A 55,650-nucleotide genomic window follows, 5' to 3' on the forward strand; every position below is an offset into this window, starting at 1 on the left:
TGTACTCCAGCAAGGTGCGGAACTGTCGCCAAGCCGCATCCGCGATAGCTCTGGCCAGCGAACGATTTCTGACCATGTTGCGCACGGGCAGATCCTCGATCACGATCGTTTGGTTTTCACGAACGAGTCGAGTGGTCAGCTTGTGCAGATGATCCTTGCGACGATCAGCGATCCTGGCGTGGACCCGGGCAACCCTGAGTCCTGCCTTGGCCCGATTCTTGGAGCCCCTGTCCTTTCGGGCGAGGGCCCGTTGCGCGCGAGCCAGACGGGTGTGATCGCTGCGCTCGTGCCGCAGATTCGCCACTTTCGTTCCTGTGGACAGGGTCAACAGCGAGCCGATTCCGACATCCACCCCGACGGCCACGCGGGTGGGCGGGGCCGGGTCAGGCGTGTCGTCGCACAGCAGCGACACGAACCATCGGCCGGCGCCATCCTGCGAGACGGTCACCGTTGTCGGCGAGGCACCGTCGGGCAAGGGCCGCGACCAGACGATCCTCAGCGGCTCGGTCATCTTCGCCAGGGTCAGGGTCCCGTTCCGCCATCGGAAAGCACTGGCGGTGTACTCCGCGGCCCGGCGGGATCTCTTCCGGCTCTTGAAGGTGGGATAGCGGGCACGCTTGGCAAAGAAGTTCGTGAACGCGGCCTGCAGGTGGCGCAGAGCCTGTTGAAGAGGGACGGAGGACACGTCGTTGAGAAATGTCAGCCGTTCAGCCCTCTTCCAGGCGGTCAGCATCGCGCTGGTCGCGTTGTAGGTCACCCTTTCCTGCCGCATCGTCCATGCTTCCGTGCGGGCACTCAACGCCATGTTGTACACCAAACGGACACAGCCGAACGTGCGCGCAAGCTCCGCGGCCTGCGCGTCGGTCGGGTAGAAGCGGAACTTGAACGCCCGCTTCACCATCCGGGCCACGGCTCACAAGTTACCGAGCCGACCATTGAAACTTGCGGTGACACGTGTGGGGACATCGATCCGACTTGGCGGCGGATCGGTCCTTCTCGAACCACTCCGCAGGCGTTCCGTCTTCTCTCCGGCCCCGGAGCCGGAGTATCCACGGAAGGGAACCGATGACCGCCGTACTCGAGATATCAGGGCTGCGGAAGACCTATCGCAGTCGTAAGGGTGTCCGGAACGCGCTGGACGGCTTCGACATGGTTGTGGAGGCCGGGCAGGTGCACGGGTTCCTCGGGCCCAACGGCTCCGGCAAGACCACGACGTTGCGCACGCTGCTCGGCCTGATCAAGCCGAACGAGGGTCGGATGGCCGTGCTCGGCAAAGAGGTGCCGAAGCATCTGCCGGAGGTGGCCCGCGAGGTCGGCGCGATCGTGGAGAGCCCGCAGTTCTTCGGCAACTTCTCGGCTGAGGCGACGCTGTCGCTGCTCGCCGACGCCGGGGGTGTGAACCGCAACCGGGTCGTCATGGTGCTGGACCTGGTGGGATTGCGGGACCGGGCCAAGGAGCGCGTGAAGACGTACTCGCTCGGCATGAAGCAGCGCCTGGCGGTCGCCTCGGCGCTGCTCAAGGAGCCGAAGCTGCTGATTCTGGACGAGCCGGCGAACGGGCTGGACCCGGGCGGTATCCGGGAGATGCGCACGCTGATGCGGGACCTCTCGGCGGCGGGCATGACCGTGTTGCTGTCCAGCCACATCCTCGGCGAGATCCAGATGATCTGTGACTCGGTGACGATCATCTCGGCCGGGCGGCGGGTCACCTCCGGTTCGGTGAGCGAGGTGCTGGCGCGGCACAAGTCGGGCGCGGTCAAGGTGCGCCTGGAGGCCGGTGTCGACATGCTCGGGGCGGCGCAGGTGCTGCGGACGGCCGGGGCGCACGTCACGCTGGAGACCGATCACTTCGTGGTGGGTAACGCCACCAACCCGGCGCAGATCACCAAGCTGCTGGCCGAGCGGCAGATCTACGTGACCGAGCTGACCCCGATCGCCGCCGATCTGGAGGACGTCTTCCTGGAGCTGACCGGCACGGCGCCGGTCGAGGGGCAGAACCGGCAGGTGGATCAGGTGGCGACGGCCGGTAATGGCGGGTGGGGACAGTGAGCCTGGCACGTGCCGAGACCCGGCGCCTCTACAAGCGCCGTTTCACGAAACTGGTACTGCTCGGGGTGCTGCTGGTCCTGGGCGCGACCGTGGCGGGTACCTGGTTCTCCAACGAGAAGGTGACGCCCGCGCAGGTGGCGGACGCCAAGGCGCAGGCCGACCGGGACTATCAGACGAGTCTGCAGAGCGCGCAGCAGGACCAGCAGAAGTGCCAGGCGGCGCAGGGGACGGCGGATGCGGCGAACTGGCCGCCGGGCTGCGAGGGCCTGTACACGCCGCAGCCCGAGGACTTCAACTACGTCTGGTACATGCCGGCGAGCTTCGAGTTCGTCGAGGAGTTCCCGGACATGATCTCGGTGCTGGCGGTGGTGCTGGCCGCGGCGGCGTTCCTGATCGGAGCGTCCTTCGTGGGTGCCGAGTGGAACAGCGGCGGCATGATGAACCTGCTGCTCTGGCGGCCGCAGCGGCTCCGGGTGCTGGGCACCAAGATGTTCGTGTTCCTGGGCTGGCTGATCAGCTGGACGGTGGTGCTCACCGCGGTGTGGGCCGGGGTGTTCCGGGTGATCGCCGAGACCCGTGGCAGCACCGAGAAGCTGACGTCCGGCGCCTGGCAGTCGATCGGCCTGATGGGCCTGCGCGGTCTCGGCATGGTGGTGGCGGCCGGTGCGCTCGGTTTCGCGATGGCCTCGCTGGGCCGGCACACCGGCATGGCGCTGGGCGCGCTGATCGGTCTGGGCGCGCTGCAGATCGGCGTGTACGTGATGGCCCAACTGGCCGGCCTCAAGTACCCGGAGGCCTATCTGGCGCCGCTGTGGGGTTTCGCGTGGCTGTACAAGGAGTTCGTCGTCCAGGACTACAACTCCTGTGATTTCAGCACCTCGTCCGGATGTGAATACGCGACGTTCACGCTGACCTGGCAGGTTGCGGGTATCGGCATGGCGATCTTCGCGCTGCTCGTGGTGGGTACTTCGATGTGGACGATGCGTAGGCGCGACATCACATGAGGTAACGTGCGCGGGGATCGCCGGCGACGCATATGCTGGTGATCCCTCGTACATCTGTACTGATCGATCGGGAGCGTGTCATGACCGGGGAGCAGCACATCCCTGCACCGCTCTCCGAGCGGGAGCAGCAGATCCTGGCGTTCGAGGCGAAGTGGTGGAAGCACGCCGGCGCCAAGGAGCAGGCCATCCGGGACACCTTCGGCCTGTCCTCGACACGCTATTACCAGTTGCTCAACGCCCTGTTGGACAACCCGGCCGCGCTGGAGCAGGACCCGGTCCTGGTCGGCCGCCTGCGCCGCCTCCGTTCCACCCGGGCCCGGACGCGACGGCGTTAGGGCTGGTGCGTGGAGGCGTATGCCTCCAGCCACGCCACCTGTGTCGGGTCGAGGGAGGCTCGCACCCGCTCCCGGGCCGTCGCCACGTTCGCCGCGGTGACCGTCGTGGCCTCGAGGGAGTCCCGCATCGCCGCCAGCGCCGACTCCCGGATCAGCGCCGAGCAGTCGGCCGCCGAGAACCCCTCCAGCTCCGCGCCGAGCTTGACCAGGTCGACCGTGTCGTCCAGCGGGACCGCCCGGGACGACGCCCGCAGGATCGCGGCCCGCGCGTCGGCGTCCGGTGGCGGGACGTAGACGAGCCTTTCCAGCCGCCCGGGCCGCAGCAGCGCCGGATCGATCAGGTCGGGCCGGTTGGTGGCGCCGATCACCACGACGTTGCGCAGGTCCTCCACCCCGTCGAGCTCGGTGAGCAGCGCCGCCACCACCCGGTCCGTGGTGCCGCCGTCGGTGGCCTGGCCGCGGGTCGGCGCCAGCGCGTCCACCTCGTCCAGGAAGACCAGCGTCGGCGCGGCCTCCCGGGCCCGGCGGAACAGCTCGCGCACCGCCCGCTCGCTGTCACCGACCCACTTGCTGAGCAGTTCGGCGCCCTTCACCGAGAGCACGTTGGCCTTGCCGGTCCCGGCGATCGCCTTGACCAGGTAGGTCTTGCCGCATCCGGGCGGGCCGTAGAGCAGCACGCCCCGCGGCGGCGAGACGCCGAGCCGGGCGAACGTGTCCGGATAGGTCAGCGGCCACAGCACCGACTCGGTGAGCACCTGCTTCACCTCGACCATGTCGCCGACGTCGTCCAGGGTCACCGCGGCGACCTCCAGTGTGGATTCGGCCATCGAGGTGGGCCGGACCACGTCCAGCGCGCCCTCGAAGTCGCTCATCGTGACGATCGCGGCAGATTCCGCCGCGTCGGCCTCACGGCCTTCGGCGACGACACGCAAGGCCGCGCGGACTCCGGCTTCGCGGGCGAGGGCACCCAGGTCGGCGGCGACAAATCCGGGGGTACGCGCGGCGACGTCATCAAGCCGAACGTCCTCACCGAGCGGCATCCCCCGGGTGAGCACGGTCAGCTGCTCCCGGCGCATCGCGGTGTCCGGCAGCGGCACGGTCAGCTGGACGGCGAGCAGGTCGGGTGCGCGCAGCGACGGGTCGACCGCCTCGGGACGGCTCGTCGTGCAGACCACGGCAGCGCCGGCCGCCACGGTCTCGGCCAGCAGCTGCCGGAACACCGTGGAGATGGGTCCCGGCTCCTCGCGGGGTGCGAGCGCCTCCACGTCCGAGATCAGCAGGACGGCGGGGTGCTTCTCCCGTACCTCTGTGGTCAGCTCTCGCAGCCGCGCCGCCGCGGCGTTGTTGGTCAGCGCGGCCAGCTCAGGTCCCCAGACCGGCCGCACCGCCGCGCCCACCGCCGCACTCACCGCGCGGACCAGCGCCGACTTGCCGGACCCGGACGGACCGGTGATCAGCACGCCGAGCGTCACCTTGGTGCCGAGCCGGGCCAGCACCTCGCCGTGGTGGAAGCCGAGGTCGAGCAGTTCCTCCAGCTCCTTGGCCTGTGCGCGCAGGCCGGGCAGGTCGTCCAGGCTGGGCGGGGGCACCTCGGGATCGGTGGACGCGGGCGAGCCGGACCGGGCCGGGCGGGTGGTCGCCGTCCCGCCGGCCGCCACCGGGCCGTCCTGCCAGCCGACGACGGTGTCCATGGTGACCAGGGCGGCGTCCCCGCCGGCGAGATCGGTCACGGTCAGCAGCGTGCTAGTCCAGCCGTAGCCGACCCGGTTCGCCAGGCTGCGCCGCGCCGCCTCGACGAGCGATCGGTGCGAAGCGTCCGGAATGACGTCCTGCGGCAGCAGCGACACGTCGTCCCCGTTGCTGACCACCTTGCCGAGCAGGGCCAGGCGCAGCATCTCCGGCGAGACCACGGCGACGATCTCGGGCGGTCCGGCCAGGGTCACCCGGCGGGCCTCCACGACCGGTGCCGGGGTGACCGTGACCTGGCCGCCGTCGCGCAGGCCGAGGTTGCCGAGCGTGAGGTCGTCCGCGTAGAGCAGGGCCCGGCCCGCGGTCGCCTCGGCCCGCGCCACTATGCCGGCCGTGGTCCGGGTGCCGGCGAGCTTCACCGGGTCGCCGGGGCGCAGCGCGAGGGCGGCCATCACCTCGGGGTGGAGCCGGACTATGCCACGTCGCGCGTCCAGGGCCGCGGGCCGCAGGGTCGCCGTCAGCGTGAGATCATCAGCCACCGCGGATGCCTCCGATTGATCGTTGGGGGCTCTCATAGTCCACGCTATCCGCCACGGGGCCGACGGATGAGTCCCCGTGGCGCTGCCATGCCTTCTGGAGGCCGTTGATGAGGCGCAGTCCTCTCGTCGTGATGTCCGCCGTGCTCGCCCTCGCCGCCCTCACCGGGTGCAGCGACGACGGCGAGGAGAAGGCGGCCGCACCCGGGGCGTCCGGCGCGGCGAACGCCCAGCCGACGGTCTCGCTGGACGTGCCGACCGGCGCGCCGGCCAACGGCTCCAAGCCGGGTCTCGCGGAGGGGACCCGGGAGGCGGGCGAGGCGTTCCGGATCGTTGCGACCGGCGGCGGCCCGTACGAGGTGGGCGAGACGCAGGCCGACCTGACCGAGTCCGGCCTGCTCGGCAACCCGGTGGACAGCGGCGGCTGCGTCACCGCTACCGGCACCGGCCTGTTCGGCAGCCCCGAGGTGTACCTGTCCCAGGGCAAGGTCGTCATGGTGAGGGCGACCAAGGACGACTCGCGGATCGGCACCGCCCTCACCGACGTGCAGGCCGAGTTCCCGGAGGGCAGGGCGGTGTCCGGCAGTGGCGGCCTGCAGGGCTGGGAGGTCGTCGAGGAGACCAACTCGCTGCTGTTCGTGGCGACCGGCGGGACCGTGAGCGCGGTGGCCGGCGGTGTCAGCGCGAGCGTGACCAAGAACTTCACCGCCGGCAGCGGCTGCTGAGAGGTTCACAGCCGCCGCTCAGCCGGATCGGGCTAGCGTGTGCGCCATGTCTGCCCTGTCCGCCGGGTTGCGTCGCATGCTGCCCCGGCTCACCCGGCGCCGGGCCGTCGCGGCCGCGGTGGCGATCCTCGTGGTCGCCGCCGCGGTCGTCTGGGCCGTCCGCCCGGAGCAAGTCGCCTGGACCACCGAAGATCTGCGGCTCACCGTCCGGTCGGGTCCGTCCGGCACAGAGCCGGTCGAGCTGGACACCCGGTTCTACCTGCCCCGGGAACGGTCTGGCAAGGTGCCCGCGGTGCTGCTCGCGCACGGTTTTGGCGGTTCGAAGAACGCGTTGAGCTCGGACGCCGAGTCGCTGGCCGAGCGCGGCTACGCGGTGCTGACGTACACCGCACGTGGTTTCGGCCGCAGCGGCGGGCAGATCCACCTGGACCACCCCGACTACGAGGTACGCGACGCCCGCGGCCTGATCGACTGGCTCGCCACCCGTCCCGAGGTGCGCACCGACGCCGCCGGTGACCCCCGGGTCGGCGTGGTCGGCGGGTCGTACGGCGGTGCCCTCGCGCTGCTGCTCGCCGCACAGGACCAGCGCGTCGACGCGATCGTCCCGTCGATCACGTGGAACGACCTGAGCACCGCGTTCCTGCCGCAGTCCGCCGCCACCGACGCGGTCGGCGTGTTCAAGAAGTCGTGGGCCGGGCTGTTCTTCGGCAACGGCACCGCGGCGACCGAGGGCGCTCTCAGCCAGGCCGGGCTCGCCGGCGGAGGACAGGATCAGCCCGGCAACGGCGCGGGCGCGCCCGCTCTTGACCCGGCGTGCGGGCGGTTCGCCGCCGACGTGTGCGCCGCGTACCTGCAGATGGCCACCACCGGCATCCCCGACCAGAGCACCCTCGACCTGCTCCGGACGTCCAGCCCGGCGGCCGTCCTCGACAAGATCAAGGCGCCCACCCTGCTGGTCCAGGGTGCGGTCGACTCGCTCTTCCCGCTCTCCGAGGCCGACGCGAACGCCAGGGGCATCGCCGCGACCGGCACCCCGGTGCGGGTCGCCTGGTTCACCGGCGGCCACGACGGCGGTGCCGGGCCGGACTCCGACTCCGACCGGGTCAAGTTCCTCACGCTGCAGTGGCTCGATCACTACGTGGCCGGCGAGGGCAGCCGGCCGAGCGACAGCTTCACCTGGTCACGGGTGGCCGGGTTCAGCGCCCTCGACCGAGGGCTCGTGACGAACGGGTACAGCGCGGACGCGTACCCCGGAATCGCCGGAACCGGAAGCACCCAGGTCTCGCTCGAGGGATCGGCGCAGCCGATCGCCAACCCGCCCAACGGCAACCCGGGCGCGCTCAGCTCGCTGCCCGGCATCGGTGGCCGGCTCAGCTCGCTGCTCAGCGGTGGCGTGGCGATGGACGTGCCGGGCCAGTTCGCCTCGTTCAGCTCGGCACCGCTCACCGAGGCGGTCGAGGTGGCCGGCTCGCCCACGCTGCGGCTCAGGGTCGCCTCGCCGACCGGTGAGGCCGTGGTCTTTGTGAAGCTCTACGACGTCGACCAGAACGGCGCCGCCACGCTCAGCGCGGGCCTGGTCGCGCCGGTCCGGCTCACCGGGCTGCCGAAGACGATCGACGAGGCGACGGCCGTGACGGTCACCCTGCCCGCGATCGTGCGGCGTCTCGACGCGGGACACACACTGCGGGTCGCGGTGGCCACCTCCGACCAGGCCTTCCTCACCCCGGCGCAGCCGGCCACCTACACCGTCGCGGTGGAGCCGCAGCTCACGCTCCCGACGCTGGTCGGCACGCCGATCGCGAACCCGGCGGTGATCTGGTGGTACGTGCTGGCCGGCGTCGTCGGCGCCATCCTGCTCGGCCTGCTGGTTCTGATCCTGGTGCTGCGCGGGCGGCACCGGAGGCAGGAGCGCGCGGTGACCGAGGAATACGCGGACACGCCCCTCGTGGTCAACGGGCTGCGCAAGGCGTACGGGGACGGGTTCGTGGCGGTGCAGGAGATCGGCTTCACCGTGCAGCGCGGTCAGGTCGTCGGCCTGCTCGGCCCCAACGGCGCTGGCAAGACCACCACGCTGCGGGTGCTGATGGGCCTGACCACACCGACCGCCGGTGAGATCTACGTCTTCGGGCACCGGCTGGTCCCCGGCGCACCGATCCTGTCCCGGGTCGGCGCGCTGGTCGAGGGACCGGGCTTCCTGCCGCACCTGACCGGCGAGCAGAATCTGCGTGCGTATTGGCAGGCCACCGGCCGGCCGTGGGAGGACGCTCGCTTCGAGGAGGCACTGGAGATCGCCGGGCTGGGCGACTCGGTGCACCGCAAGACCCGCAAGTACAGCCACGGCATGCGGCAGCGGCTCGCTATCGCGCAGGCCATGCTCGGCCTTCCCGAACTGCTGGTGCTCGACGAGCCGACGGACGGCCTGGACCCGCCGCAGATCGCCGAGATGCGCCGGGTGCTGCAGCGGTACGCGACCGACGGCCGTGCTGTCCTGGTCTCCAGCCACCTGCTCGCCGAGGTGGAGCAGACCTGCACACACGCCGTGGTGGTCAACAAGGGCCGGATCGTCGCGTCCGGCCCGGTCGAGGAGATCGTCGGGGAGTCGCCGTCGGTGCAGCTGGACGTCTCCGACGTACCGGCCGCCACCCGGGTGCTGTCCGACCTGGGCGTGCGCTCGGTGACCCCGGACGGCGCCTCCGGCCTGATCGTCGACATGAACGGGACCGCCCGCTCCGAGGTGGTCGCGTCGCTGGTCGAGGCGGGCATCGGGGTGGACCGGCTGGTGCCGCGACGGCGTCTCGAGGACGCGTTCCTGGCCCTGGTCGGCGACAACTCGCGAGGGAGTGGGGACCGATGAGCACCACCGTGGAGGCAGCGGCCGGCTACAAGGCCTCGCGTACCCTGCCGCTCTGGGCCGAGGTGCGGCGCCAGGCGTCCCGGCGGCGTACCCAGCTGGCACTCGGCTTCATGGTCCTGCTGCCGCTGATCATCCTGGTGGCGTTCGAGTTCGGCGGCGACGGGAACGCCGACGAGGACGGCGACGGTGGTGGCGCGTTCAGCAGCATCGCCGACCTGGCCACCTCGGGCGGTCTGAACTTCGCGCTCTTCTGCCTCGCCGTCTCCGCCGGATTCCTCCTGGTCGTGGTCGTCGCGCTGTTCTTCGGCGACACGGTGGCCAGCGAGGCGAGTTGGGGCAGCCTGCGTTACCTGCTGGCGGTGCCGGTGCCCCGGGCCCGGCTGCTCGGCGTGAAGCTGATCGTCGCGGCCGGATACTCGCTCGTGGCCCTCTTCACGCTGGTCGGCACGGGCCTGCTGATCGGCACGGTCCGTTACGGCTGGGGACCGCTGGGCAGCACCATCGCCGCCGAGATCCCGCCCGCCGAGGGCATCCTGCGGCTGCTCGGCATCGTGGCATACCTCGCCGTCGTGCTGCTCGTGGTGGCCGGCCTCGCGTTCCTGCTCTCGGTACTCACCGACGCCGCGCTGGGTGCCGTCGGCGGCGCCGTGATGCTCTGGATCCTGTCCAGCATCCTGGACCAGATCACCGCGCTCGGCGCCATCCGCAACTTCCTGCCGACCCACTACGCCGACGCCTGGCGGGGCTTGCTCTCCACACCGGTGCAGGGCGAGGATCTGGCGAAGGGCGCCATCTCCGCGGTCGTGTTCGCCACGATTTTCTGGGGCCTCGCCTTCTACCGATTCACCAGGAAGGACATCACGTCCTGACGGACATTCGGCCGGCGCTTCCCGCCGACGCCCCAGCGGTGGTCACCCTGCGTGCGACGGTCTATCCCTATTTGGTACGCGGTGAGCACTCCACCCGCCGCATGATCAGCTCACTGCCGTCGACCGGTGTGGGCTGGGCCGGCTTCGTGGCGTGCCGCGACGGTGCCGTGGTCGGCTGGGCCGCGGCCTACCGCAACCCGCGCTCCGCCGACGGCCTCGGCCAGATCTCCCTGCTGCACGTCCACCCTTCCCACCGCCGCCGGGGCATCGGCACAGCCCTCCTGGGCGTGGTGACCGGCCACCTGCACGCGATCGGCGTGGAAGGGGTCGCCGCCACCGTCACACCGGACTCCCTCGGCTTCGCCCGCCGCCACGGCTTCCAGCCCACCCGAGATCTGCGATATGCGGTGCTTGACCTGCACGGTTTCAACCAGTCGGAGATGTCATCGCCCGGCGTGCGGCTTGTTTCTCTGCGTGAGGTCGACGAGCACGCGCTCTATGCCGCTGACGTCGCGGCGGCCACCGACGAGCCCGGCGACTCGCCCCCACAGCCGGCGGCCTACGAAACGTGGCGATACGACATTTGGGAGGAACCGGACCTCGACCGGGACGCGAGCACCGTCGCCCTCTCCGGCTCCTCCGGCTCCGAGATCGTTTCGTTCTCCCTGTTGACCCGGGACGGCGCGCGCGTGTGGTCCGACATGACGGCCACCGTCCCGTCCTGGCGGGGCCGTGGACTGGCTCGCCTGGTGAAGACCGTGGCCCTGCGCCGGGCCGCCGAGGCCGGAGCCACCACCGCCTACACCGCGAACGACGAGTCCAACCTCCCGATGCTCGCGGTGAACACTCGTCTCGGCTACCGCCAGGTCGCCACCCAGCTGGCCTGCCGAGCCACCCTCTAACCCGCCAACCCCCACCCAGCGTGTGGAGTTGGGGTGCGCAGGGGGGCCGAACTTCACACGCAATGTTGTGTGGGCTTGGTGTGTGGAGTTGGGGTGCGTGGCGGGGCGTAAGTCGACACGGAACCGGGTTGGGGTTGGGGTGGGGGTGACCACTTACGCAGGTTGCCGGGTGGGGGTGAGTGTTTTGGACGCGTCAGCGGCCAGCTCGCCGCCGCGCGGCCCTCGGCGGGAGCAGCGGTCTGTACGCCCCACCCCGCTACGACAGCAAGCTCTTGAATTTGATCCTTGATGAACACGCTCACACATCGGGAAACCGTGGTGGCATCGGGCGAGCGCCGTCGTAAGGTGTTGGAAACAACTGAATACCTCATCCAGAGGGGCTGAGGGATACGGCCCGTTGACGCCCCGGCAACCACTACGCATGTCTCGAGGGAGAGACCAAGCGTGGCAGGTGCTAATTCCGTCCCCGTTTCGGCAGGTCGCCGCGGGGAAAGATGAGAGGAACCCCTCGATGACGTCTACCGTCAGCGCACCCACTGCCACCGAGTCGCCCGCCACGGGCCTGATCTGTCGCGCCTGCGGTGCGCAGTACCCGCTGGCCGCGCAGCACGCCTGTTACGAGTGTTTCGGCCCGCTCGAGGTCGCCTATGACGAGGCGGCGCTCGCGCGGGTGACCCGGGCCCAGATCGAGGCGGGTCCGCAGAACATCTGGCGTTACGCGGCGCTGCTGCCCGCCGGGCAGGACCCAGCCGCGCGGGTGACCCTCGACCCCGGGCTGACCCCGCTGGTGAGTGCGCCCCAGCTGGCCGCCGCGATCGGTCTGCGGGCGCCGCTGTGGGTGAAGGACGACTCGCAGAACCCGACCCACTCCTTCAAGGACCGGGTCGTCTCGGTCGCGCTGACCGCGGCCAAGCAGCTGGGCTTCAACCGCTTCTCCTGCGCCTCCACCGGCAACCTGGCGAACTCGGTGGCCGCACACGCCGCCCGTGCCGGTGTGCCGAGCATCGTGTTCATCCCGGCCGACCTGGAGCCGGGCAAGATCATCACCACCGCGGTGTACGGCGGGGACCTGGTGGCGATCGAGGGCTCCTACGACGACGTGAACCGGCTGTGCAGCGAGCTCGTGGAGACCGACGAGTTCGAGGACACCGCGTTCGTCAACGTGAACGTGCGGCCGTTCTACGCCGAGGGTTCGAAGACCCTGGGTTACGAGGTGGCCGAACAGCTTGGCTGGCGGATCCCGGCGCAGGTGGTCATCCCGATGGCCTCGGGTGAGCTGCTGACCAAGGTGGACAAGGCGTTCTCCGAGCTGGTCGAGATCGGACTGGCCGAGGCCCCGGAGGGCGGCTGGGCGGTCTTCGGCGCGCAGTCCGAGGGCTGCAACCCGATCGCCACGGCGCTGCACGCCGACACCGACGTGATCACGCCGGTGAAGCCGACCGGCATCGCCAAGTCGCTGAACATCGGCGACCCGGCCGCCGGGCCGTACGCGATCGAGGCCGTCAAGCGGACCGGCGGCTGGATGGACTACGCGAACGACGAGGAGATCCGGGAGGGCATCCGGCTGCTCGCCGAGACCACCGGCATCTTCGCCGAGACGGCCGGGGGCACGACCGTGGCGGTGCTCAAGAAGCTCGTCGCGAGCGGCAGGCTCGACCCGGCCAAGGAGACCGTCGTCTACAACACCGGCGAGGGTCTGAAGACGCTCGACGCGGTCGCCGGCCAGGTTGGACCGACCCACACCATCAAGCCGTCGCTGCGCGGCGCACGCGAGGCTGGCCTGCTGGGATAGCTGTCAGTAACCGGACATCTGCCGGTTGTCGAATATTCCCTCCTCCGAGGACTTGCACTCCGATCTCCGGATCGGCAATATGCTCTCTGCGGGAGGACGTGACGCCGTACGAGGCCCCTCACCTGGACATTGGCGACAATCTCCGAGGGACCCAACGACCCAGTGCTGACCCACGCGGAGGCACTGTGCGTCCGTCCTCCCGACCAAATCTCCTGTTCAGCGCCTTCGCAGGGCGCGGTTCACCCATGGGCGCAGCGGCAGGTCCTCGGGATATCCGCCGTCGCGCAGGCCGGCCCGGCGCTCGAAGACGTTGCGGGCGCCGAAGGACCGGGACACCGAGATCGACCAGCCGCACGCGAGCCAGTACGCGGGCCAGAACAGCGGCCCCAGGACGGCGTACTGCCCGGCGTGGCGGCTCTCGTGGGCCAGCAGCGCGCTGCGCTCCTCGGCCAGCAGCCACTCCGCGGTCCGTTTCGTCAGGATCACCGAGCCGACCGTGAAGCAGGACGCCGGCGGCATGCGCAGTTTGTAGCCCTCGGCGATCAGCACCCCGTCGCGCCCGCGCCGGACCTTGGCGCCGGTGATCCAGGCCAGCAGGAGTCCGGCCGCGGTGGTTCCGTTGACCGCGGTGAGCACGCTCCGGACCGCCGGCTTCATCTCAGATCCGCCTCCGCATCCGCAGTTCGGACAGCGCCGGCACGGTCGGGTGCGGCAGCCGGTCGCCGGTGTCGAGAAAACCCAATTTTTCGTACGCCCGGACGGCGCGATCGTTGCCGACCACCACCTCCAGCATCAGCTCGGTGCGCCCGGCCGCCGCGGACCAGTCGGCCACCGCGTCGATCAGCTCGCCCAGCACCTTGCCGCCGCGGTAGGCGGGCGTGAGGTAGACAGCGAAGATCACCGTGCAGCCCGGTTCGTCGGGGAGCGTGGTGCCGCCGGCGTGGCCGATCAGCGGGCCGCCGGGGTCGGCGATGAACTGGGCGGTGTCCGGGCCGGTGGCGGACTGGGTGATCCGCTGCCGGTAGCTCTCGTGCGGGCGGGCGGCCGCCTGCGCCAGCGTCTCCAGGAAGGCGAGCGGACTGTCGGCGAGCATCTCCAGGCGCAGGGCGCGCATCCGCCCCGCGTCGGCGGGGGTGACCCGTCGAACTGTCCAGTTCTCCATGCCGTACTCCATACCGCCCGGTGTGACGTGCGGCAACCCGGATGACGTAAACCGGTCGTGAGCTGCGCATCAAGATCTTTGGTCGGAAACCCGGGCCTGTGCATCGGTTTCGCGGGAAGATGGGTTTTCTTGCACTCGCCACCCGGGAGTGCTAAACAGGTGTTTGGCACTCGCGGCTAGTGAGTGCCAACAGGTCGGGACGGTGGGGTTCCGGTCGCGGCGCTGCCATCGGCGCCGGGGCACGGAGCCGGTCGTCGCGGGCTATCCGGCTCGGCCTGAGGACGTCACATCGCCAGGTGGTGACGTCCGCAGACGTTCCTCAACGTGCGGAGAGCGGGGCCGAACAGGCCCGGCGCCGCGGATGTCCGGGAGGACAACGCCGTATGGCCAAGATCATCGCATTCGACGAGGAGGCTCGTCGGGGCCTCGAGCGGGGCATGAACCAGCTCGCCGACGCGGTCAAGGTGACGCTCGGCCCCAAGGGCCGCAACGTGGTTCTCGAGAAGAAGTGGGGCGCCCCCACGATCACCAACGATGGTGTATCCATCGCCAAGGAGATCGAGCTCGAGGACTCGTACGAGAAGATCGGCGCTGAGCTGGTCAAGGAGGTCGCGAAGAAGACGGACGACGTCGCCGGTGACGGCACGACGACCGCGACCGTCCTGGCCCAGGCTCTGGTCCGTGAGGGCCTGCGCAACGTCGCCGCGGGCGCGAACCCGATGGCCCTGAAGCGGGGCATCGAGGCCGCTGTGGCGAGTGTCTCCGAGGGTCTCTCGCAGATCGCCAAGGACGTGGAGACCAAGGAGCAGATCGCCTCCACCGCCTCCATCTCCGCCGGTGACTCCACGGTTGGCGAGATCATCGCCGAGGCCATGGACAAGGTCGGCAAGGAAGGCGTCATCACCGTCGAGGAGAGCAACACCTTCGGCCTCGAGCTCGAGCTCACCGAGGGCATGCGCTTCGACAAGGGCTACATCTCGGCGTACTTCATGACGGACGCCGAGCGCATGGAGGCCGTCTTCGACGACCCCTACATCCTGATCGCGAACAGCAAGATCTCCGCGGTCAAGGACCTGCTCCCGGTCCTCGAGAAGGTCATGCAGTCGGGCAAGCCGCTGGTGATCATCGCCGAGGACGTCGAGGGCGAGGCCCTGGCCACCCTGGTCGTGAACAAGGTCCGTGGCACCTTCAAGTCCGTCGCCGTCAAGGCCCCGGGCTTCGGTGACCGCCGCAAGGCCATGCTGGAGGACATCGCCATCCTGACCGGTGGCGCCGTCATCAGCGAGGAGGTCGGCCTCAAGCTCGACGCCGCCGACCTGAGCCTGCTGGGCCAGGCCCGCAAGGTCGTCATCACCAAGGACGAGACCACCGTCGTCGACGGTGCCGGCAACGGCGAGCAGATCCAGGGCCGGGTCAACCAGATCCGCGCCGAGATCGAGCGCTCGGACTCCGACTACGACCGTGAGAAGCTGCAGGAGCGTCTGGCCAAGCTGGCCGGCGGTGTTGCGGTCATCAAGGTCGGCGCGGCCACCGAGGTCGAGCTGAAGGAGCGCAAGCACCGCATCGAGGACGCCGTTCGCAACGCGAAGGCGGCCGTCGAGGAGGGCATCGTCCCCGGTGGTGGCGTCGCTCTCGTGCAGGCCGGCAAGACCGCGTTCGACAAGCTGGACCTCTCCGGCGACGAGGCCACCGGTGCCAACATCGTCAAGGTCGCGCTCGACGCCCCGCTGCGTCAGATCGCCGTGAACGCCGGCCTCGAGGGCGGCGTCGTGGTGGAGAAGGTGCGCAACCTCGAGCCGGGTCACGGCCTGAACGCCGCGAACGGTGAGTACGTGGACCTTCTGGCCGCGGGCATCATCGACCCGGCCAAGGTCACCCGCTCGGCGCTGCAGAACGCCGCGTCGATCGCCGCGCTGTTCCTCACCACCGAGGCCGTCGTGGCCGACAAGCCCGAGAAGTCCCCGGCTCCGGCCGGTGCCCCGGGCGGCGGTGACATGGACTTCTGAGTCCAGTCTTTCGGGAGGGCGGGTCGCTTCGGCGGCCCGCCCTTCCGGCGTTTCCGGGGCCGTCTTCGGGAGGCGCGGGCTTGAGGCGCTTTCTCAGGGCGGCTTTCAGGGGGCATCGGCTGTCGAGGACGGCGGCTTTCAGGGGCGGCGGCGGATTCCGGCGGCCCAGTGCAGGGCTATGCCGGCGGCGATGGCGAGGGCGCCGATTCGCAGGACGGCCATGAGGTTCTGGCCGGTCGTCGGGAGGTGGCCCGGCGGGGGCGGTGTTGGAGCCGGGGCCGGGGGCGCGGTGGGCGAGACCGTCGGGGACGGTGAAGCCGCGCCGACCTCGACGACGATGGTGCCCTGTGCGACGTTTCCGTTGGCGTCGATCACGGTGTAGGTGAAGCTGTCGGTGCCGCTGAAACCGGGATTCGGGGTGTAGGTGACGGTCCCGTCGGCATTGAGCTTGACAGTGCCGTTGGCGGGCATGCCCACGGCGACCACGGACACCGGGCGGCCGGCGAGGTCGGTGGCCGGGAGCGGGACGGCCACCGGGGCGCCGGGGTCGGTCGCCGCGGCCCTGTCGGGGACGGCGGGGGTCGGGCGAGGGCTGCCGGGCGAGCTCGGGCCGGAGGAGGGCCCGGCCGGGCCGCCGGGTGACGTCGGGCCGCCGGGGGAAGCCGGGCCGCCGGGGGACGTCGGGCCGGCTGAGGGTGCTGTCGGACCGGCGGAGGAGCTGGGCGCCGGGCCGCCGGACGGCCCGGCCGAGGGAACGCCAGTTGGCGACGGGACACCGGACGGCCCGGCCGTGGGGGCACCGGACGGCCCGGCTGACGGCGTGGACGGGCCGGGCGGCACCGCCACATTGATCGTGAGCGTCACCAAACCCGTGTCCGTCCGGCCGAGATCGTCGCTGACGACATAGGTGAACAGGTCCTGCCCCGCCGCCGCGGCCGCCGATTGATACGTCACCGTCCCGTTCCCGTGCAGGACCACGGCACCCTTGACCGCGGCGCCCACCGACGCCACCGAAAGCACCTGCCCCACGTTCGGATCGGAGTCGTTGCCGAGCAGGTTCAGCTGCGTCGTCACGCCCTGGTCGACCACGAACCCGTCGTCCAGCGCGATCGGCGGCGCATTACGTACCGTAATGGTGAGAATTGCCGACGACGACAGCCGCGCCGGGTCCTCGATCGTGTAGGCGATCGCGTCCATCCCGTAGAAGCCCGCCACCGGCGTGTACGTGAGCGTCCCGTTCCCATTCCGCACCACCGTCCCATGCGCCGCCGCAGTCGTCCCGACCAGCGCGACATTGTCCCCATTCGGATCGTCGTCGTTGGCCAGTACATCGACCGTTATCGCGGCGTTGGTGTCGGTGGCCACCGAGTCGGCCCGCGCGACCGGCGCCGAGTTGACCACCCCGATCGTCACGGTCGCCGTCGACGAACCCTGCCCGTCACTCAGCGTGTAGTCGAACTGGTCGGCGCCGAGCGCGCCCGGCGCGTACCTGATCCTGCGGTCGGCTCCGACGGTGACCGTGCCGTGCGCCGGTGGGGCGGTGATCGACATGGTCACCGGATCGCCGTTCGGATCGTCGTCGTCGTTCGCCATCACGTCGATCTCGAGCGGCACTCCGGCCTGCACCGTGACCGCGTCCGCCCGGGCCACCGGCAGCCCGTTCGCCACCGTGACGGTGATCAGCCCGACGTCGGTGCCGCCGTGCCCGTCGTCGATCGTGAACTGGAACGTGTCGACGCCGGAGAACCCGGCATCGGGTGTGTACCGGATCCGCCCGTTCGCGAGGATCTGGACGGTGCCGTCGGAGGGGTTCGTGGTGCCGCTGACCCGCAGCACGTCGGTGGTGTTGGGATCGGTCGCGCTGCTCAGCACGTTGATGTCGCGGAACGTCCCGTATGCGGTGCCGACAGCCTGATCGGCGGCTGTCGGCTGAGCGTTGCTCACGGTCACCGCGACGGTCGCGGTCGCGTTCGCCAGACCAAGATCACGGATTGTGTACGCGAAAACGACAGTCCCCGAATACCCAGCGGGTGGCTGATACCGGATCCTGCCGGTGTCGATCGTGGCCGTCCCGAAGCCCGGCGTGCCGACCGTGTCGATGCTCAGCACGTCGCCGCCGAGCAGGTTCGGATCGGTGTCGTTCGCCAGCACGTCGATCAGGACGTCGGTGAGGTACGGCGTCGTGACCGCGTCGTCGGCGGCGGTCGGCGCCTGGTTGGCGACGTCCACGTACACGTTTCCGGTCGCCTGCCCGCCGTGGCTGTCCTGGACCGTGTAGGTGAAGTGCGCCCGCCCCGTGAACGCCACCGCCGGCGTGTAGGTGAGCAGCGGCCCGGCCTGCGTGACCGTCCCCGCCCCGGCCTGCGGCTGACCGAACCCGGTCACGGTGAGGACGTCGAGCGGGTTGGGGTCGGTGTCGTTGAGCAGCACCGCGACGACGACCGGCGTGGCCGGCGGCGTGTTGATCTCGTCGTCGCTCGCCACCGGGAGCGCGTTCGCCGTGGTCACCGTGACGGTGGCGGTGTCCGTGCCGCCGTTGCCGTCGTCCACCTGGTAGGTGAACGTGTCGGCACCGGTCCAGCCCGGCGTGGGGGTGTATGTGACGGTCCCGTTGGCCACCACCACCGCCGCACCGTGCGAGGGCTGCGTGAGTACCGAGACGGTCAGCGCGCCAGTCGCGTCGTCCGTGTCGGTGTCGTTCGCGCGGACGTCGACGGAGACCGGGGCGCCGTTGGTGGTCGTGGCGCTGTCCGCGGTGGCCTGCGGCGGCGAGTTGACCGCCAGCGTGGCCGTGGCGGTGTCGTTGCCGGGCGCGCTGTCCGAGCCGGCTCCGGAGACCCGTACCCCGGCGGTCGCGTCCGCCCCGGCGGCCGAGGTGACGTCGGCGGGAACGGTCACGGTGGCCGTGTGCCCGGACAGCAGCGGGCCCAGCACGCAGGTGACCACCTGGCCGGCCGCCGCGCAGGTGCCGGGCAGCGGGCCCGGCGTGACCCCGGTGGGCAGCGTGAGCTCGGCGCGGGCCGAGGGCTCCGGCTGCGGGCCGAGGTTCGTGACCGAGGCCGTGTACGCCACCGCGTGCGGCGCCGAGGCCCGCTGCACGAAGGCCGGCGTCACGCTCAGCCCCGCGGCCACGTCGGCCGACGGCTGCAGCACCGGTGTCGCCGACGTGCCGCCCGCCGCGGCCACCGCCACGCTGGTGGTCCGGCCGGTGTAGCTGACGTTCACCAGGTTGCTGATCGAGTACCCGGCCGGTGTGTTGAGGTCGACCTTGACCCGGAACGTGACGTATGTGGTGCCCAGGTACGGGATGCTGCCCAGCCGGAAGACCGCGGAGCCACCACCGGCCTGCCCGTTGTCGGCGTCGGCCACGTCGCTGACCGGTGTGCCCGCGATCGTCATCGTGCCCGGCACGTACGTCGTGTAGACCGGGAACGCGTCGGCCAGCGTGACACCGTCGGCGATGTCGTTGCCCTCGTTGCGGACCGCGATCCGGTACTCGATCTCGTCGCCCGGCACCAGCGTGCCACCGTTCACGTCGGTGGCGGTCATCGTCGTGACGATCTTCGGTGCGTACAGGTCGATGGCGATCGTGATGACGCCCGGGTAGTACGTCTCACCGGCCGTGCTCATGGTCAGTGTCGCGCTGGTGGCCGCGTTGCCCAGCACCCCGGACGCGTCGAGCTGGTCGATGTCCACGCCGAACAGGTTCCGGTGGTTCGGGTTGCGGCCGCCGACGATCGCCCCGCCGTCGCTGACCGTACTGTTGAAGACGTTGTTGGACGGGTTCGCCGCGTCGCTCAGCGACTGCCCGTTCAGCCGCAGTCCGTCGCCGCTCTTGCCCAGGTCACCCTCGTACGCCACGGCGCCCACCTCGGCGCGCACGGTCCCGGAGTGCGGCGTCTCGAAGCCCGTCACCGGGATGCTGACGCTGCCCGAGGAGATCGAGCCGAACCCGTCGTAGACGCGGAGACTGCGCAGGTCCTCGGCCGGGTTCCGGTACGCGATCACGAGGGTCCACCCGGCGTACCGGTCGGCGCCCCGGCCGGACTGGATGTTGGCGACGCCGTACACACCGTCCCCGGCGCCGGCCACGAGCGAGGTCACGTCCGCGAAGCCCTGGTACGGCCCGGACGCGCTGATCGTGTACACGTCCGATGCCGTGATCGGGTTCCAGATCGCGCCGGCCGGCGTACGAAAAAGGACTTTGTTCTTGTCCGACGGAGTCGGCGCCGCGGCACCCAGAAGGCCCGCGACCGCATTGCCCGCGCTCGGATCGGCGCCCCAGTAGAGGCCGGCGAAGAGCACGGCGCTGCCCGCCGGCATGGTGACCGACGCGGTGCTGTCGTTGAACGTCGCCGGATCGCCGTCCGTGTCCGTGAAGATCATCGGATAGCCGTTGTCGTTGAGCTCCTCGGTGGCCGTCGAGCCGACGCCGGTGCGCGCGTCCGTGCAGGTCGGCGTCAGGATCGACACCGGACAGGTCAGGTTCGCGTTGCCGCGCAGCAGGATCGAGCCGTTGGCGTTCACGTCGAACCGCGTGGTGAAGGGTTCCGTGATCGCCGCCTCGACCCGGCCCGCCGGCAGCGTCGTCAGCATCACTGCCATGACCAGGAACAGAATCCCGGCGCAGCGTCCGCGCACGCACCAACGCTAGGAAAGATCGGCGGTCGTGCGGGTGGGAATCGGGAACGGTGGATCGACCGGGAAATCCCCCGCCGGGGTGAACGCGGGAGGCGCTAACGTGGGACGGGTGCGTGATCCCTTGGTCTCCCGCTACTCGGCCGGCCGGCTCTCCCCGATCCGGCGGACGGCCGACCTCCGGCGGCTGCGTGACGAACAGTTCGACGTCCTGGTCATCGGCGGCGGGGTCACCGGCGCCGGTGCCGCCGTGGACGCCGCCTCCCGCGGGCTGAAAGTCGCCCTGGTCGAGGCGCGCGACCTGGCCGCCGGCACGTCCAGCCGGTCCAGCAAGCTGATTCACGGCGGCCTGCGCTACCTGGAGCAGCTGGAGCTGCATCTGGTGCACGAGGCGCTGACCGAGCGCGGCCTGCTCGCCACCCGCCTCGCGCCGCACCTGGTGCGCCCGGTGCCGATCCTGGTGCCGCTGCCCGCCGCCAACCCGGCACAGCGGGTCTGGCAGCGCGCCTACTACGGGCTCGGCGTGGCGGCCTACGACGCGTTCGCCGGTGTCTTCGGCGGCGGCCGGGGCATGCCGCTGCACCGGCACCTGACCCGCGACGGCGCCCGGCGGCTGTTCCCGAGCCTGCGCGCCGACCGGGTGGCCGGCGCGATCCGCTACTTCGACGGCCAGGTCGACGACGCCCGCCTGGTGGTCAACCTGGCGCGGACCGCGGCCAGCCTCGGCGCGGCGGTGGTCACCAGCGCCCGGGTCACCGGCTTCGTCCGGGAGGCCCGCGAGGTGGTCGGGGTCCGGGTCCGCGACCTCGAGGCCCCCGGCACCGAGGACTTCGAGGTCCGTGCGAAGACCGTCGTTGCCGCCACCGGTGTGTGGAGCGACGACATGTCGCAGATGCTGCGCGACGTCGGTGTCCGGCCCGGCTTCCGGGTCCGCGCGTCCAAGGGCGTGCACCTCGTGGTGCCGCGCTCGGCGATCACCGGCGAGGCCGGCCTGATCCTGCGGACCGCCACCTCGGTGCTCTTCGTCATCCCGTGGGGCGGCCACTGGATCATCGGCACCACCGACACCGACTGGCAGCTCGACCGGGCGCATCCGGCGGCCTCCGCGCGCGACATCAGATATCTGCTCGACCAGGTCAACACGGTCCTCGACCGGCCGCTGACCACCGACGACATCGAGGGCGTCTACGCCGGGCTGCGGCCGCTGCTCTCCGGCGAGGCGGACTCCACCTCCAAGCTCTCCCGCGAGCACGCGGTCGTCGAGCCGATGCTCGGGCTGCTGCTGGTCGCCGGCGGCAAGTACACGACGTATCGGGTGATGGCCGCCGACGTCATCGACCAGGCGGTGCGCCGGCTGGGCGGTGCGGTGCGCCCGTCGCGGACGGCCGAGCTTCCGCTGCTCGGCGCGGACGGCTACGCCGCCGCTTGGCGGGACCGGCAGGACACGGCACGGCGGCACGGCGTCACCGCCGGCGTGGTCGAGCACCTCCTGGAGAGGTATGGCACTTTGGCCGTACATCTGCTGGCCATGACCGCCGCGCAGCCGGAGCTCGCCGCACCGCTGGCCGGCGCCCCCGAATACCTCGCGGCCGAGGTCGCCTACGCGGCGCTGGCCGAGGGCGCCCTGCACCTGGACGACGTTCTCACCCGCCGCACCCGGATCTCCATCGAGACCGCGCACCGGGGCACCGAGTCGGTCGAGCACGCCGCCGACATCATGGCGAGCGCGCTCGGCTGGGACGCCACCGTGCGGCAGAAGGAGATCGAGCACTACCTGGCCCGGGTCACCGCCGAACGCCAGTCGCAGACCATGCCGGACGACGCCACCGCCGACGCGGCCCGCGTCGGCGCACCGGACGTCCGCGGCCTGGCCGCCGACCGCAGGATAGAACTGCTCGAGATCGACCTTTGATCCTCGTCGACGAGCCGCTCTGGCCGGGACGGGGCATCCTCTGGTCACATCTGGTCAGCGACGTCTCGTACGACGAGTTGCACGCCTTCGCGGAGATGCTGGGCTCCCCGCGACGGGCGTTCGACCGGGACCACTACGACATACCGGAGTACCGCTTCCACAGCGCCCTCTGGCTCGGCGCCACCCTCGTCCCGTCCCGGGAGATCGCGGCCCGGCTCCGCGCTTCGGGCCTGCGCCGGCCTAAGCGAGTGTCGCCAGTTCGGCGGTGAGGTTGGCTCGGGCGGTCTGTTCCCAGGCCTCCCGGAGCGGGTCGAGGCGGTAGATCGAGGGCAGTTCCAGCAGCGCGGTCAGCACCTGGGTGCGGCCGGCCCGGAAGGCGTCGTCGGGCACGTGGGCGTACTCGCGGCGGATGGCGCTGGTGTAGCGCTCGTACCGCTCCGGGTCGGCGGCGAGGATGGCCAGGTCCGCGTCGCAGAGCAGTTCGCCGTCCGGGTCGTCCTCGCCGGTCGCGTGGCCGGCGGTCAGGCCGACCAGCCGGGCCACCTCGGCGGCGACCTCCTCCGGGGCGCCCAGACTGCTCAGCAGGCCCTCGGCGAACTCGGCGCTGTCCCGCTCGTTGGCGTCGCCCAGAGCGCGGGGGTCGTACACCGCGTCGTGCAGCCAGGCGGCCAGCCGCACCCGGTCGGGGTGGCGCGCCAGGCCGGCGTAGCGGTCCACCACGTCCAGCACGGCCGTCAGGTGGGTGACGTCGTGGTAGTGCCGCTGCGGCTCGGTCCAGCGACCGACCAGGTAGTTCGCGGCGGCGTCCAGGTCGGCGTCGGGAGCGGCGGCGCCGGCGCCGCGGGCGGCCGTCCGGAACCGTTCGGGTAGCGATGTCACATTCGCATCCTGGCACGTAGGTTGAAGCCATGATCGGCCTGGTGGCGACGCGTACCCGGGCAGGGTTGATGCTCGCCCTGCAGGCCGGTCTCGCCGCCGGGCTCGCCTGGTTCGTGGCACACGACCTGTTCGGCCGCCCGATGCCGTTCTTCGCGCCGATCGCCGCCGTGATCACGCTGGGCTCCTCGGTGGGTCAGCGGCTGCGGCGGACCACCGAGCTGGTGATCGGTGTCGCGGCGGGCATCGGCATCGGTGACGGCATCATCCTGCTCATCGGCACCGGTCCGGTTCAGATCGGCGTGATCGTGGTGCTCGCGGTGCTGCTGGCGACCGCGGCCGGCGGTGGCGCGCCGCTGATCGTGCAGTCCGCCTCGTCGGCCGTCCTGGTCGCGACGCTCACCTCGGCCACCGGGCAGCCATGGACCCGCTTCTTCGACGCGCTGGTCGGCGGCGGGCTGGCTCTCGCGGTGATGACCGTGCTGCTGCCGCTCAATCCGCTCACCGTGGTGAGCCGGGCCGCCGATCCGGCGCTGCGTGCGTTCTCCGGCGGGTTGCACGACGCCGCCGCCGGCCTGGCGGCCGCCGATGCGGCAATGGTTCAGGGAGCGTTGGAGAGGTTGCGCGCCGCGGAGGGGACGTTCGATTCATTTCGTACGGCGATAGCCGCGGCCCGCGAGAACGTGGCGTTCGCGCCCGCCCGCTGGAAGACCCGCGGCGCGCTGGCCCAGTACGTCGAGGGCGCCCAGCAGCTCACCTACTCGCTGCGCAACGTCCGCGTGATGATCCGCCGCTCACAGGTCGCGCTGGACGACGGTGAGCCGATCCCGGACGTGCTGCCCACGTCGATCCGGCACCTCGGCGACGCCGTCGAGCTGCTGCGCCAGGAGTGGGACCGGGGCGTCGAGCCGACCGGCACCAGGGAGCAGGCGCTGCGGGCGGCGGCCGAGTCGGGTCGCGCCTACCAGGAGGGCGTCGGGTACTCCGGTGGCGTCGTGGTGGCGCAGATCCGGACCGCGGTCGCCGATCTGCTCCGGGCGACCGGGGTGGAGTATGCCGAGGCCACCCGGCAGGTACGCGATGCGATCGGCTGGCGTGGACGTCCACACGGGGCACGTAAACGCCCCGGGCGATCGAATTGACTACGCTGGCGGACATGGCCGACGTTTCGCCGGCCGGGTCGTCGGACCCGGCTGCCCCCTCTCAGGCAGTCAACCCCGGCTCCGGGCCGCCCTCGCCGACTCAGGTGTGGCCGGACACGGTCGCGGCTGATCCGGTGCCGCCCTATCCGGTGGCTGACGACGCCTCGGTGGCACCCATCCCGGGCCGCCGGATCGGCTGGCGGCGATGGCTGCCGGTGACCGCGGTGATCACGCTGATCGCCGTCGCGGCGATCGGCATGCTGATCTTCCTGGGCTACAGCATCGGCATCACCGGCCTGGCGATCGGCCTGACCGCGGCGATCCTGCCGGTGCCGCTGCTCGCGAGCAGCTTCGCCTGGCTGGATCGGTATGAACCGGAGCCCGTCAAGTACCTGGTCTTCTGCTTCGCCTGGGGCGCGGCCGTGGCCACCGCCGTGGCGCTGCTGGTCAACACCGGCTCGGCGTACCTGTTCGACGAGATCGGCCTGCCGGAGGCCCTGGTGGCGGTGCTGGTCGCGCCGTTCATCGAGGAGACGATGAAGGTGGCCGGCCCGCTGCTGCTGTTCTGGCGCCGCCGGGCGGAGTGGTCGGGTATCACCGACGGCATCGTCTACTGCGGCCTCTCCGCGCTCGGCTTCGCCATGGTGGAGAACGTGCTCTACCTCGGCGGTCACGGTTACGCGGCGGGTGCCGACGAGTACGGCCCGGCGACCGGCCTGCAGAACGTCTTCCTGATCTTCATCGTGCGGATCCTGTTCACCGGCTTCGCCCACCCGCTGTTCACCTCGATGGCCGGCATCGGCCTGGGCATCGCGGCCCGCTCGGCGGACCGGACGGTGCGCTGGCTCGCCCCGATCGGCGGCCTGCTCGCCGCGATGATCCTGCACGGCCTGTTCAACCTGCTGCCGACGCTCTCCGCGGCCACCGGCGAACCCCTGATCATGCTGTACGGCTACCTCGGCTTCATGGTGCCGTTCTTCTTCGCCGTCGTCGGCTTCGCGATCGCGCTCCGCAGCTGGGAGGGCCGGCTGGCCGAGCGGGTGCTGCACCACTACGTGAGCACCGGCTGGTTCGCGCCGCCGGAGGTGGCCTCGCTGGCCAGCCTGGGCCGCCGGCACTCCGCCCGGCAGTGGGCGAGACGGGTCGCCGGTCCGGCCGGGCTCAAGGCGATGCGGAACTTCCAGTTCGCGTCCACCCGGCTGGCGCTGCTCCGGGACGGCATGCAGCGCGGACTCACCGAGAACCCGCACGAGCGGGAGAAGGCGACGGCCGAGGAGCAGGAGCTGCTCGCCGCCGTGACGGGGTATCGGTCGGTCTTCGCCGGCCGCGACCCGCAGATGCCACAGGCCTGGTGGGACGGGCAGACGTACCGGATCACGTTCCCGGACGGCGTGGTGCGGACCGTGGCGCCGCCGCCCGAGCCGGTCGTGCCGGTGCCGGTGCGGATCGCCCCGCCGCCGGTGTTCGCGGGCTACGGCGGCGGGTACCCCGGCTACCCGCCCGGTTACGGTCAGCAACCCGGCTATGGGCCCGGTTACGCGCCTGGTAACCCGCCCGGTTACGCGCCTGGTAGCCCGCCCGGTTACGCGCCTGGTAACCCGCTCGGTTACGCTCAGCCGGTTCCGCCGCCTTACCCGCCGATGCCGGGTTCGGCGCCGCCGGCGCCCCCGGTACGGAACAGTTACCCCGACGAGCAGGGGTGGTATCAGAGGTAGAGCCCGGTGCCGTCCGACTCGACCCGGTCGGCCGCCACCGCGTGCACGTCCCGCTCGCGGAGCAGGACGTAGTCCTTGCCGTGCAGCTCCACCTCGGAACGGTCGTCCGGGTCGAACAGGACCCGGTCACCGACCACGATCGACCGGACGTTGGGGCCGACACCGACCGCGATGGCCCAGGACAGCCGGCGCCCCATCGAGGCGGTGGCGGGAATGACGATGCCCGCGGTCGATCGGCGTTCCCCCTCGCCGCCGTCCTGACGGACGAGGACGCGGTCGTGCAGCATCCGGATCGGCAATCCGGTGTCGGTACGGGCTTCGGCGCTCACAAACGCAGACGGTACGCCGCCGCGATCCACGCGGTGCGAGGAGGACTACCGTGATCGGTGCGCATGGTGTGACGTCGAGGGGGGTACGCGGTTGAACCGCTTCCAACGGGTTCGGGACAACCTGAAGAAGGCGTACGACGCGGGGCGTGACTCCGTGCGGACGGCTCGTGACGAGACTCCCGCCCCGGAGCCGTACGACAACGACGAGTTCCTGCCGCCCGCGCCCGATCCGGAGTTCGTCCACCGGTCGACGGCCAGCAAGGACGACGCCGAGGTTCCGCACTCGTTGCGTATCGCGGCGGCCTGGAGCTGGCGGCTGATCGTGGTCGGCGTGATCGGCTGGGTCGTGCTGCGGGTGATCGGCACGGTCAGCATCGTGGTCGTCCCGCTGGCCATCGCGCTGCTGCTCTCGGCACTGTTCGGCCCGGCGGTCGGCTGGCTGCTCCGCCTGCGCCTGCCCCGCTCGCTGGCCACGTTCCTGGTGATGGTCTGCGGTATCGCGGCGGTCGCCGGCACGCTCACGCTGGTGGTGAACCAGTTCATCGACGGCGTGCCGAAGCTGACCGAGAACGCCAGCGCCGGTGTCCGCCAGATCCAGGAGTGGGCCCGCACCGGCCCGCTGCACCTCTCCGACGACCAGGTGGACCAGGCGATCGACGCCGGCCAGGAGTGGATCAACTCGAACACGTCCTCGCTGACGTCGACCGGCATCGCCACGGTCGCCACGATCGCCGAGCTGGTCACCGGCCTGCTGCTGGTGATCTTCGCGACCTTCTTCTTCCTGCGCGACGGCCGCAAGATCTGGCGTTTCGTCGTCCGTCTCTTCCCGGTCAACGCCCGCTGGTCGCTGGCCGACGCCGGTGACGCCTCGTGGGCGACGCTGGGCTCCTATGTACGGGCGACCGTGCTGGTCGCGTTCATCGACGCGCTCGGCATCGGTCTGGCCCTGACGATCCTCAACGTGGAGTTCGCGTTCCCGCTGGCCGCCCTGGTCTTCCTGGGCGCGTTCATCCCGATCGTCGGCGCCAGCGTCTCGGGTGCGGTGGCGGTCCTGGTGGCGCTGGTGGACGAGGGCTGGGTGGTCGCGCTGATCACACTCGGCGCGGTCGTCCTGGTGCAGCAGATGGAGGGCCACGTCCTCCAGCCACTGATCATGGGCCGGGCGGTCGCCATCCACCCGCTCGCCGTGATCATCGGGATCGCGTGCGGCGTGGTGCTGGCCGGGATCATCGGTGCGCTGGTCGCGGTGCCGCTGATCGCGGTCCTGAACACCGGCATCCGACGCCTGTCCCGGCGCCGCCCGGAGGTCCCCCCGGACGCGGTCGTCGTCACCGGCGCCGCCCCACCCCCCTGACACCCCACCCCGCCACCCGCCCCTCCGCAGCGCCGCGCCGCCACCCACCCGCCGCACCGCACGCGCGCCCGCCCGCCGCACCGCACGCGCGCCCGCCCGCCGCACCGCACGCGTGCCCGCCGCACCGCGCGCCCGCCCGCCGCACCGCGCGCGCGCCCGCCCGCCGCACCGCACGCGTGCCCGCCGCACCGCGCGCCCGCCCGCCGCACCGCGCGCCCGCCCGCCGCACCGCGCGCCCGCCCGCCGCACCGCACGCGTGCCCGCCGTGCCGCACCGCACGCCCGCCCGGCCGCCGCTCGCCCGCCCACCCGCGGCGTCGTCCGCCCTCCGGGCCGCCCGCCCTCCGGGCCGCACCGCGCGCCAGCCCCGCTCGCCGCGGCTCGCTGCCGGTTCCGAGATCTTGGAGAGTTCGGGCTCGTATACGGGCGCAAGTCTCCAAGATCTGCCTGGGTTGGCGCGCGAGAGGTGCGGGCCGAGCGGGGCCGCCGCGCGCGCGAGGGTGCGGGGCGAGCGGGCCGCCGCACGCGCGAGAGGCGGGTCCCGAACGGGACCCGCCTCTCAGCGGTGGAACTCAAAACAGAGCGTGAGCGATCAGGCCGTGGCCACGTTCAGCGCGATCTCGTTGACACCACGGGTGGCGTCGACCGCGAGCTCCCCGTTGCCGTGCCGGCTCAGGGCGCGCACGGTCCAGGAACCGGGCGCGGCGAAGAAGCGGAACACGCCCTCCGGGGAGGAGACGACCTCGGCGGTGAACTCGCCGGAGCCGTCGAGCAGGCGGACGTACGCCCCGCCGACGGCCTCGCCGTCGCCGGTACGGACGAAGCCCGTGATGATGGTCTCCTTCTCCAGGTCCACGCTGCTGGGGAGGGGCGCGGACTGGTCAGGAGCGGCGCAGCCGGCCGCGACGTTGGCGGTGGGAGAAGTCATGATCAGGCCTTCCCGGGTTCGTCGCCGAGCGCGATCGGCACACCGATGAGCGAGCCGTACTCGGTCCACGAGCCGTCGTAGTTCTTCACGTTCTCCTTGCCGAGCAGCTCACGCAGCACGAACCAGGTGTGCGAGGAGCGCTCGCCGATCCGGCAGTACGCGATCGTGTCCTTGCCCTCGTCGAAACCGGCCTCGCCGTAGATCTTGGCGAGCTCGTCGTCCGACTTGAAGGTGCCGTCCTCGTTGGCCGCCTTGCTCCACGGCACGTTGATCGCGGTCGGGATGTGACCGGCCCGCTGCGACTGCTCCTGCGGCAGGTGCGCCGGCGCGAGCAGACGGCCGGCGAACTCGTCGGGGCTGCGGACGTCGACCAGGTTCTTCACGCCGATGTTCTCGACGACCTCGTCGCGGAACGCGCGGATCGTCAGGTCGGGCGCCTTCGCCACGTACGAGGTCTTCTCGCGGGTGGGCACGTCCTTGGTGTAGACGCGGGCGTCGAGCTCCCACTTCTTCCGGCCGCCGTCGAGCAGCTTGACCGCGTCGTGGCCGTACAGCTTGAAGTACCAGAACGCGTACGCGGCGAACCAGTTGTTGTTGCCGCCGTACAGAATCACGGTGTCGTCGTTGGAGATGCCGCGCTCGGAGAGCAGCGCGGAGAACTGCTCCTGGTTGACGAAGTCGCGGCGGACCGGATCCTGCAGGTCCTGCTTCCAGTCAATCTTGATCGCGCCGGGGATGTGGCCGCCGTCGTAAGCGGTGGTGTCCTCGTCGACCTCGACGAAGACGAGGCCCGGGGTCTCCAGGTTGTTCTCGGCCCACTCGGCCGAGACGAGTGCGGTGTCGCGACTCATCGGTTCACTCCCTTGAAAGGTGGGTGGAGGGAGAGTCAGCGCACGGAAGTGTTCTGTCGCACTCCGCGCGGACCCATTGATAGGTGGGATCACGGGCTGCTTGTGCGACGGCGCCACTGCCGGGCAAGAAGAATGCCCTGGGCTATGAGAGAAAGGTGCTCAGCACCGAGTGGCCCGTCAGTAGACGGGGCAACACAGGCACGCGGCCACGCGGCACAGGTCGACCGCGCGCCTCTTCGTGAGCAACAGGCTCATGGGAAGCGACATTACCAGCGCGCCCAGACCACGGAACAGCACCGACCACCATCCGGGAACGGCTGATTCCGGTGAGTCGTCAGATTCCGCCCGCGGAGAGGGTCACCTTCTCGGCTCCGGCGGACACCCGCAGTCCCTCCGGGAGCACCTGCACCTCCCGCACTTCCAGGCCCATCGGCAGGTCCGGCACCTTGAGGTCGAAGCCCAGGTTGGCAGCGAGGTTCGAGATCATCTGCTTGACGAAGATGTTGGTGAGGCCCTCCGCCGACACATCGGCGAAACGCGCTTTCACCACACCGTCATCCACCTTGATGTCGGCGGTCCCCTTCACCTGGATGGTCTGACCTGCGGCGCTGAGCGGAACCGTTGCGACCAGTCGGCCGTCCTGCTCGGCGAGCTGGAGTCCCTTCTGGCCGCTCAACTCGACGATCTGGGTGTAGTCGACGGTGCCGACACCGGTCACCGACCCGGCCACCACGTCGCCCTGACCGGTGCGCAGCGTGTCGATCGGTGCGTCGACGTCCTTGGCGCGGATGTCCAGCAGCGGCATCGAGACGGTGGTGCCGGTGCCGGTCGGGGTGGTCAGGTCCGGCAGTTCGATCCGGATCTCCTGGTACTTGCCGGCCAGCACCTGGGTGAGGAACGGCACACCGGCGATGGTGACCTCGGGCTGACCGCTCGACGACTTCTGGTTGCGGACCTCCTGGGCCACCCGGTCGGCGAGGACGCGTTCGGCGTACGAGGCGCCGAAGCGGTCGAGTACGAACAGCCCGGCGAGCAGCAGCACCACCAGGACCAGCAGGACGACCAGGAGCGCGCGCCCCCGATGCCGGCGTGGACGGTCCGTTTCGTACACCTCGGCCACTGGTCCTCCCGGTCTGGTCCGCCTGTCTGGGGAACGTACATTCCCTTGCTGCGGGTTCACTGAAACGGCCGGGACGCCCGAGTTGGCAGGTTCAGGTGAGGTAGAGGTGCACCAGCCCGTACGCCGCGGCGGCGGTCAGCGCGAAACCGCCGAGCGGTCCCTGCATGTGCCGGGCCAGCCAGAACGTCGGCGCCTCGCCGGCCAGCCGCCGGCCCGCCTCGCCGAAGTTGACAGCGAGGTCGACCAGGAGCGCCGCGACCGCGGCGACGAGACCGAGGACCGCGCCCTTGGCCGGGGTGAACGGGAGCACCAGGTAGCTGCCGAGCATGGCGGCGGCGAGGGTGCCGAGCATCGCGCCGAGCACGATGCCGGCCGCGCCGCGCGGCACCTGCGCGGCGATCCGGGGTTTCGGGAACACCGCGTCGGTCACCCGGGCGATGAGCAGCGCCACCCCGGCGCCGGTCGAGCAGACGAGGATCGCCTGGGCGCCGAGGGGCTGCCGGGTGAGGACGATCAGGATTGCGTACGCGACCGCGCCGAGCGCGATGAGAAGGGTGGTCCGCCACGAGTCCTTGGCGCGCTGGCGGTCGTCGGCACGCACGAACTGGCCGGCCACCGCCACAAGGAAGCCGGCCACCGCCACATAGAGCAGTGGCAGCGCGGCGGCCGGAGTGCCCGTCACAGCCAGGTAGTCGGCGATCAGCGCGGAGACCGCGATGACACCCGCGACGGCGAGCGCGGCCGGCGGGCGCAACGCCATGGTCCAGGCCAGCAGGCCGAGAAGTTGAATACCGAAGAGCACCACAGCGTACGAGAGGCGACCGTCCGGCCCGGTGATCTGCGCGCCGAGCGCCAGCGCGACGGCGAGCAGCGCCGCGAAGCCGCCGATCGCGATCGAGAGCTTCGCCCGGACCGGGACGATCTCGATCTCCTCGAACTCCTCCTCGTCCTCACCGGACTCGGACGAGGGCCGCTCGTCGTCCTCCGAATCCGGGACGGCGGCGTAGAACCCGGCCTTGGGCCGGCCCGGGTTCATTCGCGCGACCTGCTGGGAGGCTTCGGCATCCCAGGAGTCGTCCTGCGGCATGGAGGGGAACACCCCTGCGATCGTGCCAGACCGGTGACCGTCGTCCCAATCGCCGCCCGGCCCGAGTAAAAGGCTGGTTACGAATTCGGCTATTCGGCCACCATCCCGGCGTTTACTACATCACTTCAGCGTGCGACCGGGGTCCGCAGACGTATGGATCGGTTAAGGTAATCGCAACCCACCCGTCGGTGACGCCGGGCCCCAGTTCTCCGGTGGCGAAGCTTTGAGCTGCGCAGACCGGGTCACCCGAGCGGCCTGAGTGCCGCGAGGACGGAGGTGAGTGTGGAGATCCTTCTGCTGGTGACGGCACGTGCCGGTGAACCTTCCGCCGTGCTGCCCGCCCTGGACCTTCTGCCCCACTCAGTACGTACCGCCCCCCGCGACGTCCGCACCCTTGTCTCCGGTCCGAGCCCCGACGCCGTCCTGGTCGACGCGCGTTCCGAGCTCTCCGAGGCGCGTGCCACCTGCCGGATGCTGCACGCGACCGGCATCGGTGTCCCGCTGATCGCGGTCGTCACCGAGGCGGGCCTGATCGCGCTGAACGCCGATTGGGGTGTCGACGACGTGATTCTGGCCAGCGCGGGCCCCGCCGAGGTCGAGGCCCGGCTGCGGCTCTCGGTCGGCCGGCTCAACAACGCGACCGCCGGTGCCGGCGGCTCGATCCGGGCCGGCGAGCTCAACATCGACCCGGACACCTACGCGGCGAAGCTCAAGGGCCGCCCGCTCGACCTCACGTACAAGGAGTTCGAGCTGCTCAAGTTCCTCGCCCAGCACCCGGGCCGGGTCTTCACCCGCGACCAGCTGCTGCGCGAGGTCTGGGGTTACGACTACTTCGGTGGCACCCGCACCGTCGACGTGCACGTCCGGCGTCTGCGCGCCAAGCTCGGCTCGGAGTACGAGTCGATGATCGGCACCGTGCGCCAGGTCGGTTACAAGTTCGTGGTCCCGCCGTCGGGCCGCCAGCTCCCCGACAACGAGCCCGTCTCCCTCCCGGTTTAACAGACGACATGACGATGGAGCAGCCGGTCCGCGCTGCGGACCGGCTGTCCGCGTCCGAGGTCGACGACGTTCTCGCCCTGGCCTCGGCCGCGGGCGAGGCGGACGGCGTCTACCCCCTCTCCGAGGACGTGGTGCTCCGCGTCCGCGGCGACGTCCAGCACGACGGCGTGCACCTGCTCGCCTTCTCCGGTGACCACCTGGCCGGTTACGCGTTCGTCGCCGACGGCGGCGAACTGGTCGTCCACCCTCGTTTCCGTCGTGCCGGCGTCGGCACTGCCCTTCTGGCGGCTGCCGGATCCGGGCCGCTGAGCTTCTGGGCGCACGGTGACGATCCCGGCGCCGCCGTGTTCGCCGAGCGCAACGGCTTCACCCGGGCCCGGGTCCTCTGGCAGATGCGCCGCTTCCTTTCCGAGCCGCTGCCGGACATCGCCCTGCCCGAGGGCGTCACGGTGCGGACCTTCAGCCCGGGCGCCGACGAGAAAGCCTGGCTCGAGGTCAACGCCCGAGCTTTCGCCTCCCATCCCGAGCAGGGCCGCTGGACCCTCGACGACCTGCGCGCCCGTGAGGCCGAGCCGTGGTTCGATCCGGAGGGCTTCCTGCTCGCCGTGGATGTCGCCGGCACCGTGCTGGGCTTTCACTGGACCAAGGTTCACCCCGCCGACAGTGACGAGCCCGCGCTGGGCGAGATCTACGTGCTCGGCGTGGACCCGTCCGGTCACCGGCGCGGCCTGGGTGCCGCGTTGAGCGTGGCGGGCCTGCGTCATCTTGCGGGCGCCGGCCTGATGGTGGCCGGTCTCTACGTCGACGAGTCGAACGCCGCCGCGGTCAAGCTCTACCGCGGGCTGGGCTTCACGATCTACAAGACCGACGTGCGCTACCACCGGTCCTGAACGACGTTCTTCCGGGTTGTCCCGGTCACGGCACGGCAAAGCCCATGTCTCGCTGAGGTCACGACTGCCCGTAAATATCCGGCATATCGGGTACCGGGGTCGCGGTTCACTTAACGGACAACTGTCCCTCAGGGGATGGCTACCTTCTGGGGTCGACCTGTTCACCCCAGGTTCATTTGCGACCGGGGAAGCGGTCACTTGGCCCTCTTAGTTTTCCGGGTGTGAGCCGGTGAGAGGCCGGCGCAAGCAACCCCGAAGGGATAATCGTGAAGCTCCAGCGGTCCGGTTTCGTGGCCGGCATTGCTTTGACTGCGACTCTCGCGCTGACCGGCTGCGGCTCGGACAACAACGAGCCCACGGCCGAAGGCGGCTCGTCGACTGCTCCGGGCAACTGCGTCAGCGGCAGCCTGACGGCGCAGGGCTCCACCGCCCAGAAGAACGCCATGGACGAGTGGATCAAGGCGTACCAGGGCCAGTGTGCCGACGCCAAGATCGACTACCAGGGCACCGGTTCCGGTGCGGGTATCGAGGCGTTCATCGCCGGCACGGCCGACTTCGCCGGCTCCGACTCCGCCCTCAAGGAGGAGGAGGTCGCGCAGGCCGACGCCAAGTGCCCCGGTGGCAAGGCGCTCAACCTCCCGATGGTGATCGGCCCGATCGCCGTGGTCTACAACGTGCAGGGTGTCGACGGCCTCCAGCTGTCGTCCTCCACCATCGCCAAGATCTTCTCCGGCAAGATCACCAAGTGGAACGACCCGGCGATCGCGGGCGAGAACAGCGGCGCCACGCTGCCGGCCGCCACCATCGAGACGGTGCACCGCTCGGACGAGTCGGGCACCACCGACAACTTCACCAAGTACCTCAGCAAGACCGCTGAGGCCGACTGGACCTTCGGCAACGCCAAGGCCTGGAAGGCCCCCGGTGGCACCGGTGCCGCCAAGTCGGACGGTGTGGCCACCAAGGTGAAGAGCACCCCGAACACCATCTCCTACGTCGAGCTCTCGTTCGCCGAGAACAGCGACCTGCAGAAGGCGAAGATCAAGAACGGCGCCGGTGAGTACACCGAGCTGACCGGTGAGAGCGCCGGCAAGACCTTCGAGAACGCCACCGTCAAGGGCACCGACGGTGACCTGGCCCTCGAGCTGGACTACGCCACCACCACCGCGGGTGCGTACCCGATCGTGCTCGTGACCTACGAGATCGCCTGCAGCAAGGGCTCCGCCAAGGCCAAGGAGATCCAGGGCTTCCTGAAGTACACCTCGAGCACGGCGGGCCAGACCGCTCTCGCCGAGCTGGGCTACGCCCCGCTGCCCGAGGCGCTGCGCGCCAAGGTCGAGACCTCGGTCGCCGCGATCTCCTGACCTGCCCGTCAATCCCTCCGAGACGACAGCGAGCGCGTAGATGGGTGACATCCCCTCCCGCTCGGTAGAGAACGCCACCGCCGGCGACCCGGGTGTGACTGGACGTCACACCCGGGGCGCCGGCTACGGCGTCTCCCCGAGCAGTTCCGAGCCCCCGCTGGGTGGCGGCGGCGCCCTCCCCAAGAAGACCAAGTTCTCGATCGAGACGGGATTCCGTGGCCTGTCCACGGCCGCCGGCGCGATGGTGCTGGTCATCATCGTGGCCATCGCGGTGTTCCTGGTCTCCAAGGCAGTGCCCGCCCTGCAGGCCAACACCGCCAACTTCCTCACCGAGAAGACCTGGTTCCCGAACGACACGGAGCCGGTCTTCGGTATCGCCGCGCTCGCCTTCGGCACCGTGCTCAGCTCGGTCATCGCACTGATCATCGCGGTGCCGATCGCGCTGGCCATCGCGCTCTTCCTGTCGCACTACGCGCCGCGGCGGCTGGCCACCCCCCTGGGCTTCGTGATCGACCTGCTCGCGGCCGTGCCCAGTGTGGTCTTCGGTCTCTGGGGCCGCGACGTCCTCCAGCAGCCGGTCCGGGACTTCTCGGTCTGGCTCAACGAGTACTTCGGCTGGCTGCCGATCTTCGGTGGCGAGGGCCCGTTCGGTCAGTCGATCATGCTCGGTGGCCTGGTGCTGGCGATCATGGTGCTGCCGATCGTCACCTCGCTGTCGCGCGAGGTCTTCCAGCAGACCCCCGGCATGAACGAGGAGGCGGCACTCGCCCTCGGTGCCACCCGCTGGGAGATGATCCGCACCGCGGTCCTGCCGTACGGCAAGCCCGGTGTCATCGCCGCCGTGATGCTCGGGCTCGGCCGCGCGCTGGGCGAGACCATCGCGCTCGCGCTGACCCTCGGCATCACGTTCAACATCTCGTTCAACCTCATCCAGAACGGCGGTAACTCCATCGCCGCCAACATCGCGAACACCTTCGGCGAGGCCAACGCGACCGGTCGGGGCGCCCTGATCGCCTCCGGTCTCGTCCTCTTCGCGATCACACTGGTGGTCAACATGACGGCGCGTGCGATCATCTACCGCCGTCGCGAGTTCCGGGACAGTGCGGCATGAGCCTTCTTGAACGTGAGCTTTCCGGCGTCGTCATGACGCCGGACAACATCCGGACCCGTCAGCTCCCGGTCGTCACGAACATCCTCGTCGCGGTGGCCGCCTTCGCGGTCGCCGCCGTCGTGGTGCTCGGCGCCGGGATCGGCAACTGGGTACTGGTCGTCGTGGTCGGCGCGGTCCTCTACCTGGTCGGCCTCTACGTGGCGGCCAGCCGGGTCGAGGGAAAGCGGCCGGCGAAGAACCGGACCATGAAGGCGCTGATCTACTCCGCCTGCATCCTGGCCGTCCTGCCGCTCGCCTCGGTCGTCTGGACGCTGATCTCCAAGGGTGTCGAGCGCCTGGACGCCAACTTCTTCAGCACCTCGATGAACAACATCGGCGCGCGCGACCCCGAGGGCGGCGCGTACCACGCGATCATCGGCACGCTGGAGCAGGTCGGCATCGCCACGCTCATCGCGGTCCCGCTGGGTGTGCTGGGCGCGATCTACCTCGTCGAGTACGGCCGGGGCCGGTTCGCCGACACGGTCCGGTTCTTCGTGGACGTCATGACCGGTATCCCGTCCATCGTGGCCGGTCTGTTCATCCTCTCGTTCTGGGTGCTGATCGTCAGCCCGTGGTTCAACGACGGGCAGCCGCGCTTCTCCGGTTTCGCGGCCGCGCTCGCCCTGACCGTGCTGATGCTGCCGACGATCGTCCGCTCCACGGAGGAGATGCTGCGGCTCGTACCGGGTCCGCTGCGGGAGGGCTCGTACGCGCTCGGCGTACCGCAGTGGAAGACGATCCTGAAGGTGGTCCTCCCGACCGCCCTGCCCGGCATCGTCACCGGTGTCATGCTCGCCATCGCCCGTGCGGCCGGCGAGACCGCCCCGGTGCTCCTAGTCGCCGGTGGCGCCGCGGCGATCAACTTCGACCCGTTCGGGGGCAACCAGCAGTCGCTGGCCCTGTTCGTGTACCAGCAGGCCGGTGACGCCTCGCGGTACGCCCCGGCCCGGGCCTGGACGGCCGCGCTCACCCTGGTGGCGCTCGTGCTGATCCTGACCATCGCCGCCAAGCTGCTCGCCCGTCGCAACAAGCTGTCCCGTTAAGAGGTGTCATCCATGGCCAAGCGCATCGAGGCGAGCAACGTCTCGTCCTACTACGGCTCCTTCAAGGCGATCGACAGCGTTTCGATGACCGTCGAGCCGAAGACGATCACCGCTCTGATCGGCCCGTCCGGTTGCGGCAAGTCGACGTTCCTGCGGTCCATCAATCGCATGCACGAGGTGCTCCCGGGCGCCCGCATCGAGGGCAGCCTGACGATCGACGACCAGAACATCTACGACGCGGACGTGGACGTCACGGCCGTCCGTCGCATGATCGGCATGGTCTTCCAGCGCCCGAACCCGTTCCCCACCATGTCGATCTACGAGAACGCGGTGGCCGGGCTCAAGCTCAACGGCGTCAAGAAGAAGGCCCTGCTCGACGAGGCCGCGGAGAAGTCACTGCGCTCCGCGAACCTCTGGGACGAGGTCAAGGACCGCCTCGACCGTCCCGGTGCCGGTCTCTCCGGCGGTCAGCAGCAGCGTCTCTGCATCGCCCGCACGATCGCCGTCGAGCCGCAGGTCGTCCTCATGGACGAGCCCTGTTCCGCGCTCGACCCGATCTCGACGCTGGCGATCGAGGACCTGATGTTCAAGCTGAAGGACCGCTTCACGATCATCATCGTCACGCACAACATGCAGCAGGCCGCTCGCGTCAGCGACAAGACCGGCTTCTTCTCGATCGACAAGACCGGTGACCCGGGCCGCCTCATCGAGTACGACGACACCCAGAAGATCTTCAGCAACCCCACTCAGAAGAAGACCGAGGACTACATCACCGGTCGCTTCGGCTGAGCTGTATGGCATGCGGCGGGGGCGCGCATGGGGAGAGGGCGCCGGCTGAGCCGGCGCCCTTTTCCGTGTGGAGTTCGGGTGCGCTGGGCGCCCCAACTCCACACACGGGTCGGGGTTATTCCGGGTCGTGGAAGATGACCTGGTCGTCGGTGAGTTCGACCCGGGGGCGGAGGGGTGTGGCGGCGTCGCGGTGGACGGCGGCGGCGACCACGTCCGGGATGGTGGGGCAGTCGGCGAGCAGGCGCAGGGTGCTGCGGGTGGGCGGGAGCATCGGGAGGTCTCGCGTGGCGGGGTCGATCCAGGCGGTGGTCTGCGACTCGCCGGAGACGTCGCGGGGTGACTGCGAGTCGGGGAGCAGGGCCACGAAGAACCACGTGTCGTAACGCTTGGGCTCGAACTCGGGAGTGATCCAGCGAGACCAGGGGAGCAGCAGGTCGTCGCGAAGGCGCAGGCCGCGGCGTGCCAGCAGGTCGGTCATGGTGAGCTCGCGGCGCAGGACCGCGGCGCGGTCGGCCTCCCAGTCGGGGGTGCTGACGTCGGTGACGGTCCGGTCGGGCTGCTCGGCCGGGCCGGCGAGCATGACACCGGCCTCTTCGAAGAGCTCCCGGGCCGCGGCGCCGACAACCGCGCGGGCCCGCTCGTCGGGAACGCCGAGACGATCGGCCCAGTCGGTACGGATCGTCTCCGGGCTGTCCGACGGATCCACGACACCACCGGGGAACGCGTAGACACCGCCGAACACCATCGTGGTCGCGCGCTGTAGCACGTACACCTGAAAAGCCTCGACGTGCGGACGGAGAAGGACCACCGTCGCCGCCGGACGGGCCGCCGCAGGCGGGCCGGTGAACTCGCGCGCCCGCTGAATCATCGCGGGCGGCAGCCTCATGGGGAACGCCGAGTCGGTCACCGGTCGATCCTGCCACTGGAGACCGTGGGAGCGATACCGTATCGATCATGACCGGACAGAACGTGCGATGGGGCATTCTCGGCCCCGGCGGGATCGCCGCCACCTTCGCCGCCGACTTACCTCTGGTGCCGGGTGCCGAACTCGCTGCCGTCGGATCGCGCTCGCTGGCGACCGCGGAGAAGTTCGCCGAACGGTACGGCTTCGCCCGCGCGCACGGCTCCTACGCGGAACTGGCCGCCGACGACGGCGTGGACGTGGTGTACGTGGCCACGCCGCACGCGTTCCACCTGGAGGGTGCGCTGCTCTGCGTCGCGGCCGGCAAGGCCGTGCTGGTGGAGAAGCCGATCACCCTCGACCTGCCCACGGCGGCGCAGCTGGTGCAGGCCGCGCGTATCCGTGGGGTGTTCCTGATGGAGGCGATGTGGATGCGCCTCAACCCGGCGATCCGCAGGGCCGCCGAGCTCGTCGCGGACGGCACGATCGGCGAGGTCAGCGCGATCCACGCGGACTTCGGGCTGCAGGGGCCATTCGAGGCCTCGCACCGGCTGCGCAACCCCGCCCTGGGTGGTGGTGCGCTGCTCGACCTGGGCGTCTATCCGCTTCACCTGACGCACCTGATCCTGGGTTCACCGGCCACCGCGCTGGCGTGGGCCAAGCTGACCCCGGAGCGGGTCGACGAGAACACCGGCATCCTGCTCGGGTACGAGTCGGGCGCGGTGGCCGCGCTGACCTGCAGCATCAACGGCAACAGCCGCAACGGTGCCTCGATCACCGGCACCGACGGCCGGATCGACGTCCCGCCGACCTTCATGGTGCCGCGCTCCATCACGCTCAGCCGGCCGGGCCGGGATCCGGAGCTGATCGAGACGCCGTTCGAGGGCAGCGGTTACCAGTTCGAGGCGGCCGAGGTGCAGCGCTGCATCCTGGCCGGTGAGCTGGAGAGCCCGCTGCTCACGCACGAGACCACGCTCGAGGTGATGGCCCTCCTCGACGCGCTCCGCGAGCAGATCGGCGTCAGCTACACCTAGACGTTGAAGAGCGGGTACACCTAGACGTTGAACAGCGGGCGGACGATGAAGTAGGCCAGGCAGGCGATCAGGGCGGCCGCGGGGAAGGTCGTGATCCAGGCGATCACGATGTTCCCCGCGACGTTCCAGCGCACCGCGCTCAGGCGCTTGGTCGCGCCGACGCCCATGATCGCCGAGGTGATCGTGTGGGTGGTCGAGATGGGCGCGTGCAGGATCTGCGCGTTGAAGAAGAGCACCGAGCTGGCCACCGTCTCGGCCGCGAAGCCCTCGGCCGGGCCCAGGTCGATGATCTTGCGGCCGAGGGTGCGGATGATGCGCCAGCCGCCGGCGTACGTGCCGGCGGCGAGCACTGCCGCGGACGACCAGTAGACCCACTCCGGGATGTGCGTCGGGCTGTCCTGGTAGCCGCCGGTGTAGAGGGCGAGCACCACGATGCCCATCGTCTTCGCCGCGTCCTGCATGCCGTGGCCGACCGACATGGCGGCCGCCGAGACGGTCTGCGCCATCCGGAAGCCCCGGTTCAGCTTGCCCGGGTGGCCGCGCCGGAAGATCCACATGATCGCGACCATCATCACGAAGCCGAGCGCCAGGCCGACCACCGGCGACAGGACCATCGGGATGAGGACCTTCTCCAGGATCGTGTCCCACTGCACGGTGCCGCCGGCGGCGAACATCGTGGCGCCGACCAGCCCGCCGAAGAGCGCGTGCGAGGAGCTGGACGGCAGCCCGAAGTACCAGGTGATGAGATTCCAGGTGATCGCGCCGAGCACGCCGGCGAAGACCACGCCCAGGCTGGGGACGCCGAGCGGGAGTTTGACCAGGCCCTCGCCGACCGTCTTGGCGACCTCACCGCCGAGGTGGGCGCCGATGAAGTTGCCGACCGCCGCCATCGCGAGCGCGACCCGCGGCGTCAGGGCGCGGGTGCTGACGCTGGTCGCGATCGCGTTCGCCGCGTCGTGGAAACCGTTGGTGTAATCGAACGCCATCGCGGCGAGGATCACCGCCAGGACGGCGATGAGTTCGGGCTCCACGGACTAGGACTCCTTGACCGCGATGGTCTCGATGGTGTTCGCCACGTGCTCGAAGGCATCGCAGGCGGCCTCCAACTCGTCGACGACCTCTTTCATCTTGAGGACCGTCAAGGCGTCGTACTCACCCGAGAAGAGGCGCACCAGCAGCATCCGGTACGCCCGGTCGCCGTCGTTCTCCAGGCGGTTGATCTCGATCCAGTACTCCTCGAGGCCCTTCATCGAGCGCAGCCGGGGCATCGCCTCAGCGGTGATCTTCGCCTGCTGGTCCAGCACGGTGACGAGCTCGTGCATCTCGCGCGGCAGGGACGGCAGGTCGGTCAGCCCGTACAGGTAGAGGAGGTTGCCGGCCGCTTCCAGGTGGTCCATCACGTCGTCGAGCTGTGAGCCCAGCGAGTAGATGTCCTCCCGGTCGAACGGGGTGATGAAGGTCGAGTTGATCTTTTTGTAGAGCTCGTGCGTGATCGAGTCGCTGTCGTGCTCCACATCGCTCAGCCGGTCGGCGACGGACTGGACGTCCACTCCCGGCAGTGCCAGCTCGTTGAGCAGCTCGGTGCCCTTGACCAGGTTCTGGGCGGCTTTGGTGAAGAGGTCGTAGAAGGCGCCCTCGACGGGACGGAATGAGAACTTCACAGCGCGGACCTCGATCGACGGGCGTAGTACGGGATCTCCAGAAGGCATGCTAACGGTCCACGCTGGTTCACCCGTTCGCCACCTGCCTAAACAGTCTCGTGGTGACCGGCTGTCCGGCGGGCGTTGGGCCGGGGTGCCCGTCGGCGCGCGGCGCGTACCGGCAGGTGAGGTGGCGGTGGTGTGGTGACCGGGTGCCTGCGCAGGTGCTTGGCGAGTCCGGCGTGGTCGGTGTCGGCGATCACGTCCACTCCGGCCGCGCCGAGTTCGGCCCAGATCGCCGACCGGGCCCGGCGTGACCCGTCCGGCAGGCCGCTGATCCGCACGATGCGGCCGTCCTCGTGGGCCGCCCGGACCAGCGCGTGCAGCTGGTGCCGTTCCTCGGCGGTGATCGGATCGCATCCGTCCCAGCCGAACCGCCGGTGCCACGACTCGCTGACCATCGGCACCAGCGTGGGCGGTGCGGACTGGGAACCGAGGTCGTCGAAGGTGCCGTCGGCGAAGGCGTACCGGTCGGGCTGCGCGGCGAGCAGTTCCCGGGCGTCGACGATGCCGGAGACGGTGACGGTCACCAGGCCCGGCGTGAGCACGTCGCCGCGACACCGGCTGAGCAGCGCGGCGTGGTCGTGCAGCTGCCGGTCGAGCATTCGGTACGCCTGCATCAGCGCGCGGGTGTCCCGGTTGTCGCCGCCGAACTCGACGACCAGGCGGAACGGGGACTCCTGGTCGCGCCAGAGACGCCCACCGGAGCGGGCACGGGTGAACAGCGGCGCGAGGACCAGCCGGCGCAGGGTGCGGCCGGGCTGCGGGGCGCCGGCACCCAGGTACAGCTCGCCGTGCGGGCCGGGCGTGACGCGTACGGTCATGCCGCCCAGGCCGAGCCGCAGCGCGCCCGGCAGCGGATCGGTGTCCGCGTCCCCGATCAGCGCGTGCCCGGCGGTGATCCAGGGCCGGGAGCGGCGGAGGACAGCGACCGAGAGCGCGCCACCGGCTCCGGCGAGTCCGGCCAGACCACCCGCGATTGTCGCCACGTCCTGCACGAAGCACCATCCGATTCGTACTATTTGAGTAATTATTACTGTGGCACAGGTGATACCCGCGATCCGGCAATCTGCCGCAGAATTTCCGTCATGCCGCCGCCCAGCACGGACGAGTTCGAGACGCAGCGCCGCTACCTGACGGCGGTCGCCTACCGCATGCTGGGCAACCGGGCCGAGGCCGAGGACGCGGTGCAGGAGGCCTGGCTGCGCTACGCGCACCATGCGGAAGAGATCAGGGACGTGCGTGGCTGGCTGACGACGGTCACCGCGCGGATCTGCCTGGACCAGCTCAATTCAGCGCGGGTACGCCGAGCGGCGTATGTCGGCGAATGGCTCCCCGCGTACGTCATCGATCCGGACGCCGACCCCGCCGGTCAGGCCGAACTGGCCGATCAGGTCTCCATCGCCCTGCTCGTGGTCCTTGAACGACTCACCCCGGAGCAGCGGGTGGCGTTCGTGCTGCACGACGCGTTCGGTGTCCCGTTCGACGAGGTGGCCGCGGTGCTCGACACCACACCTGCGGCCGCGCGTCAGCACGCCTCGCGGGCCCGCCGCGCCGCAGCCGACGGGAACATCCGGCACACCGCGGACCTGGCCGAGCAGCGGCGCGTCCTGAACGCCTTCCTGGCGGCGGCGCAGAGCGGCGACATGCAGGCCCTGGCCGCCGTGCTGGCGCCCGACGTGGTGGCGATCGGCGACGCCGGCGGCATGTTCCGCACGGCGCTGCGCCCGGTGCTCGGCGCGGACAAGGTGGCCCGGTTCTGGGTGGGCCTGATCACCAACCGGCTGACCGACGTGCTCGACGCCAAGGTCGATCCGGTGCTGGTCAACGGGTCGGCCGGGATGATGATGCGCGGCGTCCGGGAGAGCGGCGAGCCGTTCTTCGCGGTGCTCACGGTCGCTGTCGACGACGGCCGGATCACCGGCCTGTTCAACCAGCAGAACCCGGAGAAGCTAATCCTGCGTGACCTCTAGCAGGTGCTTGCGGTACTCCGTGGCGAACGGCTCGGTGCCGTCGCCGAGCGCGACCATCAGCTTGCGCGCCGCGTCGTAGGCGTGACCGACCAGATCGTCCGGGTAGCCGAACGCCTTCCGGTGCTCGGCGAACTCGTCCTCGTCGCGCAACTCGACCAGGCCCGTCTCGCGGCGCCGCACCGCGTCCAGATCCAGGTCGATGATGTGGACCGTGTCACCCTCCCACCGGGCCGGGGTGGTGATGTCGCAATACACCTCGCTGGTGCGCGGGGGTGGGTTGAACATCCCGGTCCACCAGGCGTGGTGGGGGACGAGCAGCACGAACGGGATCTGCTCGACGGAGGGGCGGCCGTGGTAGACCGACGCGGTGCCGCGGGTGACGCCCACCCAGATGCCCAGGTCGTCCTCGGCCAGCCGGCGGGCCGGGTAGTCACGATGCGCCGAACCGTCGTACTTCGTGTAGATGACCCGGACCATCTCGCTCGGCATGAGGTGCACCCTAGCGGTGGTCCGGTTCTGTCGGTGGTGGCGGGTACGGTTCCTGCGTGCCCGCAGCTACCAAGAAAAAGGCGACCGCCGAAGAGATCCTCGCCGCGGCGGTCGGCGCGGTCCCCGGTGGGTCCACCAGGCCCGGCCAGCAGGCCATGGTCCAGGCCATCGACAAAGCCATCAAGGACCGCGAGCACCTGCTCGTGCAGGCCGGCACGGGGACCGGGAAGAGCCTCGGCTACCTCACCCCGGCCCTGCTCGTGGACGGGCCGGTGGTGGTCTCCACCGCCACCCTGGCGCTGCAGAACCAGTTGGTCGAGCACGACCTGCCCCGCCTGGCCCAGGCGGTCGAGCCGGTGCTCGGGCGCAAACCGACCTTCGCCGTGCTGAAAGGCCGGCACCACTACCTGTGCACGGCCAAGCTCGAGCACGCCGACGAGGAGACACCCACCGACACGCTCTTCGACGACGCGCCGAAAGCCGGCAGGTGGCTCGGTGAGGCGGGCAAGCTCGGCAAGCAGATCCTGCGGATCCGCTCCTGGTCGGAGAAGACGCAGACCGGCGACCGCGACGAGCTGACTCCCGGCGTCGACGACACCGCGTGGCGGCAGGTGTCCATGCCGGCACGGGACTGCGTCGGCGCCCAGAAATGTCCGTATGGCGCGGACTGCTTCGCCGAGGCGTCCCGCGCCCGGGCACGCGAGGTCGACATCGTGGTCACCAACCACAGCCTGCTCGCCGCCGACATGATGGCCGGGCGCCACATCGTCCCGCCGCACAAGCTGCTCGTCGTCGACGAGGCGCACGAGCTGGCCGACCGGGTCTCCTCGGCGGCCCAGGCGGAGATCACCCCCGAGGCGGTCGAGCGCGCCGGGCGCCGCTCCCGCACCCTGATCCCGCCCTCGGCCGCCGAGCAGATGGCCGCGGCCGCCGACGCGTTCACCGTCGGGCTCGCCGAGGTGCCCGCCGGCCGGCTCGTCAACGGGCTGCCCGAGCCGCTGCTGCTGGCCGTCACCCAGCTGGAGTCGGCGACCCGCGCCGGGCTCACCGCGATCGGCGACATCAAGTCCGACGACCCCGACCCGGTCGGCAAGAAACAGGCCAAGGCCGTCCTCGACGAGCTCTCCGGCACGGCGCAGCGGCTCCTGGAGGAGAACGACTACGACGTCGCCTGGGTGGAGAAGTCCGACCTCGGCAACGGCCGCCGAGCCCTCGTGGTGGCGCCGCTCTCGGTCGCCGGCACCCTCGCCGAGAACCTCTACTCCGATCGCACCGTCGTCGTGACCTCGGCCACGCTGACCCTCGGCGGGCGGTTCGACACGGTGGCGCGCTCACTCGGCCTCCCGGCGGCCGCACCCGGCCCGGACGGGACACCGGCCTCCGGTGACGGCTGGAGCTCGCTGGACGTGGGATCACCCTTCGACTATCCGAAACAGGGCATTCTGTACGTTGCGGCGCACCTGCCACGGCCCACCATGTCGGGCCTGCCCCAGGCGGCGGGCGACGAGTTGCTCCGGCTGGTCGAGGCGCTCGGCGGGCGTACGCTCGGGCTCTTCTCCTCCCGAAAGGCCGCGTTGCAGGCGGCCGAGCTGTTGCGCACCAAGACCGACCTCCCGATCCTCCTGCAGGGTGACGAGACGTTGCCGATCCTGGTCCGCAAGTTCCGGGAGGAGCAGGCGAGCTGCCTGTTCGGTGTGATGTCGCTCTGGCAGGGCGTGGACGTCCCCGGCGACTCCTGCCAGCTCGTGGTCATCGACCGCCTCCCGTTCCCCCGCCCCGACGAGCCCCTCGCCGCGGCCCGCTCGGCAGCCGTCGACGCAACCGGCGGCTCCGGCTTCGCCTCGGTGAGCGTCCCGATCGCGGCGGTCCGGCTGGCACAGGGCGTCGGCCGCCTGATCCGCTCCACCGGCGACAAGGGCGTCGTGGCCGTCCTCGACTCCCGGCTGGAGACGGCCCGGGGTTACGGCGCCTTCCTGCGCAAGTCACTGCCCCCGTTCTGGTACACGACGAGGCAGGACGTGGCACTGGGCGCCCTCACGCGACTCGCCGGGAGCTGATCGTGCTGCGCACCGCTTGCACCTTCCTCAACGCCCTCACCCGACTCGCCGGGAGCTGACCGTGCTACGCGTTGCCTGCACCTTCCTTGTCGATCGCGCCGGTGCGGTGCTGCTGCAGCTGCGGGACGACAGGGCGCCCTACTTTCCGAACGTCTGGGGCCTGCCCGGCGGCGCGATCGAGGAGGGCGAGACGCCGGCGGAGGGCGCGGCCCGCGAGCTGTGGGAGGAGAGCGGCCTGCGCCCGGCGTCACCGCTGCGGCTGTTCGCCCGCCAGGACCTGCCCGAGCAGGACCGAGCGAAGTTCTACTTCCACGGCCCCACCGACGCGACCCAGTCGGACGTCGTGCTGGGCGAGGGCGCCGCGATGCTGTTCGTGCCGGCGGAGGAGTTGCTGAGCAGGCCCTTCACACCGGGGGACCGAGGAGATGATCGAGCGCTTCCTGACCTCGGACGCGTACCTCCGGCGGAATTGACCCTGGTGCTCATCTGGCACACTTTTGACTAGGCGCTAGTCAATTCCCATGAGTAATCTTGTCTCATGCCAACTACAGATGCGCGGACATGCCCTAGCGTCAGGGGCATGCCGATCGAGCGGATCACTCTCGACCTGGACTCGGCCGGGCTCTATGCGGCCCGTTACGCGGCCGAGGCGAAGAGGGTGCCACTGTCAGTCTGGATCTCCGGGGTCGTGCGTGAGCGGGCGATCGCCGAGTGCCTGGAGTCCTACGTCGAGCAGGATGGCCCTCCGGGCTGGGCCGAGGAGCACGAGGCGCGGATCTTCGGTGATGAGGAATGAGGCGCGGGGAGATCTGGATCGCCACACGGTTGGGGCACGACCGCCTTGTCCTCATCGTGGGCGACGACGGTGTGACGGCGCGGCGGTCATCCGCACTATGCGTGCCGATCTCCGATGTTGCGCGGCCCGAGATGGTCGAGCCGACTGTCGTCGCGGCTGAGTGATCCGTGCTCGGAGTGGCTCAGGTCCCGCGAGTCGGCGAGGTGCACAAGGAGTTCCTCAAGGCCCGGGCCGGGCTGTTGGCTCCGGCAAGCATCGAGATGGTTGACATGGTGCTGCGGGTGACGCTCGCCCTGTGAGGTTCACGTGTCACCATGGCTGCCGTGACGGGGCCGGGGATGTGGGTCGCGCCGGTGGGTGGTGGGCGCCGGTGGCGGTGGTGGGTGGCCGCGGTGGCTGGTGGGTGGGCTCTGGTGTTGCTCGGTGGGGTGTTCTGGTCGGTGCGGAAGGACCCGGCTACGGTGCCTGAGCAGCGGGATCTGGGGCAGGCGGTTCCGGAGTTGCGGCGGGCGACCGGGGCGCTGGTGGCGGCCTCGCGGAGTGAGCGGTGGGTGGTTCGGCTCGGGGAGTTGCGGGTCGAGGAGTGTGCGCTCAATCCGGTCTGGACGGGGCGGCGGGCCGGCCGGGATCTGACGCTCTACGTGCCCGCGGGTGAGGCGCGCGAGGCCCTTGAGGGGATCGCGAAAGGGCTGCCGGAGAGCTATGACCCGGGAGTGGGTGTGGCGCGGGGCGGCACGCGGTTGTCGTTGTTCGCGGACGCTGGGGAGCTCATCGCTGTCGAGTCGGAGGCGTTGTCGACCGATCAGGTGTTGACGGTTCGGGTTGATACCGGGTGTCGGCCGCCGAGCGGGTCCGTCGGGGGTGAGCCGGAGGCCGGGCCGGTGCCGGCGGTTGTGGCCGAGCTGGGGAAGGTGGCGGTTGTCTCGGCGGTGAGCTGCCCGGGTGGGGGGACGGCGGCCACGTTCGAGGTGGACGGCGGTGCCGCGGATCCGGACAGTGAGCCGACCGGGTTGCCGGCCGGGACTGTTCCGGTGTGGGTGGAGCCGGGCCATTGGGCGTACCGGATGGGTGCCGACTCGGTGGTGGCTACGACGGAGGGTGGGCGACTCGCGGTGAGCGTGACCACACCCTGCCGGAGTCAGTAGACGAGGGCCTGCGCACTCTCGGACATGATCTCCTCGACGAAGACCGCGGCCCCGGCGATGCGGATGCCGGGCAGGACGTCGGCGGGGCCGATGTCGCGGCGGGCGGCGCACTGGGTGCAGAGGGTCACGCGGCCGGCGGCGAGCAGCGCGTCCAGGAGATCGGGCAGCGGCGCGGCGTGCGGTAACTCGAACTCGGCGGCGCGGCCGGGCAGCGCGAACCAGGCGGACTCGCCGGTCAGCCAGAACGAGACGTCCACGCCGGACGCGACCGCGGTGCTCGCCACGGTGAAGGCCTGGGAACAGCGCTCGGGCGAGTCGGCGCCCGCGGTGGCCTTGACGACCAGCAAACGTGCCATACCGGTCAGCATAAGATGGGGCCGATGGTTACGGAGATCGGGTTCGTGAGCCTGCTGGTGGCGGCGCTGGGAGCGCTGGCCGGCGGGTTCGGTTACCTTGCGGTGCGCATTTCGAGGGGGCGTTGGTGAGCAGCGAGACGGAAAACCCACTGGGACCGCCGCCGTGGCTCAACGCTCCGCCGGTCGAGCGGTATCCGTATGAGGACACCCACGACCTGCGTTCCGGTCCTGACCTGCACCCCTCGCTGCTGGGCCTGCTGCCGTTCGTCGGGCTGTGGCGTGGGCGCGGGCAGGGCGGGTTCCCGCAGGAGGACGACTACAACTTCGCCCAGGAGATCCGGATCAGCCACGACGGCCGGGACTTCCTGAGGTACGAGTCACGCGCCTGGCTGCTCGACGAGGACTCGAAGGCGGCCGGGCAGGCGTTGACCGAGTCCGGCTTCTGGCGGCCGGTGCTGGTCGACGGCCGTCCCGGCGACGAGATGGAAGCCACGATGATCCGCCCCGACGGGGTGGCCGAGCTCTACCTGGGCAAGGCCGCCACGACCCGCTTGGAGATGGCGGCGGACGCGGTGGCCTACACGCCGGCGGGCCTGCACGTCACGGGTGGCCACCGGTTGTTCGGGATCGTGGAGGGCGCGCTGCTCTACGCCCACGAGATCGCTGTGGACGACAGCGGCCTGCGCCCGCACATGTCCGCCCGACTCCTGCGCATCGGCGGCTGAGGAAGCGCCACCCGGGCAGGCGCACCCGGGCAGGCGCACCCGGCAGGCGCACCCGGCAGGCGCACCCGGGCAGGCGCGCCCCGGGAGGCGCACCCAGAGGCAGGCGCGCCCGTGGAAGCGGCCCTCGGAAAGCGACCGGGCACCCGTCAGTCCACGAATCCGAGCAGGTCGAGCAGGCGCGGCGTCCACGGCGACCGGACCCGCGCCACCCCGTCCAGCGACACCACCTCGGCCAGGCCACGCAACGACGACGCCAGCCAGATCGCGTCCGCGCCGGCCAGCTCCGGGAGCGTGATCATTCGCTCGACCGGGGTGAGGCCCACCGAGGGTGCCACCGACAGCAGGTGCGCGGCGGTGATCCCGGCCAGGATTCCGGCCTCCGCCGGTGGGACCGTGCACAGCTCGTCACCCGACAGCCAGACGATGGACGAGGTCGGCGCTTCTAGCGCGTACCCCTCTGAAGAAAGCCAGACCATGTCCTCGGCCTGATGTCGCGCCGCCCAGCGCCGTGCCGCGAAATTGCTCGCGTAGGAGAGTGACTTGGCCGCGGAGAGGGACCACGGCGGGCGCCGTCCGGCGGAGACACCGAGGTCGGCGCTGATCACTCGGACGCCGTCGCGGCGCTCGCGGAGCACGCTGGGTGGGATCTCCGACACGCCGGCGTGGAGCAGCCCACTGCGGGTGTAGACGATCCGCAGCGCACCACTGGTCGCCGCCGGGACAACAGATAAGACGATATTTCGGGATAAAGCGGGCAATTCGAGGAGGGCTGCGGACTCCAGTAGGCGATCCACGTGGGCGGAGAGCAGCCACGGGCCGGAGGGCCGCAGATGCAGGGTCTCGAAAATCCCGTCGCCGAGCAGGTCGGACGCCGGCACCAGGATCCGCTCGCTCACCGTTCAAAACCTAGCGAACTATGCTCGTAACGTGTCCGCCACATCGCTAGCCGCCATGCTCCGCGAGCGTGGGCTGCGGCTCACCCCGCAGCGTCAGCTGATCCTCGAAGCGGTGCACGAACTCGGTCATGCGACCCCGGAGTCCGTGCACAACGCGGTCCGTGAGCGTGCCGCCGGGGTGAACATCACCACGGTCTACCGGACCCTGGAGCTTCTCGAGGAGCTCGGGCTGGTCAATCACACGCATTTGTCGCACGGCTCGCCGACCTACCACCCGGCCGGCGAGGACCAGCACGTCCATCTCGTGTGCCGGGGCTGCGGTTCGATCGCCGAGGTCGATCCGGAGGTGATGCGCCCGGTCACCGACCGATTGCGGGACGAGCGCGACTTCCGGGTGGACGTCGGCCACGTCTCCCTTTTCGGTGTCTGCGGCGATTGCAAGGAGTCCGAGTGAGCGTCGTGATGGTCGAGGATCTCGACCCGCAGTCCGCCGACGCCGGTGTTCCGGCCCATCTCGGTGACCCGATGCGCGAGCAGCGCCTGCTGGAGACCGCTGTCGGCCTGGTCGACCGCTCGCACCGTGACGTGATCGCGGTGCCGGGCGAGGAGCGGGCCAGCTGGCTTCACACCCTGACAACTCAGTATTTATCGGATTTGTCCGCTTTCCAGGGCACGGAACTTCTCGTCCTCTCTCCCCACGGGCACGTCGAGCAGCACGCCTACGTCACCGAGGACGGCACTACGGCATGGCTGGACACCGAGCCCGGCGCCGGTGAGGGCCTGCTGAAATACCTGGAAATGATGCGGTTCTTCACCCGGGTCGAGCCACGCGACGCGACCGGTGAGATCGCGGTCCTCTCGCTGGTCGGTCCGGGTGCGGCCGATCTCGTCCCCGGCCTGGGCGAGCCCCGGCTGAGTGGGGTGCCGGGCCCGAAATTCGCCGCCGGGTCCGTGCCTCCCGAGCCCACGAGCCTTTATTCGGTACGGGAATTCGAAGGCGGCCTGGCCCGCCGAGTGCCCCTCGGTGTGGATCTCCTGGTCCCGCGTGCCGCCAAGACGGCCGTGATCGAGAAGTTGGGCGTGCCGCAGGCCGGGCTCTGGGCCTACGAGGCGATCCGCGTCGCCCGCCGCATCCCGCGCCCGGGCTGGGAGACCGACCACCGGACCATCCCCGCCGAGGCGGACTTCATCGCCGCCGGCGTGCACCTGGACAAGGGTTGCTACCGGGGTCAGGAGACGGTCGCCCGGGTCCACCACCTGGGTCGCCCGCCGCGCCGGCTGGTCCTGCTGCACCTCGACGGCGTCGCCACCGACCACCCGCCGGCCAAGGGGACCCCGGTCGAGCTGGACGGCCGGGCGGTCGGCTTCGTCGGCACCGCGGTGCGCCATCACGAGCTCGGCATGGTCGCCCTCGCCGTCATCAAGCGCAACGTGGCCGACGACGCCCGCCTGATCGTGGGGGAGTCGGCCGCCGCCATCGACCCCGCGTAAGCGGACGGGCCACGTGCGGGAGTCCGCCGCCGTCGGCCCGGCCTGAGCGGGCGGGCCACGTGCCGGAGTCCGCTGCCGTCGGCCCGGCCTGAGCGGACGGGCCACGTGGCAGTATGCGAGGCATGACCGGGACCTTGATCACCGTCGCCCCGACCGGCGCGGAGAGCAGCAAGGCGGACGTGCCGGCTCTGCCAGTGACCCTGGACGAGCTGGTGACGACCGCGAAGGAGTGCGAGGCGCTCGGCGCTTCGATCATTCACGTACACATCCGGGACGACGGTGCCCGGCCCACCCTGGATCAGGGCCGGCTGCGGGCGACCGTGGCGGCCCTGCGCGCCTCCACCGAGCTGATCGTCCAGCTCTCCTCGGGTGGCGCGGTCACCGATCCGGAGGCGGACCGGCTTGCCGTGCTGGACGCCGGACCGGAGATGGCCTCCTGCACGATGGGCACTGTCAACTTCGGCGACGGCGTCTTCATGAACCGCTGGGAGTTCATCGTCGACCTGCACACCCGGATGCAGGAGCGCGGCATCATCCCGGAGTACGAGATCTTCGACCTGGGTCAGCTCACCACCCTGCAGCGGCTCCTGAGTCGGTATGGCCTGCCGTTCGGCGGGCACGTGCATGTCGACCTGGTGATGGGCGTGCCGGGCGGGATGCCGGGCACCACCGCCACGGTCGCCGCCTGTGAGCAGGCCATCCGCGATCTGCCGCAGGGCACCACGTTCTCGGCCACCGGCATCGGGCGCAGCACCCTGCCGGTCATGCTGGCGTCGCTGTCGGCGGGCGGGCATCTGCGGGTGGGCATGGAGGACACGCTCACGTACGCCAAGGGCCGCCCGGTCGAGTCCAACATGCAGCTGGTCGCGCGTGCCGTCGGCTTCGCCCAGTTGGCACAGCGCCCGCCGTACACGCCGTCGCAGGCTCGTGAACTGCTCGGAGTGCCAGCTCGATGATCGTCGCGGAAGTCGTACGGTCGGGTTTCGTCGAGAGCGTCCACCACGGCATCGTGGCGATCACCGGAGCACCCGGGGTCGGTGACGTGCAGAGCCCGTTCTTCCCCCGTTCCTCCAACAAGCCACTGCAGACGGTCGGTCTGCTCAACTGTGGCCTGGTCCCGCGCGAGGAGGCGGACCTGGCCCTGATGAGCGGCAGCCACAACGGCGAGACGTTCCACGTGGAACGAGTTCGGGCGATCCTGGCCTCCGCCGGGCTCGGTCCGGAGGCCCTGCGCTGCCCGGCTGAGCTGCCGATCGGCCCGTCGGCGCGGGATGCTCACCTCCGGGCGGGCGGCGAGCCCGACCCGATCCTGATGAACTGCTCCGGCAAGCACGCCGGCATGCTCGCCACCTGTGTGATCAACGGGTGGCCGCTCGACACGTACCTGGACGCCAAGCACCCGCTGCAACTGGCGCTCGCCGACGCGGTGTCCGGTCTGGCCGGCGAGCTGATCGCCGCGACCGGCGTGGACGGCTGCGGTGCGCCGGTCTTCGCGATCTCACCGCTGGCGCTGGCACACGCCTTCCTTCGGCTGGTCGAGGCCGAGCCGGGTACTCCGGAGCGGCGGGTCGCCGACGCGATGCGGGCACGTCCGGAACTCGTGGCCGGCACCGGGACCGACGACACCGTGCTGATGAGCGCGGTGCCGGGCTTGCTCGCCAAGAAGGGCGCGGACGGGGTGGCCGCGGCGGCCGTGCCCGGAGTCGGTGCGGTGGCGGTCAAGATTTCGGACGGTTCGGCGCGTGCGCGTACCCCTGTGTTGCTCTCAGCCCTGGAGAAACTCGGCGTGCCCACGCCGCTGATGCCCGAGTTGGTCCTGGGTGGCGGCCGTCCCGTAGGGGAAGTGCGAGCCGTTCCCTACGGGTGACAGGCCTCACGCTAGCTGTTGCAAGCGTTTTGCTTGCAACAGCTAGCACTCCGAGCTAACTTCGAGTCATGGCCACGCCAAAGGACCTGCCCGAGGACATCGGATCCTTCATCCGAGACCTGCGGCAGACCGCGAAGATCTCGCTTCGGCAGCTTGCCGACAAGGCGGGGGTGAGCAACCCCTACCTCAGCCAGATCGAGCGTGGCTTGCGTAAGCCGAGCGCCGAGGTGCTGCAGCAGATTGCCAGCGCCTTGCGAGTGTCGACGCCCGCGATGTATCTGCGGGCCGGACTGCTCGATGGCGAGGGCCAGCAGGGCGTGCTGGCAGCCATCGCGGTCGACCCGGAGCTCACGATCGCGCAGAAGCAGTCCCTGTCGCAGATCTACGAGACGTTCCGCAACGAGAACGCGCGAACCAACCCGGCCGCCGAACCGACCGCCTCTCCGACCGCTGAGGAGCAATCATGACCGAGCAGACCAACACCAAGATCCCCGCCCCGCTCTACGCCGCCGCCGGTGCCGGTGACCTGGCGTACGAGCAGCTGAAGAAGCTCCCCGCCGTGCTGACCCAGCTCAGCGACCGCGCCGCCGCCTCGCTGAAGGTCTACAACGAGCAGGCCGGCACCAAGGCCGCCGAGCTGCGCGAGAAGGCCAGCACCACGGACTTCGTGGCGCTCCGGGAGAACGCGGCCAGCGTCGCCACCTCCCTCGCCCAGCTCGCCCAGGAGCGCGCCGTCTCGGCGTACACGTTCCTGGTCGCGCGCGGTGAGCGCGTCGTGGGCACCGGTGTCGTCGAGGCCGCCGACGTGGTGAACGCCGACATCGAGACCACCGAGCAGCCGGCCGCCGTCGAGGCCGCCGTTGCCGAGGCGAAGGCCGTCGAGGCCGCGCCGAAGCCGCGCAAGCGGGCCAAGCCCGCCGTCAAGCCGGCCGAGTAAGCAGCACGACACGACATGATCCGCGGGCCCCGGCGATGCTGGGGCCCGCGGCATAGAATCTCCCCCATGGCCTCATCCGCGCCGCTTTTCTACGACAACGTCGTCGGCTTCATCGACCTGTTGGTCTTCCTCGTTTCCCTGGTTCTGCAAGCGGTGGCGCTGATCCACTGCCTGACCCAGCGCGGCGCCGGCTTCCAGGCGCTCGGGACGCTCCCCAAGGGCGCCTGGGCCGCGATCATCGGCGTGTGTCTGCTGCTCACCGTCGTGACCCTGGGCCGCCTGCTGATCATCAGCATGATCGGCGTCGCGGCGGCGCTCATCTATCTGCTCGACGTTCGCCCCGGTCTCAAGGATCTGACCGACGGCAAGGGCTTCTGGTAAGAGTCGGGTGAGGCGCCGTTTCGGGCCGCCTCCGCCGGACGGAGGGCCGCGCCTTCAGCGTGCGGATCGGACCGGGCCGCGGACCGGCCGGCCGACGTTGCCGGGTCCGGCCACCGAGGTGGTCACTCTCCCTTCAGGTGTACGCGTGGAGCACCTCATCACCGGCACGGGCAGCCCGGTGACCGTGTTCGCGCACGGCCTCGCCGGGGACATCTCCGGCACCCGCCCGCTCGGCAGCGGCGTGTCCGGCCGCCGCGTGTTCTTCCACTTCCGCGGGCACGGGCGCTCCGATGTGCCGTCCGGTCCATGGTCCTTCGAGGACCTCGCCGCCGAACTGCGCGCCGTGGCCGATCTCGCCGGCGCCACCCGCGCGCTCGGCGTCAGCATGGGAGCCGCCGCGCTCTGCCGACTGATCGCCGAGTCGCCGGACCGCTTCGAGCGGGTAGTGCTCTACCTGCCGGCGCCGCTCGACGGCGTACGCGCCCCCGCCTCGGTGGAACGGCTGGAGCGCCTGCTCGCCGCCGCCGAGTCGGGTGAGGCCGCGATGATCGCCGAGGCTGTCGAGCTCGAGTTGCCACCCGCCGTCCGCAACACGCCGGCCGGGTGGAGCTTCCTGCGGCAGCGGGTGGAACAGCTGCAGCGCGACGGTCTCGCGCCGGAACTCGCGTCGCTCTGGGACGCTCCCGCGCTCGATCCGGTCGACGCGCTCCGGGCGTTCCGGGGCCGCGCCCTGGTGATCGGCTGCCTGGGTGACGAGATGCACCCGGTGTTCTGGGCGGAGCGGCTGGCGTCGTTG

The 55,650-nt window shown here is 70.5% G+C and carries 54 protein-coding genes, 2 pseudogenes and 1 riboswitch (2 of these 57 cut by a window edge); of the genes and pseudogenes, 37 read left to right on the plus strand and 19 right to left on the minus strand.

From position 1 onward, the window contains the following. Window positions 1-901 carry the 5' portion of an RNA-guided endonuclease TnpB family protein gene (locus tag AB0M02_RS00635; RefSeq protein ID WP_364222422.1) on the minus strand. 362 nt of this gene lie to the left of the window's left edge, so the window shows 901 of its 1,263 coding nt (coding positions 1-901); the start codon lies at window positions 899-901; its stop codon lies off the left edge, out of view. A 164-nt stretch (window positions 902-1,065) separates the two neighbouring features. Here AB0M02_RS00635 and AB0M02_RS00640 point away from each other — a divergent pair, with 164 nt between their 5' ends. The 3 genes and pseudogenes from AB0M02_RS00640 to AB0M02_RS00650 form a co-directional block, all read left to right on the plus strand. Then, window positions 1,066-2,049, plus strand: a complete 984-nt coding sequence (locus AB0M02_RS00640; RefSeq protein ID WP_364219266.1) for an ATP-binding cassette domain-containing protein — start codon at window positions 1,066-1,068, stop codon at window positions 2,047-2,049. After that, window positions 2,046-3,053 (plus strand): ABC transporter permease, encoded by a 1,008-nt coding sequence (locus tag AB0M02_RS00645; protein WP_364219269.1) that lies wholly within the window; start codon window positions 2,046-2,048, stop codon window positions 3,051-3,053. Before AB0M02_RS00640 ends, AB0M02_RS00645 begins: the two co-directional genes overlap by 4 nt. A gap of 104 nt (window positions 3,054-3,157) precedes the next feature. Continuing rightward, a pseudogene (locus AB0M02_RS00650) lies at window positions 3,158-3,388 on the plus strand (DUF3263 domain-containing protein); the annotation flags it as partial. Here the strand turns inward: AB0M02_RS00650 and AB0M02_RS00655 are convergent. Continuing rightward, on the minus strand, window positions 3,385-5,616 hold the full coding sequence (locus AB0M02_RS00655; protein WP_364219272.1) for an AAA family ATPase: 2,232 nt from the start codon (window positions 5,614-5,616) through the stop codon (window positions 3,385-3,387). The pseudogene AB0M02_RS00650 and the gene AB0M02_RS00655 overlap by 4 nt on opposite strands. 107 nt (window positions 5,617-5,723) lie before the next feature. Here AB0M02_RS00655 and AB0M02_RS00660 point away from each other — a divergent pair, with 107 nt between their 5' ends. The 5 genes from AB0M02_RS00660 to thrC all read left to right on the plus strand — a co-directional run bounded on the left by AB0M02_RS00660 (window position 5,724) and on the right by thrC (window position 12,755). Then, complete coding sequence (locus AB0M02_RS00660) at window positions 5,724-6,338, plus strand: hypothetical protein (RefSeq protein ID WP_364219275.1); 615 nt, start codon at window positions 5,724-5,726, stop codon at window positions 6,336-6,338. Between the two features lie 46 nt (window positions 6,339-6,384). Further along, window positions 6,385-9,192 (plus strand): alpha/beta fold hydrolase, encoded by a 2,808-nt coding sequence (locus tag AB0M02_RS00665; protein ID WP_364219278.1) that lies wholly within the window; start codon window positions 6,385-6,387, stop codon window positions 9,190-9,192. Next, a complete protein-coding gene (locus AB0M02_RS00670) occupies window positions 9,189-10,061 on the plus strand; it encodes an ABC transporter permease subunit (protein ID WP_364219281.1) in 873 nt (290 codons plus the stop codon). Before AB0M02_RS00665 ends, AB0M02_RS00670 begins: the two co-directional genes overlap by 4 nt. A gap of 38 nt (window positions 10,062-10,099) precedes the next feature. Continuing rightward, window positions 10,100-10,963, plus strand: a complete 864-nt coding sequence (locus AB0M02_RS00675; protein ID WP_364219284.1) for a GNAT family N-acetyltransferase — start codon at window positions 10,100-10,102, stop codon at window positions 10,961-10,963. A gap of 364 nt (window positions 10,964-11,327) precedes the next feature. Continuing rightward, window positions 11,328-11,464, plus strand: a riboswitch (SAM riboswitch). A 10-nt stretch (window positions 11,465-11,474) separates the two neighbouring features. Next, window positions 11,475-12,755 (plus strand): threonine synthase, encoded by a 1,281-nt coding sequence (gene thrC / locus AB0M02_RS00680; protein WP_364219287.1) that lies wholly within the window; start codon window positions 11,475-11,477, stop codon window positions 12,753-12,755. A 216-nt stretch (window positions 12,756-12,971) separates the two neighbouring features. On the opposite strand, the gene AB0M02_RS00685 is transcribed toward thrC, so the two are convergent. Both AB0M02_RS00685 and AB0M02_RS00690 read right to left on the minus strand, forming a co-directional pair. Then, entirely contained in the window at window positions 12,972-13,412 is a 441-nt protein-coding gene (locus AB0M02_RS00685) for a hypothetical protein (protein WP_364219290.1), read from the minus strand. Between the two features lies 1 nt (window position 13,413). Next, window positions 13,414-13,917, minus strand: coding sequence for a GNAT family N-acetyltransferase (locus AB0M02_RS00690; RefSeq protein ID WP_364219293.1), 504 nt, complete (start codon window positions 13,915-13,917; stop codon window positions 13,414-13,416). Between the two features lie 383 nt (window positions 13,918-14,300). Between AB0M02_RS00690 and groL the strand changes: the two genes are divergently transcribed. Continuing rightward, a complete protein-coding gene (gene groL / locus AB0M02_RS00695; RefSeq protein ID WP_364219296.1) occupies window positions 14,301-15,923 on the plus strand; it encodes a chaperonin GroEL in 1,623 nt (540 codons plus the stop codon). A 138-nt stretch (window positions 15,924-16,061) separates the two neighbouring features. Here the strand turns inward: groL and AB0M02_RS00700 are convergent, their stop codons facing one another. Then, entirely contained in the window at window positions 16,062-20,564 is a 4,503-nt protein-coding gene (locus tag AB0M02_RS00700) for an Ig-like domain-containing protein (protein WP_364219299.1), read from the minus strand. Between the two features lie 109 nt (window positions 20,565-20,673). Between AB0M02_RS00700 and AB0M02_RS00705 the strand changes: the two genes are divergently transcribed. Then, window positions 20,674-22,473 (plus strand): glycerol-3-phosphate dehydrogenase/oxidase, encoded by a 1,800-nt coding sequence (locus AB0M02_RS00705; RefSeq protein WP_364219302.1) that lies wholly within the window; start codon window positions 20,674-20,676, stop codon window positions 22,471-22,473. Continuing rightward, window positions 22,470-22,742, plus strand: a complete 273-nt coding sequence (locus AB0M02_RS00710) for a DUF4031 domain-containing protein (RefSeq protein WP_364219305.1) — start codon at window positions 22,470-22,472, stop codon at window positions 22,740-22,742. The genes AB0M02_RS00705 and AB0M02_RS00710 overlap by 4 nt, the downstream gene beginning before the upstream one ends. On the opposite strand, the gene AB0M02_RS00715 is transcribed toward AB0M02_RS00710, so the two are convergent. Further along, complete coding sequence (locus AB0M02_RS00715) at window positions 22,714-23,352, minus strand: metal-dependent phosphohydrolase (RefSeq protein ID WP_364219308.1); 639 nt, start codon at window positions 23,350-23,352, stop codon at window positions 22,714-22,716. The two genes, AB0M02_RS00710 and AB0M02_RS00715, sit on opposite strands and share 29 nt — an antisense overlap. A 29-nt stretch (window positions 23,353-23,381) precedes the next feature. Between AB0M02_RS00715 and AB0M02_RS00720 the strand changes: the two genes are divergently transcribed. Further along, entirely contained in the window at window positions 23,382-24,491 is a 1,110-nt protein-coding gene (locus AB0M02_RS00720; protein ID WP_364219311.1) for an FUSC family protein, read from the plus strand. A gap of 14 nt (window positions 24,492-24,505) precedes the next feature. Continuing rightward, window positions 24,506-26,206 carry a PrsW family intramembrane metalloprotease gene (locus AB0M02_RS00725; RefSeq protein WP_364219314.1) on the plus strand — a complete coding sequence of 567 codons (1,701 nt, stop codon included), beginning with the start codon at window positions 24,506-24,508 and terminating at the stop codon, window positions 26,204-26,206. Here AB0M02_RS00725 and AB0M02_RS00730 read toward each other — a convergent pair. Next, entirely contained in the window at window positions 26,197-26,493 is a 297-nt protein-coding gene (locus AB0M02_RS00730) for a co-chaperone GroES (RefSeq protein WP_364222425.1), read from the minus strand. The genes AB0M02_RS00725 and AB0M02_RS00730 overlap by 10 nt on opposite strands. A 133-nt stretch (window positions 26,494-26,626) precedes the next feature. Between AB0M02_RS00730 and AB0M02_RS00735 the strand changes: the two genes are divergently transcribed. Beyond that, window positions 26,627-27,889: an AI-2E family transporter gene (locus AB0M02_RS00735; protein WP_364219317.1), complete on the plus strand. Its 1,263-nt coding sequence runs from the start codon at window positions 26,627-26,629 to the stop codon at window positions 27,887-27,889. Between the two features lie 591 nt (window positions 27,890-28,480). On the opposite strand, the gene AB0M02_RS00740 is transcribed toward AB0M02_RS00735, so the two are convergent. The 5 genes from AB0M02_RS00740 to AB0M02_RS00760 form a co-directional block, all read right to left on the minus strand. Next, a complete protein-coding gene (locus AB0M02_RS00740; protein ID WP_364219320.1) occupies window positions 28,481-28,816 on the minus strand; it encodes a DUF1416 domain-containing protein in 336 nt (111 codons plus the stop codon). Between the two features lie 2 nt (window positions 28,817-28,818). Continuing rightward, window positions 28,819-29,667, minus strand: a complete 849-nt coding sequence (locus AB0M02_RS00745) for a sulfurtransferase (RefSeq protein WP_364219323.1) — start codon at window positions 29,665-29,667, stop codon at window positions 28,819-28,821. Between the two features lie 177 nt (window positions 29,668-29,844). Beyond that, a complete protein-coding gene (locus tag AB0M02_RS00750; RefSeq protein ID WP_364222428.1) occupies window positions 29,845-29,934 on the minus strand; it encodes an Ms5788A family Cys-rich leader peptide in 90 nt (29 codons plus the stop codon). Window positions 29,935-30,001: 67 nt separating this feature from the next. Next, window positions 30,002-30,787, minus strand: coding sequence for a DUF2993 domain-containing protein (locus tag AB0M02_RS00755; RefSeq protein WP_364219326.1), 786 nt, complete (start codon window positions 30,785-30,787; stop codon window positions 30,002-30,004). Between the two features lie 91 nt (window positions 30,788-30,878). After that, on the minus strand, window positions 30,879-31,874 hold the full coding sequence (locus AB0M02_RS00760) for a hypothetical protein (protein ID WP_364222431.1): 996 nt from the start codon (window positions 31,872-31,874) through the stop codon (window positions 30,879-30,881). A 282-nt stretch (window positions 31,875-32,156) separates the two neighbouring features. Here AB0M02_RS00760 and AB0M02_RS00765 point away from each other — a divergent pair, with 282 nt between their 5' ends. The 6 genes from AB0M02_RS00765 to pstB all read left to right on the plus strand — a co-directional run bounded on the left by AB0M02_RS00765 (window position 32,157) and on the right by pstB (window position 38,106). Further along, on the plus strand, window positions 32,157-32,873 hold the full coding sequence (locus AB0M02_RS00765; RefSeq protein ID WP_106315799.1) for a response regulator transcription factor: 717 nt from the start codon (window positions 32,157-32,159) through the stop codon (window positions 32,871-32,873). Between the two features lie 8 nt (window positions 32,874-32,881). After that, window positions 32,882-33,763, plus strand: a complete 882-nt coding sequence (mshD, locus tag AB0M02_RS00770) for a mycothiol synthase (RefSeq protein ID WP_364219330.1) — start codon at window positions 32,882-32,884, stop codon at window positions 33,761-33,763. A 266-nt stretch (window positions 33,764-34,029) separates the two neighbouring features. Continuing rightward, complete coding sequence (pstS, locus tag AB0M02_RS00775) at window positions 34,030-35,124, plus strand: phosphate ABC transporter substrate-binding protein PstS (RefSeq protein WP_364219333.1); 1,095 nt, start codon at window positions 34,030-34,032, stop codon at window positions 35,122-35,124. A gap of 40 nt (window positions 35,125-35,164) precedes the next feature. Then, a complete protein-coding gene (gene pstC, locus AB0M02_RS00780) occupies window positions 35,165-36,235 on the plus strand; it encodes a phosphate ABC transporter permease subunit PstC (protein WP_364219336.1) in 1,071 nt (356 codons plus the stop codon). After that, entirely contained in the window at window positions 36,232-37,317 is a 1,086-nt protein-coding gene (gene pstA, locus AB0M02_RS00785; RefSeq protein WP_364219339.1) for a phosphate ABC transporter permease PstA, read from the plus strand. Before pstC ends, pstA begins: the two co-directional genes overlap by 4 nt. A 12-nt stretch (window positions 37,318-37,329) precedes the next feature. Beyond that, entirely contained in the window at window positions 37,330-38,106 is a 777-nt protein-coding gene (pstB, locus tag AB0M02_RS00790) for a phosphate ABC transporter ATP-binding protein PstB (protein ID WP_364219342.1), read from the plus strand. 115 nt (window positions 38,107-38,221) lie between these two features. Here pstB and AB0M02_RS00795 read toward each other — a convergent pair whose 3' ends face one another. Then, a complete protein-coding gene (locus tag AB0M02_RS00795; protein WP_364222434.1) occupies window positions 38,222-38,992 on the minus strand; it encodes an NUDIX hydrolase in 771 nt (256 codons plus the stop codon). A 68-nt stretch (window positions 38,993-39,060) separates the two neighbouring features. On the opposite strand from AB0M02_RS00795, the gene AB0M02_RS00800 reads away from it, so the two are divergent. Further along, entirely contained in the window at window positions 39,061-40,041 is a 981-nt protein-coding gene (locus tag AB0M02_RS00800; protein ID WP_364219345.1) for a Gfo/Idh/MocA family oxidoreductase, read from the plus strand. Between the two features lie 20 nt (window positions 40,042-40,061). Here AB0M02_RS00800 and AB0M02_RS00805 read toward each other — a convergent pair whose 3' ends face one another. The 3 genes from AB0M02_RS00805 to AB0M02_RS00815 all read right to left on the minus strand — a co-directional run bounded on the left by AB0M02_RS00805 (window position 40,062) and on the right by AB0M02_RS00815 (window position 42,730). Then, entirely contained in the window at window positions 40,062-41,072 is a 1,011-nt protein-coding gene (locus AB0M02_RS00805) for an inorganic phosphate transporter (RefSeq protein ID WP_364219348.1), read from the minus strand. A 3-nt stretch (window positions 41,073-41,075) separates the two neighbouring features. Next, window positions 41,076-41,702, minus strand: coding sequence for a DUF47 family protein (locus AB0M02_RS00810; protein WP_364219351.1), 627 nt, complete (start codon window positions 41,700-41,702; stop codon window positions 41,076-41,078). 86 nt (window positions 41,703-41,788) lie between these two features. Beyond that, window positions 41,789-42,730 carry a hypothetical protein gene (locus AB0M02_RS00815; RefSeq protein WP_364219354.1) on the minus strand — a complete coding sequence of 314 codons (942 nt, stop codon included), beginning with the start codon at window positions 42,728-42,730 and terminating at the stop codon, window positions 41,789-41,791. Window positions 42,731-42,829: 99 nt separating this feature from the next. Between AB0M02_RS00815 and sigJ the strand changes: the two genes are divergently transcribed. Beyond that, on the plus strand, window positions 42,830-43,714 hold the full coding sequence (gene sigJ / locus AB0M02_RS00820) for an RNA polymerase sigma factor SigJ (protein ID WP_364219357.1): 885 nt from the start codon (window positions 42,830-42,832) through the stop codon (window positions 43,712-43,714). Here sigJ and AB0M02_RS00825 read toward each other — a convergent pair. Next, window positions 43,694-44,203, minus strand: coding sequence for a DUF402 domain-containing protein (locus tag AB0M02_RS00825; protein WP_364219360.1), 510 nt, complete (start codon window positions 44,201-44,203; stop codon window positions 43,694-43,696). The genes sigJ and AB0M02_RS00825 overlap by 21 nt on opposite strands. A 155-nt stretch (window positions 44,204-44,358) precedes the next feature. On the opposite strand from AB0M02_RS00825, the gene AB0M02_RS00830 reads away from it, so the two are divergent. From AB0M02_RS00830 to AB0M02_RS00850, 5 genes are all read left to right on the plus strand, one after another. Then, the gene (locus AB0M02_RS00830) at window positions 44,359-46,260 is read left to right on the plus strand and encodes an ATP-dependent DNA helicase (protein ID WP_364222437.1); all 1,902 of its coding nucleotides are present in this window, start codon (window positions 44,359-44,361) and stop codon (window positions 46,258-46,260) included. Window positions 46,261-46,321: 61 nt separating this feature from the next. Further along, window positions 46,322-46,765: an NUDIX domain-containing protein gene (locus AB0M02_RS00835; protein WP_364219363.1), complete on the plus strand. Its 444-nt coding sequence runs from the start codon at window positions 46,322-46,324 to the stop codon at window positions 46,763-46,765. Between the two features lie 75 nt (window positions 46,766-46,840). After that, entirely contained in the window at window positions 46,841-47,056 is a 216-nt protein-coding gene (locus AB0M02_RS00840; RefSeq protein WP_364219366.1) for a hypothetical protein, read from the plus strand. Window positions 47,057-47,223: 167 nt separating this feature from the next. Further along, window positions 47,224-47,355 (plus strand): hypothetical protein, encoded by a 132-nt coding sequence (locus AB0M02_RS00845; protein ID WP_364219369.1) that lies wholly within the window; start codon window positions 47,224-47,226, stop codon window positions 47,353-47,355. Window positions 47,356-47,370: 15 nt separating this feature from the next. Continuing rightward, on the plus strand, window positions 47,371-48,201 hold the full coding sequence (locus AB0M02_RS00850) for a hypothetical protein (protein WP_364219372.1): 831 nt from the start codon (window positions 47,371-47,373) through the stop codon (window positions 48,199-48,201). On the opposite strand, the gene AB0M02_RS00855 is transcribed toward AB0M02_RS00850, so the two are convergent. Beyond that, window positions 48,195-48,569, minus strand: a complete 375-nt coding sequence (locus tag AB0M02_RS00855; protein ID WP_364219375.1) for a DsrE family protein — start codon at window positions 48,567-48,569, stop codon at window positions 48,195-48,197. The genes AB0M02_RS00850 and AB0M02_RS00855 overlap by 7 nt on opposite strands. 12 nt (window positions 48,570-48,581) lie before the next feature. Here AB0M02_RS00855 and mtfM point away from each other — a divergent pair, with 12 nt between their 5' ends. Both mtfM and AB0M02_RS00865 read left to right on the plus strand, forming a co-directional pair. Beyond that, window positions 48,582-48,686, plus strand: a complete 105-nt coding sequence (mtfM, locus tag AB0M02_RS00860) for a small membrane protein MtfM (protein WP_041830316.1) — start codon at window positions 48,582-48,584, stop codon at window positions 48,684-48,686. Beyond that, window positions 48,683-49,282: an FABP family protein gene (locus tag AB0M02_RS00865; RefSeq protein WP_364219378.1), complete on the plus strand. Its 600-nt coding sequence runs from the start codon at window positions 48,683-48,685 to the stop codon at window positions 49,280-49,282. Before mtfM ends, AB0M02_RS00865 begins: the two co-directional genes overlap by 4 nt. A gap of 146 nt (window positions 49,283-49,428) precedes the next feature. Here the strand turns inward: AB0M02_RS00865 and AB0M02_RS00870 are convergent, their stop codons facing one another. Then, window positions 49,429-50,178, minus strand: coding sequence for an aminotransferase class IV (locus AB0M02_RS00870; RefSeq protein WP_364219381.1), 750 nt, complete (start codon window positions 50,176-50,178; stop codon window positions 49,429-49,431). A gap of 55 nt (window positions 50,179-50,233) precedes the next feature. Between AB0M02_RS00870 and AB0M02_RS00875 the strand changes: the two genes are divergently transcribed. The 8 genes and pseudogenes from AB0M02_RS00875 to AB0M02_RS00910 all read left to right on the plus strand — a co-directional run. Beyond that, window positions 50,234-50,632 carry a Fur family transcriptional regulator gene (locus tag AB0M02_RS00875; protein ID WP_364222440.1) on the plus strand — a complete coding sequence of 133 codons (399 nt, stop codon included), beginning with the start codon at window positions 50,234-50,236 and terminating at the stop codon, window positions 50,630-50,632. 8 nt (window positions 50,633-50,640) lie between these two features. Beyond that, window positions 50,641-51,669, plus strand: a complete 1,029-nt coding sequence (locus tag AB0M02_RS00880; RefSeq protein WP_364222443.1) for a folate-binding protein — start codon at window positions 50,641-50,643, stop codon at window positions 51,667-51,669. Between the two features lie 122 nt (window positions 51,670-51,791). Next, the gene (locus tag AB0M02_RS00885) at window positions 51,792-52,625 is read left to right on the plus strand and encodes a 3-keto-5-aminohexanoate cleavage protein (protein WP_364219384.1); all 834 of its coding nucleotides are present in this window, start codon (window positions 51,792-51,794) and stop codon (window positions 52,623-52,625) included. Beyond that, window positions 52,622-53,536 carry an asparaginase gene (locus tag AB0M02_RS00890; RefSeq protein ID WP_364219387.1) on the plus strand — a complete coding sequence of 305 codons (915 nt, stop codon included), beginning with the start codon at window positions 52,622-52,624 and terminating at the stop codon, window positions 53,534-53,536. The genes AB0M02_RS00885 and AB0M02_RS00890 overlap by 4 nt, the downstream gene beginning before the upstream one ends. A gap of 68 nt (window positions 53,537-53,604) precedes the next feature. Further along, a pseudogene (locus AB0M02_RS00895) lies at window positions 53,605-53,949 on the plus strand (helix-turn-helix transcriptional regulator); the annotation flags it as partial. A 50-nt stretch (window positions 53,950-53,999) separates the two neighbouring features. Further along, window positions 54,000-54,473 carry a hypothetical protein gene (locus AB0M02_RS00900; protein WP_364219390.1) on the plus strand — a complete coding sequence of 158 codons (474 nt, stop codon included), beginning with the start codon at window positions 54,000-54,002 and terminating at the stop codon, window positions 54,471-54,473. 66 nt (window positions 54,474-54,539) lie between these two features. Next, entirely contained in the window at window positions 54,540-54,854 is a 315-nt protein-coding gene (locus AB0M02_RS00905) for a DUF2516 family protein (RefSeq protein WP_364219392.1), read from the plus strand. Between the two features lie 7 nt (window positions 54,855-54,861). Continuing rightward, window positions 54,862-55,650: the 5' portion of an alpha/beta hydrolase gene (locus AB0M02_RS00910; protein ID WP_364219395.1), read on the plus strand. The gene runs 99 nt beyond the window's last position; the window shows 789 of its 888 coding nt (coding positions 1-789); the start codon lies at window positions 54,862-54,864; the stop codon falls past the right edge of the window.

It is taken from the genome of Actinoplanes sp. NPDC051861 (assembly GCF_040681145.1).
GTDB lineage: Bacteria > Actinomycetota > Actinomycetes > Mycobacteriales > Micromonosporaceae > Actinoplanes.

Bases quoted from the DNA above. Each gene is read 5' to 3' on its own strand.
- AB0M02_RS00830 (WP_364222437.1), top strand. From the start codon at position 44,359: ATGGTCCAGGCCATCGACAAAGCCATCAAGGACCGCGAGCACCTGCTC.
- AB0M02_RS00740 (WP_364219320.1), bottom strand. From the start codon at position 28,816: ATGACTTCTCCCACCGCCAACGTCGCGGCCGGCTGCGCCGCTCCTGAC.
- AB0M02_RS00900 (WP_364219390.1), top strand. From the start codon at position 54,000: ATGACCGAGCAGACCAACACCAAGATCCCCGCCCCGCTCTACGCCGCC.
- AB0M02_RS00880 (WP_364222443.1), top strand. From the start codon at position 50,641: ATGGTCGAGGATCTCGACCCGCAGTCCGCCGACGCCGGTGTTCCGGCC.
- AB0M02_RS00850 (WP_364219372.1), top strand. From the start codon at position 47,371: ATGGCTGCCGTGACGGGGCCGGGGATGTGGGTCGCGCCGGTGGGTGGT.
- AB0M02_RS00885 (WP_364219384.1), top strand. From the start codon at position 51,792: ATGACCGGGACCTTGATCACCGTCGCCCCGACCGGCGCGGAGAGCAGC.
- pstB (WP_364219342.1), top strand. From the start codon at position 37,330: ATGGCCAAGCGCATCGAGGCGAGCAACGTCTCGTCCTACTACGGCTCC.
- AB0M02_RS00720 (WP_364219311.1), top strand. From the start codon at position 23,382: ATGATCGGCCTGGTGGCGACGCGTACCCGGGCAGGGTTGATGCTCGCC.
- AB0M02_RS00905 (WP_364219392.1), top strand. From the start codon at position 54,540: ATGGCCTCATCCGCGCCGCTTTTCTACGACAACGTCGTCGGCTTCATC.
- groL (WP_364219296.1), top strand. From the start codon at position 14,301: ATGGCCAAGATCATCGCATTCGACGAGGAGGCTCGTCGGGGCCTCGAG.
- AB0M02_RS00875 (WP_364222440.1), top strand. From the start codon at position 50,234: ATGCTCCGCGAGCGTGGGCTGCGGCTCACCCCGCAGCGTCAGCTGATC.
- AB0M02_RS00685 (WP_364219290.1), bottom strand. From the start codon at position 13,412: ATGAAGCCGGCGGTCCGGAGCGTGCTCACCGCGGTCAACGGAACCACC.
- AB0M02_RS00840 (WP_364219366.1), top strand. From the start codon at position 46,841: ATGCCGATCGAGCGGATCACTCTCGACCTGGACTCGGCCGGGCTCTAT.
- AB0M02_RS00725 (WP_364219314.1), top strand. From the start codon at position 24,506: ATGGCCGACGTTTCGCCGGCCGGGTCGTCGGACCCGGCTGCCCCCTCT.
- thrC (WP_364219287.1), top strand. From the start codon at position 11,475: ATGACGTCTACCGTCAGCGCACCCACTGCCACCGAGTCGCCCGCCACG.
- AB0M02_RS00825 (WP_364219360.1), bottom strand. From the start codon at position 44,203: ATGCCGAGCGAGATGGTCCGGGTCATCTACACGAAGTACGACGGTTCG.
- AB0M02_RS00795 (WP_364222434.1), bottom strand. From the start codon at position 38,992: ATGAGGCTGCCGCCCGCGATGATTCAGCGGGCGCGCGAGTTCACCGGC.
- AB0M02_RS00750 (WP_364222428.1), bottom strand. From the start codon at position 29,934: ATGTCGCTTCCCATGAGCCTGTTGCTCACGAAGAGGCGCGCGGTCGAC.
- AB0M02_RS00800 (WP_364219345.1), top strand. From the start codon at position 39,061: ATGACCGGACAGAACGTGCGATGGGGCATTCTCGGCCCCGGCGGGATC.
- sigJ (WP_364219357.1), top strand. From the start codon at position 42,830: ATGCCGCCGCCCAGCACGGACGAGTTCGAGACGCAGCGCCGCTACCTG.
- AB0M02_RS00660 (WP_364219275.1), top strand. From the start codon at position 5,724: ATGAGGCGCAGTCCTCTCGTCGTGATGTCCGCCGTGCTCGCCCTCGCC.
- pstA (WP_364219339.1), top strand. From the start codon at position 36,232: ATGAGCCTTCTTGAACGTGAGCTTTCCGGCGTCGTCATGACGCCGGAC.
- mtfM (WP_041830316.1), top strand. From the start codon at position 48,582: ATGGTTACGGAGATCGGGTTCGTGAGCCTGCTGGTGGCGGCGCTGGGA.
- mshD (WP_364219330.1), top strand. From the start codon at position 32,882: ATGACGATGGAGCAGCCGGTCCGCGCTGCGGACCGGCTGTCCGCGTCC.
- AB0M02_RS00640 (WP_364219266.1), top strand. From the start codon at position 1,066: ATGACCGCCGTACTCGAGATATCAGGGCTGCGGAAGACCTATCGCAGT.
- AB0M02_RS00745 (WP_364219323.1), bottom strand. From the start codon at position 29,667: ATGAGTCGCGACACCGCACTCGTCTCGGCCGAGTGGGCCGAGAACAAC.
- pstC (WP_364219336.1), top strand. From the start codon at position 35,165: ATGGGTGACATCCCCTCCCGCTCGGTAGAGAACGCCACCGCCGGCGAC.
- AB0M02_RS00890 (WP_364219387.1), top strand. From the start codon at position 52,622: ATGATCGTCGCGGAAGTCGTACGGTCGGGTTTCGTCGAGAGCGTCCAC.
- AB0M02_RS00760 (WP_364222431.1), bottom strand. From the start codon at position 31,874: ATGCCGCAGGACGACTCCTGGGATGCCGAAGCCTCCCAGCAGGTCGCG.
- AB0M02_RS00730 (WP_364222425.1), bottom strand. From the start codon at position 26,493: ATGCTGCACGACCGCGTCCTCGTCCGTCAGGACGGCGGCGAGGGGGAA.
- AB0M02_RS00665 (WP_364219278.1), top strand. From the start codon at position 6,385: ATGTCTGCCCTGTCCGCCGGGTTGCGTCGCATGCTGCCCCGGCTCACC.
- AB0M02_RS00690 (WP_364219293.1), bottom strand. From the start codon at position 13,917: ATGGAGAACTGGACAGTTCGACGGGTCACCCCCGCCGACGCGGGGCGG.
- AB0M02_RS00670 (WP_364219281.1), top strand. From the start codon at position 9,189: ATGAGCACCACCGTGGAGGCAGCGGCCGGCTACAAGGCCTCGCGTACC.
- AB0M02_RS00855 (WP_364219375.1), bottom strand. From the start codon at position 48,569: ATGCTGACCGGTATGGCACGTTTGCTGGTCGTCAAGGCCACCGCGGGC.